This window comes from Prevotella heparinolytica, from assembly GCF_004342845.1.
GTDB lineage: Bacteria > Bacteroidota > Bacteroidia > Bacteroidales > Bacteroidaceae > Bacteroides > Bacteroides heparinolyticus.
This window is the reverse complement of sequence record NZ_SLXB01000010.1, coordinates 1-57,671: the sequence shown is the minus strand read 5'-3', so window position 1 is coordinate 57,671 and position 57,671 is coordinate 1. Positions and strand designations below refer to the sequence as shown.

Sequence of the window (57,671 nt, the reverse complement as noted above, 5' to 3'; positions counted from 1 at the left end):
AAGAACATGATAAGAACATGATAAGAAGATGGTACGAAGTTGATACGGAGCGATAAATAATGACAAACCGATGGAATAAATCAGATACTCTCGTGGACGATACGCATTATATGAAGCAAGCGCTTCTCGAAGCGCAAAAGGCCGGTGAACGGGGCGAAGTTCCCGTAGGTGCGGTGGTGGTGTGCAAAGAACGTATCATAGCCCGTGCGCATAACCTGACGGAAACTTTGACCGACGTCACGGCCCATGCCGAGATGCAGGCCATCACTGCTGCGGCTGCAACGCTTGGTGGGAAATACCTGAATGAATGTACGCTTTATGTCACAGTGGAACCTTGTGTGATGTGCGCCGGTGCCATCGCTTGGGCACAGATGGGGCGTCTGGTGTTTGGCGCCGAAGATGAGAAGCGGGGATATCGGCGCTATGCTCCACAGGCATTGCATCCTAAAACAATAGTGGTAAAGGGGATACTTGCAGAAGAGTCTGCCGCATTGATGAAAGAGTTTTTTGCCGCCAAGCGTCGCTAATTTCTACTTTCTTCTGAAAAGTTTGCTATTTTATCCTAAAAAATCATACCTTTACACCGCATTTGGTTCATCCGTTTATCCGGGTTTATTCTAAACTATCGACCCCGCAACCGGATGATTAAAAGGGAATCGGGTGAAAATCCCGAACTGTCCTGCAGCTGTAAGTCGCATTTTCGGGCAAACATGACGTCACTGAGATTCTTGGGAAGACGTTTGCCATCGGGCGACAAGTCAGAAGACCTGCCTTTTGCATTGTCATTCAAAGCACCCTCGGGATGGGCTAAGATTGAAAATGTCAAGAAGGAAACTCATATTCAGCAGACGCTTGCTGCCGGTATTTGTGTTGTGCGCATTTGCCAAGTGTATGATGGCGCAGCATGTCGGAGATTCGGAAAAGCCGAGCCGCCTCGACAGTGTTCAGCATTTGTCGGAGGTTGTCATCACGGCACAGCAGTCTCGCCACACCATAATTCCCGTACAACAACTTTCTGGCAAGGAACTTCAACGACTGAGCGTTCACAGCGTGGCCGACGCCATGCGTTACTTCGCAGGTGTACAAATCAAGGACTATGGCGGCATCGGCGGACTGAAAACCGTCAACGTGCGTTCTTTAGGCACCAACCATACGGGAGTTTTCTATGATGGCGTACAACTGGGCAATGCACAGAACGGTCAGATAGATTTAGGTCGCTTTTCACTCGATAATATGGAGGCTCTGCAACTCTACAACGGGCAAAAGTCCACCATTCTGCAACCCGCCAGAGATTTCGCATCGGCATCGGCCGTCTATCTGCAGACACGCAAGCCCGAATTTGCCGGGAAAGACAAGAAAGATAACCTCAATATTGCACTCAAAGCCGGGTCGTTTGACACCTATAACCCTTCTGTCCTGTGGGAACATAAGCTTTCCGACAACCTCAGCTCCCAGCTCAGCACCGAGTATATGACTACTTCGGGACGCTACCGTTTCCGCTATGCCAAAAAGAACGGATACGATACCACCGAGGTACGCCATAACGGCGATGTGCGTGCTTTTCGTATGGAGACAGCTTTGTTCGGCCGGATTCCCCGCGGCGAGTGGCGTGCCAAGGTTTATTTCTACAACAGCGAACGCGGCTTCCCCGGTGCCGCCGTGCGTGAAGAACCCGGCAAGTTCCGCCATCAAGACCGTCAATGGGACACCTCGGTGTTCGGACAAGGTTCGCTGCGCCGCCAATTCACCGACCGTTATACACTGCTTGCAAATGTCAAAGCGGCTTACGATTACCTGCACTATCTCAGCGACCCGCGGCTGGATGTGACCACGATGTACACCGACAACCATTATCGCCAGACCGAAGCCTACTTCTCGGCCTCGCACCTCTATGATGTATGCGAATGGTGGTCGGTCTCCCTCTCCAACGACATACAGTACAACCATCTCAATGCAGACCTCGTGAACTTTGTCTATCCTACACGGTGGACGTTTCTATCCGCCCTGTCTGCAAGTCTGCATTGGGACAGGCTCTCCGCACAATTCTCGCTGCTCCATACTTATGCCGCCGACCATACCCGCAAGAGCGGCGGGGCGGCCGGCGATAAAAGCAAGCTGACTCCCACCGTGGCATTCAGCTACAAGCCATTCGTCACCTCGACCGACCAACTTGCACTTCGCGCTTTCTACAAACGCATATTCCGCATGCCCACGTTCAACGACCTCTATTATACCTTCATCGGCAACAAGGATTTGAAGCCCGAATACACCACGCAGTACGACGTCGGGCTTACATACGGCAAGTCCCGGCCCGGCCGCATCCTCAAAAGGATAGAGTTGCAAGCCGACGGCTACTACAACGAAGTGGAGGATAAAATCGTGGCTATGCCCACCAGCAACCAGTTCCGCTGGACAATGATGAACTTCGGCTTGTGCCATATTTGGGGACTTGATGCCTCGGTAAAGGCAGACTGGCGCTTGGGAAAGGCCGATGTGTCTTCTCACGTCACATACACTTACAACAAGGCTATGGACCATACGGACAAGAAAAGCCGCTTCTACGGCGGACAATTGCCCTACATCCCGTGGCATGCCTTTTCGGCCATCATCACCGCCGCCTACCGCCAATGGACGGCCAATTACAGCTTCATCTACACCGGCGAGCGCTACGAGGCGAGCGCCAACATTCCGGAGAATTACACCAAGCCGTGGTATACCAGCGACCTGTCGCTGTCGTGCAGTTTCCCTTTCCGCAGGTGGGTGTTACGAGTTACGGCCGAAGTCAATAATATCTTCAATCAGCAATACGAAGTGGTGCAGTGCTATCCCATGCCGGGTACTAACTTCAAAGTAAAATTAAATGTAATGATATGAAAAGGTTAGTGGAGTATTTGATGGCATTTCTGTCGCTCTGTGTGGCCATATCGGCCTGCCGCAGCGACGACGAGAACATCATCCCTCATCAGGAGGAGCAGGTGGAGCCCTCGCCGGAGGATCTAAGCACCGACATTAAAGGGTTCTTCCTGCTCAACGAGGGGAACATGGGATCGAACAAGTGCACCCTCGACTACTACGACGCCTTGACGGGCAAGTACATCCGCAATATTTATGCGCAAGCCAATCCGGGTGTGGTGCAAGAGTTGGGCGACGTGGGCAACGACATACAGATTTACGACGGCAAGATATGGGCGGTCATCAACTGCTCTCACTTCGTGGAGGTGATGAACCAGACCGATGCGCGGCACATCACTCAAATCTCCATTCCCAACTGCCGCTACATCACCTTTTCCGGCCGTTATGCTTATGTCAGTTCTTACGCCGGCCCCGTGCAGTTAGACCCCAATGCCCGCTTGGGATACGTGGCCAAGATAGACATCGACCGCCTGGCTGTTGTAGATACTTGCAACGTGGGGTATCAACCCGATGAACTGGTGGTTTACGACGGCCGGCTCTACGTGGCCAACTCGGGCGGTTACCGCTTCCCCAACTACGACCGAACCGTGTCTGTCATCGACTTGCAGACTTTCCGCGTCGTCAACACCATCGATGTGGCCATCAACCTTCATCGGTTAGAGGTAGACCGGCAGGGCTATATCTGGGTTTCATCGCGAGGCGACTACTATGGTGTACATTCCAAGACCTACGTCATCGACCCGCGTACCGATACCGTTTGCGATGCTCTCGACGTGGCGAACACCGAAATGACCCTGTCGGGCGACTCCCTCTATATCTACGGAACGGAATGGAGCTACGTCACCAATTCGTGGACTTTCAGCTATGCCATTATCGATACCCGAAGCCGGGATATCGTCACCCGCCGCTTTATCACGGACAATACGGAACGGAGAATCAAGATGCCCTACGGCATAGCTGTCAACCCCGATACGCACGAGTTCTATATCACCGATGCCGGCAATTACGTATCTCCGGGAGACCTTTATTGCTTTACTCCCGACGGGCGTAAGAAATGGAGTGTCCGCACGGGCGACATACCCGCACACTTCGCCTTTACAAAGAAGAGACTTCATTATTAATCACAATTTATATTACTCATTTAAACATTTTAGCACGTATGAAGAAGTTAATGAATTTAGGCTGTGCAATGTGCATTATTGCTTTCGCATTCACAGCGTGTAGCAAGGATGATCCGGAGCCTCTGACTATCGGTTTGCAGGCACAGTATGAAACGCCCAACTGCAAGGTACTGGATATTAAGCCGACGATTGCCAACGGCACGGCCGCCAAGTACAAATGGAGCTGTGGAGACTCTATCTACAGCACGGATGACGTCTTTACCTTTATCACAGCAGAAGTGGGAAAGAAAGACTTCGTGCTCACCGTGACCGATGCCGAAGAGAAGGTTTACACCGCCAATTTCGCCATTAATGTGACGGACGGTGGATATAAGAATATACAGACATCCGTTATAGAATACGACCCGGCACCATATAACTCTATCAATACCTATGTGATTAAGAATAGGAACAAAACTACGGTGATGAAGGAACTGAACGATATGCTGAAAGAGGGTGGAAAGTTTAAGGATATTGCCTTGGAGTATGAATCTCGCAATGGCCTTCCGATAGGCTGTATGGGCGGTTCTGCCGTACTGGGGTTCGACCACACGATTGTCAATGTGCCGGGTGAAGACGATTTCAAAATAGGTGCGGAGGTAGATCCCGGTATGGCAGGCGTGGTGTACGTGGCCTACGATAAGAATAAAAATGGCCTGCCCGATGAGGACGAGTGGTATGAACTGAAAGGCGAACGTTATGGCACAAAGTATGATACTCCGAATGCATATACCAAATATTTTGCCCCTCATGATTTTAATAAAGAACGTAAGATATTGAGGTACAATATTGAAGACGGTTTCGGGAAAAGCGGTACTATAAGGGGCAGAAATCCATTTCCCGGATATGACGATCAAGGCAATTATATGGAGGGATCGGGGTGGAGAAAACCGCCATTTACCCTCTACTATAAGGCAGTAGGTGCCAATGAAGACCACTGGGGATATCTCTGTAAGTTGCCGGGAAGAGATAACATGTTCAATATTGAAAATGCGGTTGATGAAAAGGGTAACGGCGTGCACCTACTTGGTATCGATTTCGTAAAGGTCGTTTCTGGCGGTCGATTTGTAGGAAATTTGAGAGCGAATGGGGTGTTGGTATATGACGTATACGATTGTCATCTTTCCTCAACAGCTTCTCATTAGGTATATTCCGGTCATTTTAAATGGCCTATTATTAATCGTTTAAATCTTTAATTTTATGAGAACAAAATTGTTTGCATTGAGTGTAATGGTATTAGCCTTTGCAGGTTGCCAAAACACAGAGTGGGAAAACGATTCAACAATCGTTAACCAAAGTACAAAAGAAGTAAAGGCCTTGATAAACAGGCCTGTGGTAATGGAAGCCCCTGTCAAGGGTGCCGATTCGTATGCGTGGTTCCGGAACGGAAAGTTGGTTTCTACGGATTCCGAATACACTTTCCGGGAAGAGAAGTCAGGAATGTACGATGTGGTGTTGGAAACCTCTAAGCGTGGCGTGCAGAGCAGGGTTACTTATACAGTGACCAACTCTATCAGCCTTAGTTCGGAACTGAATCAGTTTGTGCTGAATTCCGGTAACGGCATTCAGCCTCCCGGGCAGACGGGCTACTATTGGAATCAGACTTATACCAATACGAAGTTCCACGAGACTCCTCATTTCACTTTCTCGCACACGGGTACTAATTCCGGTTATGGATATTGGGACGGGTTCACCGTTTCCAATGTGTACGACAGTTCTAACTTCGGTACTTATACGACGGATACCATCCATTCGGGTTCCGTTAATTGGATTGCCCACCAATGGGGATGTATGGACAGGAATAACAGCAATACCAACTTCATGTTGGGCTATTGGGGGTATTACGGCAAGGATATTCAGAGTTTCCCTATCGACCCTGAAAACATTCCTTATCCTACCGCTTTCACTGAAACCGGCTTCTCGAACTGGATTAAGTTAGGGGACGGCAATACCAATTATACCGTACAACGTATAAAAATCACTAACAGTCCGTGGGCTTACTACGGTTGCAAGGAAGGTGACGGATTCGCCACGCCATTCAACAGTCCTTCCGACTATCTCCGCTTGTTGGTTTTCCCTGTCTATGCGTCAGGTGTTATTGGAAGTCCTGAGGTAATTGAGCTTGCTGGATTTGATTCTAATGGATTTTGGGGAACTAATTCTTGGGCTTTTTCCGAAGAATTAGGTTTCAGTAATGTCAGATACCTGCTCTTCCAGATGCGTTCGTCCGATTCGGGGCAGTATGGCATGAATACCGCAGCGTATTTCTGCTTGAACGATATTGAGATGCTTTGATATGTTGAATAGAGGTTATAAACAGACTAAGTTCCTAATGCCGCTTGTTGCGGCATTAGGTTTGTCCGTCTTTTCTTCGTGCAGCCCGGACGAGGATATGAGCCCGATTGTCATAGAGAAGTCGGAGTCGGCGAAATTCTATGCAAAGAGTGAATTCACGACAAAAGAAGCGGTGGACGGCAAACGCGTGTGGAGAGTGGAGAGCGCGCCCGAGGCGGCCAACTATATCTTGCAGGATACGACGGAAAGCACGGTGTGCTTCATCCCCATCACCGCAGGAGACTATAAGCTGTCTTTGAATGCGATGAAAGACGGACGGGAGTATAAGGAACTGTACACCGTAAGTGTGGAGGCTCCTGAAAAAGAGCCGTCGCCTTACATCGCAAAGATTTTCGACATTCTCCCCGCTCCGGGTCAGTTCACCAATCAACTGCCGTTGTATCGGCCCGATGGCGAGGAATGGGCGAGATGGACCGACTACATGAAATGGACGGAGCGCAGCTTGGTGGGAAAGGCGAAGGGCGAGCTTATCAGCTTGGGCGGATTCGGCGGTTACATCGTCTTCGGATTCGACCATACCATCTTGAATGTGGCCGGGTTGCGCGATTTCCGTGTGGATGGCAACGCCTTCTTCGCCGCCGCCAACCCTAACCCAAACGCACCGAAGAAAGGTGGCAGTTGCGAACCCGGCATCATCGAGGTGGCCTATGACAAGAACAAGAACGGCAAACCCGATGACGAGTGGTACGAGATTGCGGGCAGCGAATACAATAACCCCAAGGCCATCCGCAACTACGAAATCACTTATTACCGTCCCGAAACGGAAGAAAAAGACGCTGACTACGACCCTGAAAAGACGTTTATCACCATCAAGAAGTACATCCGTTGGGAAGACAATCAGGGCAATAGCGGCTATTTGGAAAAGAACACGTGGCACAACCAGTCCTACTATCCCGGCTGGGTGAAAGAGGACAAGCTGACTTTCCGTGGCACACGCCTGCCCGATAATGCCGTGGAAGAGAGCGGCGAGGGAAAGTATTGGGTGCAGTATTGCTTCGACTATGGATATGTGGACAACCTGCCCAACGGCATGGCCGACAATGCTGTGGACATCGACTGGGCGGTGGACAAGGACGGCAAGAAGGTGCATCTGCCGGGCATCGACTTCGTGCGCGTTTATTGCGCCATGCGGCAAGAGTGCGGATGGCTGGGCGAGACTTCCACCGAGATACAGGGAGCCACCGACCTCCATCTGAGCGGCAAGCGCATCACTACCCGTCCCTGAACGGGCTGCTGTTTTTAAGATTTTGTTCTCATGAATGCCCGGCATTATTTTTATCCGGGCGCAATATATATAATAAGGTGTAAAAGGAGATGCGCCAACCGCCTCCGCAAAGGCGTGCACTCCCTCTCTATGGAGAGGCGTGCAACGTCCCTGCGGAGGGGCCGGCGCATCTTCCGTAGAGAAGCCGGCGGTCCCGCCATAGTGAGGCAGCCGATGTCACTATAGTGAGGCGACCAACGTCACTATAGTGAGGCAGCCGACGTCACCGTAGTGAGACGACCGACGTCACCGCAGTGAGGCAACCAACGTCACCGCAGTGAGACGACCGACGTCACCGCAGTGAGGCCGCCGGGCTCGCCGTAGCGGGATTTCAGGGGGCTGATTGATGTGATGCGAAAAGCCTTTGAGGAGTATCCGCAGTCTCTTAGAGTTCTTTCAAGCATGGGCATGTAATCAGAAAACGGTCAAGAAAACCATTCTTCTTGAATCCCATATCATAAAGTTCATGCACAATACCAGTCTGGATAGTTCCTACAATCTGTATGCAAGGATAGTCAATGCGTAAAGGACAATCAAGATTACAACGAGATACATCTACAGGCAAGCCATTGTGAGCCGACAGCATCTGTTGTACAAAAGCACTGTTGTTGTATCGGTTGATGGTGTTGAACAGCCCCATTATCTCATCCACCACAACTGCCACACCTCTGAGGTTGGCATCGTGATTGCGCATCAGAATCTCTGGCGTGAAGTCATTCATGATATTCTTATGCAGGACTGGTACAGGAGGTAACGATTCCCATTCCGTCCGTTTTTTGCCCTTGTTTCTCTCCACAATGGCTGCATACTCATTCTTTAGAGCCTTGAACTTATGGTGCTCCTCAGTATCAATGTCGTGCAACGGCTTGTAGGCAAAGTTCAAAGGTGGAGTCTTGCCGACTCCTGGTCTGCCAACAAGAATGACATATAGAATAGGTGAAGTAATCCAATTGCCTTTAATCCGGATATAGCAGGAGTTGCCGACGGCTGCTGCCATAGCGGATATTAGGGAAGTGACAGTGAACTCAATGGAATAGTTTTCCGTCCTTGCCAAATCAAGAATCATCTGCTGCATCTTCTGGGGGAATACGTCAAGCGGAATGCCAGAAGTGGCTACGCCCGAAGCCTCCGAGCGTAGCTTGTTACAAATTTCAAGCGCATCCATGACATTACCAGTTTAAGGGTTTCGGCTTGCGCTTGTTTCCTGCAAGTATGGCTGCGTTCTCTTCCTCTGCTGTAAGAGGTACAGGATTCTTGCGGTTAGTCTCCAGCCACTTGTCAAGTTCATCTTGATAAAGGCAGTAACGCTTGCCTGGCTTGGTGGCAGGAATGCTGCCGTTGCCAAGTTTCATGTAGAGAGTTGCCATCGGCATTTTTAGATATGCCGATGCCTCCTCCACACTCATAGGTATGTGCGTATTAGCCTTGTGTGGCTTGTTCTGTGTTTGCAGACTGATGATCATCTGCTTCATGCCCACCACTTCGTCCCGAAGCTGGGCAACGACCATTGGAAGGTCGTTGAAAGTCAATTCCTTTGTCATGTATTAGTAATTTTGAAAAAACTGGGACAAAGGAACAGAATGATGCTTTCGTTACTCCCATTCGTGACAGTCATTTGTCATTCACGAAAGAATAACTCTAACAATGGGGATTATTCGGGAGTTTCCTCCGTCACATCATGAAAATCATGTCTACCATTAACTGGCTCATCAATCGGAATGATATCATTGGAACATGGGGCTTTCAGGTTCTTCAATGTGCTGTAGTCCAAGCCTTCAAACGGCTTTGGGAACAAAGCCTTGATAAAGGATATTCGCATTGCCATTGTGTAATCACGTTTACCCAAACGCTCTGCGATATTCCACACGAAGTGCCTTAAAGGGATATTCTCAACCGTCTCCTTGAAACGGTTTATTGCTGTCGGGGTATAGTTGGTGTCGTTGCTCCATTCCTTGACAGCCTCAATTACCTTGTACAAATCTTCCTCATAAAGGAAACGTGACATTGTACGATGCACATAGTCAAGTACGGTTCTTGTTCGCTTATCCTTTTCCTCCTGTGCTTCTTTATCTTGTGCCTCTACACACTTGGCATAGTCTTCATGGCTGTATTTTACATACAGTGTTTGTGGTAAGTTTTGCATTGGCTGTTCTTGTTCTGTTGCTGACTCTGCTTCTACAACGTTTTTCTTTGTCTTGCCGTTGCTACCAATGGTCATCAGTTCGTAGGGACAATTCACCATGGAAATGAATATTGCCCAAAGCAGGATGTTGCTTCCAACAAAGATGATTGACTTGACAAACAGACTTTGGTGAAAGTCATTGCCTACATACATCGCCACGACAAGAGAGATGGCGAGAATTGCTGTACCAACAAAAGCGTATATGGTACAATCTGATGTTGTCTTGTTTTCTATCATTATCGTATTCGTTTTATTGTTATTCGTTCAAAAACTTCCACAAAGTTAATAATGTATCTATTACAAGTTGATTATCAGTATTATACACTCTAAACGGTAGAAAAGTGACTGTATGGATTCTATATAGATACGAAATGTGTTACATTTAACGTCTTTAACTTTCGCTTACATTAAAAACTACCAAATAGTGTTTGGATGGGAACGTTTCAACCGAACTCAAAATGTGATAAACAAGTTATCCAATGATATTTTAGAGGGGTAGGGTTGAAACGACTTCCCTTAAAGGATGTGATTCCCAATCATCCCCTTTTGTTCTATAAGAACCAATAGAAATGTAGCCTATCATAATGTTTTCCTACATTTTTATACAAGTAGAAAAGCAGATTCCAATACTGATTTTTGGAGTCTGCTTTTCCGAAATGGTTAAGTATATCTTATTTATTGTTTCATAGATTTAATGGTTGCCTAAAGAACGTAAGTTCTATTTATGGCTTATGTTCAATATATACCAACATGAAGTGGTGAAGAAATTTCTGATATACTTCAGCTTCCAGATCCAATGTGGCAAGAGCCGTGGGGTAAGGTGGAACTTCTGTTTGTAATGTGGGTTGATGAACCAAAGTTTTTGATCTATTACCGAGAAGCCACATTGATGTATGAGTCTTTCAAACAACTCTATACTTGTTCGGCATTCTTTTATGCTCATAAGTTCATTCATAGTTCCTTTCTCTTCATTGCATGTTTTTAGCAACAACTTGTATAAAGGGTTTGGCAGCAAGTGAATGAATGGAAGATGTGAGCAAAGTTTGCTTCTGCAAATCTGTTGATGTCCTCCAAAAGGCATTTGCCATGCTGGGAATCCGACAAACAACACACCAGTTGGTTTCATAAACTTTCTTATGTGTGCAAGAAATGGCTCTTTTGTCGGAACGTGTTCTATCACGTCGTGTAATAGTATCACATCATATTTATCCCCTTCATTAGACGGAACAGGATATTGCATGAAATCACAGCATGCAAATGTAGCATGATTGCTGATCCCTGAAAAGTACGCTTTGGCATCCTTAATTCTGCATTCGGCAATATCTATACCAGTTACATTGCAGCCTAATTGTGCAAAGGGAACTAAGTTTCCTCCTTCACCGCAGCCAACCTCCAAGATTCTACTCTTTGGTGTCAGTTCCGTAAAATCTGACAAGTAGCCGATGTAAAACTCTTTAGATGTTATCTCCAAGTCACGGAAATACATCTTTCTGTCTGTATGTCTTTTTTGCATGTATCTTATTTTTTTGACTTTTCTGTATATATAGATACAGATCATTCATAAAGACTGCATGCAAATTGATACTTTCTTACCAAGAGAGCCTAATACCGAAAGGCACAGTCAATGTAAATGGACGTTCTGTCCAAGTATTCTTGACTTCGCTGCCATTCGGAATGTACCAATTCAGCGTTGGCTCAACAAACAATGTCAGCTTTGGTGCAAATTGATATTGTATTCCGATGTTAGTGTTTACAGTCCACTGTATAGAAGGTGTTGTCTTCCAATCCGTTGTATAGCCAGACTTTCCTCCTACTACATAGTCTGCATATGTCTTTCCAGACAATGGTATCTGAATGCTTGCTCCTGCAGAACCGTAAGCAGACAGTCTCTTGTACCTCATGAATTGGTACGAGAACTTGACAGGGATACCGATGTAATGCAACTTTTGTTTCTTGTCAACACGGTAATTGCCAGTACCCAAAGTAAAATATGACTTCAAGTAAGAGTATTCGATTCCTGTTTCTAAACTCCAATGCTTTCCTATGCTCTTGTTCACAGCCAATCCTAATATTATAGGTTTGTCATGATGTTCTGCCTCTTCAATTTTGCCCTTGTTGTTATCGGCAATATCCATCATTGCTATATTTTCCGCCGTTGGGTCGGTTGGAGTTATTATTGTAGATATTCAGAATACTCTTCCCATGTAGTAAAACTATTTTTTGAAGGTTGTTCACTCGTAATATCATCACCGCTACTTGTTATAATCTTATAAACATTTTGCGCAAGAGTAGTACCCAAAGAACCTGCGGCGAGCAACTGCCATTTACTTTTCTTGTGTGTTCCTAAATCATCTGCAATCCAATTTTTCTCTTTTGGAATAGGGACATAAACAGAATCTTTTGTGATGATACTATCTTGCTCGTTATATACCAAAAATTGTTGGCTTTCCTGTAAAGAATCTGTTATTTCGACTATGACATTTTGACCTGTCTTAATAGAATCACCATTAGTGACTACTGTGTTCTTTCCATGTTGAACACTTCGATAATTAGAGCACAAAATAGCGTTTTGCGCTCTACAAACAGAAACATTAGGCTTCTTTTGTATAGGCGTAATGCCTTCATTAGGCTTTCGAGTTCGAACTATATTCACATCATTTTCTGAAACTAATTTTTTCTTTGCTGTAAAATATCTATATACAGGGATGACTATCAACGCCAACACGATGATAAGCATAGCTCTTGGAGACAATATGTTTCGCAACATTGCCTTTGCCCTTGACAATTGCGAGGAAGAACTATGTGGAGTAATATCAAGTAATTCGCTGATTTCTTGATGGGACAGGTCATCCAAAACAGACATATTGAATATTTTCTTATACCCTTCAGGCAAACTGTCTATTGCTGACATAATTTCCTCATACGAAATTGATTGCTTGGAAGTGTTGCCATCTTCCAATACGGTACTAAATTCTTCCTCTACATCAGACAAGGAAATGAAATCGTATCTCTTACCTTTCTCCTGATATTTCAATACGAGGTTAGTGGTGATACTTGTAAGCCATTGACTAAACCTATGAGTCTTCTTCAAGTCTTTCAATGAAACAAACGCAAGTATAAAAGCATCTTGGACAAGGTCGTCAACGACAGCCTTGTCCTCTCTAAGAATATTGATGCATATCCCTTTCATCTTAGGATAATACATTTGGTATAATGTGCTGAAAGCGTCAGCGTCACCTTGTTTCGCTTTTTCTACTAATGTTGTTATATTTGAAGCCATGAGCGAATTGTTTCGTACTATCTATCTTGATATAGATACACAAACGGCTTGATGACTGCATAAAGTTTAGTTAAAGAATGTAAACGTATATGTTGTTTTTAGGCAATGTTATACTTGCATTCTCATTTTGGGAACATTTCAAGTGACCAACAAGCAACAAGTATTGGGTATCAATGCAATAACATCACTCTTATACAATCCCACCAAGATTGCACATGATTGCAAATATACCTTGTATCATTGTCCATTCTCAAATTCTACCTGTTTTATGTTATCATTGATATGATTAGCGTAAGAACCTTTCTCTCGCAAAAATATAAGACAGGTGACATCTGTCAAGGATTGCAGCAATAGCAATACTTCCGATTATGCTAACGACAATAGTGAAGACCGTATGTACCCCCCCCGAATTATCAAAATGGAATAGTGGCAATGCTAACTTGCCTCCCATTGTGAATATTGGATGAAATAGGTATATAGGAAGTGTGTTTCTTCCGATATATCCTATAATTCCCAAGACCTTCTTGTTATTGATACTCTGTATGAGTTTTGGAACGAAAGAAAGGAATGACAATGCTAATATTGTAACCGCTAAAAAGTTCCAATTTTTATAGTTTGGGAAACTTGCTATTGCTATGAAAGGCAGAATACTCCACAACGATGGTTTTATAATTTCATCAAGACGTTTTTCAGATAGACGCAAACAGACACCAGTGAAATAAAAAGCTGCATTCGTAGAATTAAGAACTGGAGTGTATTGTGAGACTAACATAAGAAATGTGGCAAATAAGCACAATTTGCTCATTATGCTCCATTTGCCAACCCAATTGAATGTCAAATAATATATTACCCCGCATATAGCCATTGTGTGCAAGAACCAATACGGACCAATAGAAGTAACAAATATCGTATTAAGAATTATAGGTATTGTAAATTCGTTTAACCCATCTCTTACTGGTAGTAATGTTGATACAAAAGCATAACTGGTAACCATTATTATATAAGGTATGAGAATCTTCATGGTGTAAGACGCAAATTCCTTATACGTTTTTCTGATGTTTACCAAATAGCCAGTAATCAACAAAAATGCTTGCATGAAAAAGAAGTTTATAAAGTTTTTCACGTCAGGGTATAGTGTACTGAAATTCACGATGTGTATCATCACGACCATGCAGATAAGTACACATCTTTGATAATCTATATTGTTGTATTTCATCTTTCTTAGAGGGTATGATGATATAATATTTCAGGGCTTATTTGTTAATTATCTTACCACAACGCAATCTTGCCTGCAATACCCAAATCAAGAGTGGCTGTTGCGATACCCAAAGCTTGGAATACACGACTCATTGTTGGCAATGTGATAACACTTGCACCTTTCTCCAACTTTGAAATTTGAGCACGCTGCACACCGATACGTTCACCAAGTTGTTCTTGCGTGAGGTTTTGTGCCAATCGAGCCTTGCGTATGGCTTCGCCTACAATATAGGCGTTCACATCTTCTTTGAGTTTAGTTTCCATTGCTTCACGCTCTGGTGTACCTCTTTTACCCCAAAGTTTATCTTTCATATTGTCTGCAGGTATCAATTTCATCTGTGCCATAATGCTATTTTTTTTTATTATTAAAGTACTCTTTTCTTATGTCTTCTGCTTTGGCAATTTCCTTTAGTGGTGTCTTCTGAGTTTTCTTGACAATGCCATGTGTGGCAATAACCAAAGTCTCTTCCTCAGTATCCCAAAAGGAGAAAAGCCTGTAGCATATACCATTGTAGAGAGTTCGAAACTCCCATATCTCGGTATTCTCCAGTTTCTTGAAGATGTCAACTTTCATCACTCCTTCCTCAACCTTGAAGATGTTGTAGTATATCTTCTGCTGAGCTTTGAATGGCTGCGCATCCAAAAATGCTTGTGCTTCTTCAGTCAACACCACTTTTAGCTTGTTGATGCCCATTTTGTTTTGAATTATGGTACAAAGATAATGCTTTGTTTCCAAACAGCGATACAAAATTCAGTTTTTCATCAAATCAGACCTCATTTTTAACACTCTCACGACTTGATAGTATCAGATACGCAACTTATTCACTCTTTTATTTCCCTAAATTTGGAAATTCAAAAATAGGGAAGAAAATATGGATGTGAAAAGATGCGGAGAATACGAACAACATCCGTAATATCTTGCATTTTTAAGTTGTCCACTATTAAAATGCGTTCACCGTCATTCGTTCATAAATATGTTAATCAAATCTTAATTTCGTGTTAACAAGTCCTTATCGTCCGATTCCACTTTTGAAGCCTTTTTAATATCCTTAAACATACCCTCTTTTAGCACATTCAAACTCACCATTAAAATATGTTTTGGGGAACATCATACTTGCTCTACATCAATCATTTATTGATTATCAAGCACTTAAACATAATCTTATGTTGTTCAGAGGAGATAAATGCGTTTATGTCTCCTTGATTAACAATCATAAGAACTTGCTTTGCCTAATTTCAAACAAAGCAAGTTCTTATACTCATTATTTTAACTTATAGTGAGAAGCCTCTTGACTTTTTTCTTAGAACCGCACCCAATCCCACTTTTTGTGTTCCGTCCCAATTTGTAAGTTGGTCAGCACAGCCATTGGAGCCACCAAGCGAAACATATGTGTCAGCGCTGCATGACATGTGGTCAACAAAAGCGAGAAAGGTGTCAAAGGCGTTGTCTGTGAATTGGACTTCATTCGTGGTGAATAGTTTTGTCCAACTGGTGACACATTCTTGCTTGAAGTCTGTAAAACCATCCCACGACATACCAGATAAGAACCTTTTTGCTGCCGATTCTATACAGGCTTTAGAGTCCAATCCAATATTATGCTTTACTGCAGATGCCATGATGCCATAGTATATCGAAGCCGATTCTTTATCATTGAAGTTGACTCTGTCTGTCTTGGCAAAGGAAGATAATGCTTTATGCCCCTCTCTGATAAACTTATCAAGCACTCCTATGTATCTATTTTGCCGAGCTAAACTTTCACGTTTGGCTTCAGCTTCTTGTCGTGCCTTTTCTTTTGCATTTTTCTCCTTACGTGCTTCCACTCGTCTCCATGCGTCAGTCATTTCTGGCTCTTGCCAAATGGCATTCCAACGAGCCTTCAAATCATTGTACATTTCCATAAGTGTAGTATTATAACTTTTGGCACTGGTGAGTTCTTCCTTTGCATAGACAAGTTGAGTAGTCACTCGCTCCACAGCCTTCTCATCAAGTTGAGAGATGTGTTGTTTGACTTTGTTGTTTTCTGCCTTTAGCGCATCATTCTCGGCACGAAGCGACTTGTTCTCCTCTATCTGCTTATTGAGGTTCTGCATATAGTAAGTGTACGTCTTGTTGACAGACTTGCGTACATCTTCATTCTGCTTGTCACGTTCTGCATTGATGGCTACTACAAAGGCTTTGATAGCTGCGTTGATGTTGTTTACACGCTCCTCACGCCACGCCTTTTGTCCTATAAGCGTAGGAATTGGGATGGCAAGTTCTTTATTTACGGCATTCATCACTTCTTGAACAGGAGCCTTGATGTTGAGAAAAGGAATGGTCAGCTCCTTCTTGTCGATTGTGGCAAGCACTGCATATTTCTCCACCTTGTCAAGAGCGACTTTCGCCTGACGTTCCGCTTCAAGTACTACCTTGTTCTTATGCTTGCGTCCTCGTTTCTCTTCCTCTGAAAGTTCATCATAGGAGAAGCCTCTTGCCAAGCCATACTTATGACCGACATTGTTGTAATAGTCAGTATGCAGTTGGGAAAGGTATTGTGATTTGTCCTTTGCTCGCTCTCCCCACACTTTGGCATAAGAGACCCTTTCAACAACATCCTTTGCCGCTTCCGATTTTGTGTAGTTGTCACGTTCTTCTTTTGGAAGTGCTCTCCATTCCTTTGTAGAGAGAACCTTTTCTGGATTATCCTTGTGAATGTACTTGCTTCCGATGCGCCCACGTTTCCTTACTTGTTCAACAGGCACGGTCTGCACATGGGCATGGATGCTTGTCTCGTCACAATGCACATCAAAGCCGATGACATTCTCTTCTCCCCATTTCTCACATGCAAAGCGGTAGGTGTCCAATGCCCAGTCATAGATGCCTTTTTGTAATGTCACATTGCTGTGGTCAGCATTTGGATCTGACGTGTTGAGCTTCTGTTCACCAAAGGCAAGCCTGTTAAGCACATCATGGTCACCACTGAAGATGATGCCGACAGTGCAGTTCGGACTGTTCCTTGAAACTTGGTCGGGACGCTTGGCATCCATATATGGCTTGAAACCAAGTTCATCAAGTCTGTGCTGCAAGCGTTCATGCAACGGCACAGACTGGGAACCAAGAGACACTATCTTTCCACCCTTGACTATCTCAAAGTTGAGTCTCTTGCGTGAATAGTTATAATGGTTGTTCTTATCTATGTCTGCGTTTTTTAGTTGGTAACGCTTCTCGTCCCAACCTCTGCGTTCCGCCTCGTTACCCACTTGGGACGAGAACGTTTTTTTGTCTGTGCCTACATGGATGGCGGCACGTGGTATGTTTCTTTCCATAAGAATCCTGTTTGAGTTTGTAACATTGTTATAGTATAACTGGTGACAGGTCTCGGGCGGAGCCTAAGCATAATAGAAGGACTTTTTAAGTGAACAGCGTCAGCAAGTGAATCTAAAAGTCCCTATTATGTTTAGGACTTTTGTGAAAGTCCGTCACGCAAGCGTACTCGCAGATTCTTACCCACTCTGCTATGACTCTTCCACCAACACCAACCCGAGGCTGTCTATCAGATGTTGGAGTGGCGGATGTTTCTTTATCAGCCTTTGTAGCGCCATCTGTGGCGTTTCCGTCATCAGCAGGAAGTCGGCAATGTCAAGACCATTGGTCTTTTGTTCATCGGTGGCATTGTCTTCCAAGATGTTGCTGACAAGAACTTGCTTGCATATTGATTGCAGCAACGGAAGTTTGCTTTTCCACTTATCCGTTGCCCCAAGGTCTGGAACCAAAACAACCTCCCGACCGCTTAGGACTTCGACAGCATCTTTATTGAAACATCCGTTCATGCCTCCAGTAGCCAACCATACGAAATCAGACATGAAGTGTGTGGCAATGATGGCTGTCTTTTCGCTCTCCACGATGGCTATTGTCTTGGTCGTGGTTTTATCTGTCAACAGATGTTTGCCAAAGAAGCACTGTCGAAGTGTAAAGTCTGGCAGTTTCTGTTCCGAGTGTACCCAAGTCACCAGGCTGAGAGGTTCCTTGATGCGGTGTCCTGTATTGTCATCATACTTCATTATCTTGCCAGTGCGCACATTCCCATTGACATCTATCTGCCAGAAGATAGTTGAACCTCCCCATTTTTTTGAAGTGCCAACCTTGTACAGAGCAAACAGACGCTCTGTTTCCTCCCTGCCAAAGACCGTTGAAATGTATCGGTACAAAGGATTGACAGAATAGCCATGCAGTGTTTGCTCCATCAACTTATTCTCAATGAAAGTTGGAAGAGTTTTCTCTTTCCTGCACTCTATGATTGGTGTTTTATATCTCCAATCATCATTGCTGTTGGCATCGGGATTGTCCTTGAAATAATCAGATGGAGAATAATGGTAGCCACAACTCTGCTCATGGTCACATCGCCCCACGTTGTCGGGAAATGTAATGTGTCCTTGCTCGTCAATATATCTGGCAAAACAACGCTTGCGCCCACATTGAGGGCAAGTATAACGGTTGCCCACCTTGTATTTCTGTAGATGGAATCTATACTCACTCATAAGGCTCTGCACTTGTTGCACCTTGCACTTTCTGCACTTTTGCACTTTTTTGGCACAAAATACAGCATCTTTTGTGCAAGAGTGCAAGAAGTGCAAAGTGCAAACGGTGCAAACGGTGCAAGGTGGTAGTTCTACTTCTGTACTTTCTCATAATTGCCTTGCTTGTCTTTGATGATAAAATTTCTCTGACAGAAGTCTTTGAGCATATACATGACAGTACGTCTTGCAAAACCAAAATCAGCTCCAGCCTTTACTGCTTCAGCGGTGATGAACTTGTTTCCCAACGAGTCAAGTACCTGTTTCTTCACGGGGTCGGTAGCCTCGGTTGAAACGAGGTCATCCATCCTTTTGTATGACTTTTCAAAGTAATCGCTCATCCGTATGGCTGAATTCACGGACTCCGCATCAACAAAATCCTTGTGAGACTCATCACAAGCCCATCGGAACAGTTGGAATATCAAGGCAAGCCGAGCAGTGTTCAAAGGAACTTTTGCAGCACGTGAGTCTATCATTTTTTCATCCGTAATGGCATTCTGCCGTTCTATGTCCTCATTCTGCCAATCATAGAATATGTCAATGGCTTCATCAGAGAAGTCAAGAACATTGAAGATGCCTTCCGTAAAAGGAATAGCCACAGCCTTGTCTATAATCTCTTTCCATACACGGAATGGTCTTTCAAAGATTGCAGCATCTTGTTTTGGAACCTTAACCCAAGGAGCAATCTTCAAACCTTTTGGGCATGTATCGTGAAATCATGTCGGCCCATACGGAGGATATGGCTATTCTTCGATTTCCTCAAAGTCTACGTATTCGCCTTCATCTTTGGAGAAAAGTTTCTTGTGTCTCGGGCGCGAGTCTTCTTCCTCGGATTGTGCCTCTTCTTGACGGGCGTCGTTTGCCTGTCGGTTGCCGTAACCGGAATGACTGCCGGTGCGGTAATTCTTTCCTTTATTTTGATAAGTGCCGTATGCGGAAGATGAACGCCGCCCGCCCAATCCTAATATGCTTCGTATCACGCTTCCGATAATGCTAAGCCCGATAAGTACGATAGCGATAACGATGATAAAGAGAAAAACTAAAAAGTGAAGCATGGATTAATGTTTTTTACTGTACCAAAGATTTGTTTATCTACTTTTCTTCGTAACAAGTGACAACAGTATATACCAGACAATAATGACAGAAAAACTGCAAACTCCCATAAAGAGGAGAAGAGGAATGCAGACAATCAGGAAGACGAAGCTGACTTTGTTGTCTTTCCATGACAAATTCTTAAACTTCAAAGAGAACATCGGAATCTCCGAAACCAGCAGCCAAGAGAATATTGCGACCAATAACAACAGACAGAGGGGATAAAAACTTTCGCTTGTCAGCCAACTATGGCCGCCTGCTGCCAGCGAAGCCCAGAATAAAGCATTGGCAGGTACGGGAAGTCCGACAAAGGAGCTTGTCTGGCGGGTGTCATTGTTGAACTTGGCCAGCCGCAATGCCGAGAATACGGCCGGCAGGAATGCAAGGTAGGGGAAATAGGCAGCCGCTCCCTGCATTACATCGGGATAGCTCATTTCTTTGAATAAAGAAAAAATAATCAAGGAAGGGGCAACTCCGAAACTTATGTCGTCCGCCAAAGAATCCAAGTCTTTTCCGATGGCAGAGTGTGCATTCAGCACGCGTGCCATCATGCCGTCGAAGAAGTCGAATACGGCACTGAGGATGATGAAACCGAGTGCCGCTTCGTATCGGGCCTCGAATGCCATGACGCATGCAATGCACCCGGAGAACAGGTTCAGGCAGGTCAGGGTATTGGGAATGTGACGGGTGATGCGGTTTGCCATTACGGTTTTTATTATTTAAGTTTGGCTATCACGGTCTGATTGCCGGTAGTCAGTTGTCCCAGTTTTACGAATACTTCAGTGCCCAACGGCAGGAATACATCCACGCGCGAACCGAATTTGATGAAACCCATGTGCTCGTCGATGTAGCACTCTTCGCCCGGTTCGGCATACGTAACAATGCGGCGTGCCATGGCTCCCGCTATCTGGCGTGCCATAACCTCCACCCCTTCAGGTGTCTCTATCACCACGGTAGAACGTTCGTTGTCGGTGCTGGCTTTGGGTAGCCATGCTTTCATGAATTTTCCGTTCTGATGCCATACTTTTTTTACGGTGCCGTCTACCGGATACCAGTTGGCATGTACATTGACAAGGCTCATAAATATGGATACCATGATGCGGCGATCATGAAAATATTCGTTTTCTTCTACCTCTTCCACCACTACGACTTTACCATCGGCAGGGGCTACAACCACTTTCTCTGTCTCTTTTCCGAACAAGCGGATGGGGCAACGGAAAAAGTTTACCAATATTCCATATACGATGAGGCTGATAACTGCCACTGCGTAGAAAGGGATCTTGCATTCCAATCCGAAGTAAAGGGCTGCATTGACTGCTAATATTAAAGTCAGGCTGCCTGCCAATGTATGTGTGCCTTCACGGTGTATGCGTATCTTTTTTAATCTTTTTAATCGACTCATGTATATCGTTTTTACTGTTTTGATTGAAATTGCTTGCAAAAATAGGTTTATTTTGAAAATCTAACAAGGATTTAAACGGAGAAATGAGGATGTTGATAACTTTTTGGGGAATATTTTTGTCAGGTGTGGCAGAGGTTGTAATTTTAGGCTCTCAACAGAAAGGAAAGATATGCAAGATTTTGTTCATTTACATGTGCACACTCAATATTCTCTTTTAGATGGCCAGGCCAGCGTCAGTCGTTTGGTGGATAAGGCCATGAAAGACGGTATGAAGGGAATTGCCGTAACCGATCACGGAAATATGTTCGGCATTAAGGAATTTATCAATTATGTCAACAAGAAGAATAGTGGTCCCAAAGGGGAAATAAAAGACCTCAAAAAACAGATTGCCGGCATTGAAAGCGGGAATGTTGCATGTGACGACAAGGAGGCGGAGCTTGCTCGTTGCCGTGCCGGAATTGCCGAGGCCGAAAGCAGACTTTTCAAGCCTATCGTAGGTTGTGAGATGTATGTGGCTCGCCGCACTATGGACAAAAAGGAAGGGAAGCAAGACCAAAGCGGTTATCACTTGGTGGTATTGGCAAAGAACGAAAAAGGCTATCATAACCTGATAAAGCTCGTTTCACATGCTTGGACGAGGGGGTATTACATGCGTCCGCGCACAGACCGTAGCGAGTTGGAAAAATATCACGAAGGACTGATTATCAGTACAGCCTGTCTTGGTGGAGAGGTGCCTAAAAGAATAACCAATGACCGGATAGAGGAAGCCGAAGAAGCCATACGGTGGTATAAAAATATATTTGGCGATGATTATTATCTGGAACTCCAACGGCATAAAGCCACTGTTCCGCGTGCCAACCATGAAGCTTATCCGTTGCAGCAGAAGGTCAATGCCAAGATTCTGGAACTTGCCAAGAAATATGATGTAAAGGTTATTTGTACCAACGACGTACATTTTGTAGACGAAGAAAATGCAGAGGCGCACGACCGCTTGATTTGCTTGAGTACGGGTAAGGATTTGGACGATCCCACCCGCATGCTTTATACCAAGCAGGAGTGGATGAAGACAAAGGCTGAGATGAACGCTTTGTTTGCCGATGTGCCTGAGGCTTTGTCCAATACGTTGGAGATCTTGGACAAGGTGGAGTATTACTCTATCGACCATGCGCCTATCATGCCCACTTTTGCCATCCCGGAGGAGTTCGGGACAGAGGAGGAGTATCGGCGGAAATATACGGAGCAAGATTTATTCGAAGAGTTTACCCGGGATGAAAACGGGAAGACGGTATTGAATGAGGAAAAAGCCAATGCCAAGATTCAGCAGCTGGGCGGTTACGATAAATTGTATCGTATCAAGCTGGAAGCCGACTATTTGGCGAAGTTGGCATTTGACGGTGCAAAGAAGTTGTATGGCGACCCTTTGTCGGACGAGGTGAAAGAGCGTTTGATTTTTGAGTTATATATCATGAAGACGATGGGTTTTCCGGGATACTTCTTGATTGTGCAGGACTTTATCAATGCTGCCCGTACGCAGTTGGGCGTTTCTGTGGGACCGGGACGTGGTTCTGCAGCCGGTTCGGCTGTGGCGTATTGCTTGGGGATTACGAAAATCGACCCGATTCAGTACGACTTGCTGTTCGAGCGTTTCCTGAACCCCGACCGCATTTCTCTACCGGATATCGATGTGGACTTTGATGATGACGGACGTGGCGAGGTGCTTCGGTGGGTGACGGAGAAATATGGGCAAGAGAAAGTGGCTCATATCATTACGTATGGCACGATGGCTACCAAAATGGCCATCAAGGATGTGGCTCGTGTTCAGAAATTGCCTTTGAGCGAGTCCGATCGATTGTGCAAGCTTGTGCCGGACAAAATTCCCGATAAGAAACTTAATCTGCAGAATGCCATTGCGTATGTGCCCGAATTACAGGCTGCCGAAGCATCGCCCGACCCGTTGGTGCGCGATACGATGAAGTATGCCAAGATGCTGGAAGGCAACGTGCGTGGTACGGGCGTACATGCTTGCGGCACTATTATTTGCCGCGATGATATCACGGATTGGGTGCCTGTGAGCACGGCAGACGATAAGGAGACGGGCGAGAAGATGCTTGTTACACAATACGAGGGTTCGGTCATTGAAGATACGGGGTTGATCAAGATGGACTTTTTGGGTTTGAAGACTCTGTCCATCATTAAAGAGGCCGTTGCCAATGTTCGTTTGCATCGCGGGTTGGAAATAGATATAGATAAGGTCTCCATCAACGACCCTGCTACTTATAAGCTCTATTGCGACGGGCGAACCATTGGTACGTTCCAGTTTGAGTCGGCCGGCATGCAGAAGTATCTGCGCGAGTTGCAACCCGGTACGTTTGAAGACTTGATTGCCATGAATGCCCTTTATCGTCCGGGGCCGATGGATTATATTCCGGACTTTATCGACCGTAAGTGGGGACGCAAGCCCATTGAGTACGATATTCCGATCATGGAGAAATACTTGAAAGATACGTATGGCATTACGGTTTATCAGGAGCAGGTCATGCTGCTGTCTCGTTTGTTGGCCGATTTTACCCGTGGTGAATCCGATGCTTTGCGTAAGGCTATGGGTAAGAAATTGCGCGACAAGTTGGATCATATGAAGCCTAAATTCGTATCGGGTGGACAGAAGAACGGACACGACCCGCAAGTGCTTGAGAAAATTTGGGGGGATTGGGAGAAATTCGCTTCCTATGCTTTCAACAAGTCGCATGCCACATGTTATTCATGGGTGGCTTATCAGACTGCTTATCTGAAAGCAAACTATCCGGCAGAATATATGGCTGCTGTCATGAGCCGAAGCTTGTCGAACATAACCGATATCACCAAACTGATGGATGAGTGCAAAGCTATGGGCATCAATACGCTGGGGCCGGATGTGAACGAAAGTAACCTGAAGTTTACGGTCAACAACGAGGGGAATATCCGTTTCGGTCTTGGTGCCGTGAAGGGAGTAGGCGAGGCAGCCGTGCAGAGTATCATGGAAGAACGTGAGAAAAACGGACCTTATAAAGGAATCTTTGATTTTGTACAGCGTGTCAATCTGAACGCTTGTAATAAGAAAAATATCGAATGTTTGGCCTTGGCGGGAGGTTTTGACAGTTTCTCGGAACTGAAACGTGAACAGTATTTTGCGGCAAATTCCAAGGGCGAGGTGTTCATTGAAACGTTGGTGCGCTACGGCAACCGCTATCAGATGGATAAGGCTGCGGCAGCCAATTCGTTGTTCGGTGGTGAGAATGTGGTGGATATTGCTACTCCTGAAATTCCTTTGGCCGAACGTTGGACCGATTTGGAGCGGTTGAACAAGGAGCGTGATTTGGTGGGAATCTATCTCTCTGCACATCCGTTGGATGAATATTCGGTTGTGCTGGAGCATGTTTGTAACACCCGTATGGCGGAATTGGAAGACAAAACAGCGCTTGCCGGACGTGAAATAACGATGGGAGGAATTGTCACCTCGGTTCGTCGTGGCATCAGCAAGAATGGCAATCCTTATGGCATTGCCCGAATCGAGGATTATTCCGGTTCGGCCGAACTTCCATTCTTCGGTAATGACTGGGTGACCTATCAGGGATATCTGGGCGAGCGTACATTCTTGTTTATCAAGGCTCGCTGTCAGCCTAAACAGTGGCGGCAGGATGAGTTGGACTTGAAAATCACCTCGATGGAACTTTTGCCCGATGTAAAGGAAAAACTGATTGAAAAAATAACGATACTCATTCCACTTGGTATGTTGGACAAGGCCTTGATTACCGAGTTGAGCGAACTTACCAAAGAGCGTCCGGGCAGCACGGAACTTTATTTCAAGATAATTGATACAGAAAGTAAGATGGGGGTGGACTTCATCTCCCGGCCTATAAAACTTTCTGTGGGACGTGAACTGATCTCTTACCTGAAAGAAGCGCCCGATCTTGATTTTCGGATTAATTAGAAGCTGTTCGCGTAAAATGTGAGGGGGGTAGTTGATACATAGGTGAAAAAAAGATTGCGTTCATTTCATTCTGCTCTCGGTTTATGTTATCTTTGTTTCATCGATGAAGGAGGATGAATTTACAATTTATAGTGATTTTATAATTAATGGTTGATTTTAATATTAAAAGAAATGGCATTAGTAATTACAGACAGCAATTATCAGGAAATCCTGGCAGAAGGTAAGCCGGTAGTGATTGATTTTTGGGCACCTTGGTGTGGCCCGTGTAAAGTGGTAGGTCCTATTATTGACGAACTGGCTACTGAATACGACGGTAAAGTAGTCATTGGTAAATGCGATGTAGATGAAAGCGGAGAAGTAGCTGCCGAATACGGCATACGCAATATCCCTACGGTTTTATTCTTCAAGGATGGAAAGTTGGTGGACAAGCAGGTGGGGTCTGCTCAGAAATCGGTTTACGTGGCTAAAATAGATGCTTTGTTATAATCGTAAATAAGATGCAATAACCCTTTAAAATATATCAGTATGGGAATGGAAGACGATTTTTTGCAGAATGATCTCGATGATGAAAAGACCATCGAATACATCAAGAACTATTTGCCGCAAGAGTTGAAGGGGAAATTCTCCGACGACGAATTCTATTATTTTCTCGATTTGATTGACGAGTATTATTCCGAAAGCGGCATCCTTGATGCACAGCCTGATGCGGATGGCTACGTCGAAATTGATTTAGGGAAAGTCGTAGACTATATTGTCAAAGAAGCTCATAAAGATGAAGTAGGCGATTACGAGCCGGAAGAGATCCTTTTCATCGTACAGGGTGAAATGGAATACACAGAATCTTTGGGAGAAGAATGATCGGTATTGCAAACAGAAAAACAAAGGAGAGGCGTCAAAGCTTCTCCTTTGTTTTTTTTAGGAGTGTGATTCCGGGGGATTTATCCTTCTTTTAGCATGCGGCTCTCCGGTATTGCACAAACGGTTATTCCACCGGTGGCGTATTCAGGAAGAAGAAGACGGACATTGCGATAAGCAGGATACCCAATGCACCGTAGAACCAGCGGGCTTGCCAACGACCTACATTTTGTACGATGAATTGGGTATTACGGGTTGTAAAGAACCACTCCCAATTCAGTATGGCAGCCAGTAGGGAGGTGATGCCTGCTGCTGCAAAGATTCCCTGAACAATGTATTGGCTTATCATTCCAATTCTTCCATTGTGAGTTTGCGCTCACCATTCTCCACTTCTTCAATGGTTACTTTCACGGCATTTCCCGGCAAGAGTTCCTCTACCAATTCCGGCCATTCGATAAAGCAAAGGGCACCGCTGTAGAAATAGTCTTCATATCCCATATCGTACACCTCTTCCAATTTCTTGATGCGATAGAAATCGAAGTGATAAATCAGTTCACCCGTAGTGTCGGAGCGATATTCATTGACGATGGCAAAAGTGGGCGAGGTGATGACGTCGGAAACGCCCAACTCTTCACATATGGCCTTGATGAAGGTCGTCTTACCGGCTCCCATTTTTCCGTAGAGAGCAAAAACGGTGTTATCGCCCATTGCAGTAATGAATTGGCGGGCTGCTTCATGAATCTGGTCTAATGACTGAATTTTGATTTCCAACATGATTTCCAATTTTGACGATATTATTATTTATGATGTAAGTCGGGATGGCTTCTTAATTTACGCTGTAAAGATAGGCAAAAACTTTTTCCGATTTTGCAAATGGCGTAAATAATGATGGAGAAGAAGATGATGGATGCTCCCGAAGGGACGTTCAGGTAGAATGAAATCATCAGTCCACCCAGACAGCTGATGTAGCCTATACCGATGGAAAGCCAGAGAATGCGATGGAACCGGTGCGAAAAAAGATTGGCTGTCATCTGGGGGATAGTGAGTAGTGAGATGACCAGCACGATGCCTACCATGCGCAGACATGCCACGATGGTGAGTGCTATGAACATCATCAGCAGGTATTCGAACGTTTGCACCGGAATACCTTGCGAACGGGCAAACTCACGGTCGAAAGCTACGTATATGATAGGACGGATATAGAGAGTGAAGAAAAGGGCCAGTACTATGGCTAATCCGCCGAGCAGGGCGATGTCCTCTAATGTAATAGTGAGAATGTTGCCAAAGAGATAGGCCGACAGATCAGGGGCGAATCCGGGCGAAAGAAAAGTGAACATTATGCCCAAGGCCATGCCCAGTGTCCAGAATACGGCAATGGCGGAGTCTTCCCGCATGTCTTTTCGTTTGCTGAGCCACTCTACTCCAAAAGCGGATAGTACGGCGAATAATGCTGCCGACAGAATGGGAGAGATGCCGGTGTAAAGTCCCAGCCCTATGCCTCCGAAGGACGCATGCGTTAATCCACCGCTGATGAACACCAGTCTGCGGGTGACGATGTAAGTCCCAATCAGTCCGCAGGCAATGCTTGCCAGCAGGCTGCCGATGAGGGCGTGTTGGAAAAAGGTGTATTGAAGCAGTTCCATTGTTGTGTCCTTGAGGGTTATGAAATAGGAAAAGCCTCAAGCATGAGGACTGATGCGACGTTCTCCGATGATGAGGAATACCTCATCCTTTAAATTGTCGGGTAGTGCAATGCCCCGCAGTTGGAGGCTGCGCACCCAGCCGGCCACATCGGTATCTTGCATGGTGTAGAATACATCGCGAAATTCGTCCTCTTGCCCTTGGGTGTATTCATCGGGACTGATGCCGATGTATTTGTCCAGCTCCTCATCGTCGTAATACTCTATCTTTTTGCTGACGGCAGCCAACAGGCTGTCGCGTTCGCAGATTTCGTGTTGCCCGCAGCATTCTGCATCTGCTTCCTGCACTTCGGGCATCGCGCTCAGTTCGCCTCTGTCTATTTTCTTTTGCAGGCTCCGGTTGCGTATTATCCCGGCCATAGCAGCAAGAAGGGTGAGAGCAAACAAGCTAATAATCAGTATCCACATGAGTTTCCTTTTTCTTTAAATATCTTCTTTGTAATAAGCGGACAAAGATACATATTGTTTTGCATACGGCAAAATAATGATTTTGCTGAGAACCGAACAATATTTTCGCTTTCTTTCTTGCAGCTTCAACACTTTTGTTATATATTTCCACTCTGTTTCCGTTAAATCAGTCTGATACATCTTTTTTAAAGTTTAGTCACTTCAAAGAAAGAAACTATTCGACTGATACGGAAACTTTTTTAGAAAAAAATCAGCCATTTTTAAACAGGCTCTAAAACTATGTTTGATAAAAATTATTTTATTAACATCGGTGGCATATAGATTGAACAGTCCCAAGGCAAAGGGGTGGTTCAAAAAAAACATCCCCGTTTAAGGAAGAGTTTTAGAAGCAGATGGGTAAGCATTTTGCTAATCTGATCTGGTGGTCAGTAATCGGCCTACTGATAATCCTTCTTTAAAGGGACCTCCTGAGCAAGAGGGTAAAAGGCTCTTTTAATATGTATTGATATGATTGAACTAGAATTACAACAACACCTGTCTCGCGAGTACCCACAGGAGAATACTCGGTGTGAGTGGAAGGAACTTAAGAATCTGAAGAACTCGTTCTGTGGGGACGAAATAACAAGAATCTAAAAGCTTTTTTATAGCAATATGGATACAAATAATGAAATGATTCCTTCAAGGGAGAAACTTGCCAATGCTGTGCAAGTTATAAAGGATGCCATTCTGCAAAGTCAACAGAGAGCATTGGGTGTGGTAAACCAAGAACAGCTGGCTTTGTATTATGGTGTTGGAAGATACATCTCGGCCAATACTCGAACAAAGAATTGGGGCAAGGGATTTGTTGAGGGGATTAGTGAGCAGTTACGAAAGGAACTGCCTGGACTCAGAGGTTTTTCGGCACCCAGTTTGCGGAAAATGCGTACTTTCTATGAAGAGTGGAGACTGCTTTCTGATGATTCGTTCGTTGAAACGAACAAATTACCCAATGACGATAGCAATTCGTTCGTTGAAACGAACAAATTGCCTTCTGTTCAATTTACGATGGCATCGAATTTCCCCATTGCAGCATTCATGAACATTGGATTTAGCCACCACTATGCGATTCTCAGTAAGGTGAAAGATGTGGAACAGCGAAAGTTCTATATCCAATTCGCTGCTGACACGAAGGTTAAGGTTGAAGATTTGGAAAAACTAATAGAGGATGATTTATACAGCCATCAAGGTGATCTGCCAAATAATTTCAGGCGTACCATCCCCGACCAATTGCAAGCCTATCGCGCCATCACGATGTTTAAGGATGAATATCTGCTGGACTACATCAATACGGAAGAATTGTTTGTCCGTGACAAAGACCGTGATGAACGGGTGATAGAGCAAAGCATTATCAATAACGTGAAGAACTTCATCATGACTTTTGGACGGGACTTCACGTTTGTCGGCAATCAATACCATTTGGAGAAGTTCGGCGTGGAGCAGTTCCCTGATTTGTTGTTCTTCAATAGAGAACTTTCAGCCCTTGTTTGTGTGGAACTCAAAACGGCCCTTTCAAAACCGCCTATTTGGGGCAATTGGCAGGCTACTTGCGCATCCTTGATGACGAGGTTCGCAAACCCAATGAAAATCCTTCAATAGGAATCATCCTCTGCAAAAGTGCAAACAAGAGGTTCGTGGAATATGTCATCCAGGACTACGATAAGCCAATGGGCGTAGCAACGTACAAGACTTCAGCAGAGATGGATGACAGACTAAAGAAACTCCTTCCTCCAGTTGAGGACTTGGAAAAACTGTTATAAACGAACTTTATAGTCGAAGATATGGATAAGCAACAATTAAAAGAAAGAGAAGTAAAGGTAATAGAACTTGCAGTAGCCTTTTGTAACGAGCACTTGGATGAAGAGTGCGCAGAGCTATGTACAAAACTTGTGCAGAAACTGGGACGCAAGCGTTCCTGCCCACTACAATCTGGAAGGATTGAGATATGGGCAGCTGCTTCTGTATATACCATCTGTAGCATCAACTTCATGTTCTGCAAAAGTTCACGGTTGAGCACATCATCATCTGAAATTGCGGAGCATTTTGGGGCAAGTGGCTCAACAATAGCACAGAAATCGAGAATTATCAAAGACTTGCTGAAGATAAGCAACGTCTTTGACCCCGATTTCTCTTTGAAGGAAATTGCCGATAACAATCCATTCAATCATCTTGTGATGAGAAATGGTTTCATTTTCTTTGATTAGCAAAAGGTTCGGATATGATATTTGGAAAGAAAATAAAAGAGTTCAGAGAGGAGCATGGCCTGTTGCAGCGACAGCTGTCAGCAGCGTTAGAGATTGACACCCCAATGTATAGCAAAATAGAGCGTGGTGAGCGTAAGGCAAAACGCAGCCAGATTCCCATCATGGCAAAACTCTTCGAGATAGACGAGAAAGAACTACTGACCATCTGGCTCGCAGACAAGATTCTTGACACCGTCGAAAACGAGGACGAGATAAAGAGCGGTGCCATACTATGCACAGAATGAGATCAATGCAGAACCATAGCCGTTTTGTGCAAATAGCGGTGTTAATAAATCTTTAATGGGATTCCTCTCCTTGAAGGAGTGTTTAAGGCTAAATACAACTAAAATGAAGAAGCCAATGTGTTGCTATATCATTGGGAACATCGTGGTATCATTATGCCTTTGTTTAGAGTAAAGTGAACTGGTACACAGTTAAATACAATCATGAGTAAGACTCAGCGTGGGAACGATAATGGACAACGGCGACTTCGTTGTTGGCTGATTGAAAACTTTTCTCTACATTTGTGCATCAATAAAGCGGTAACTTTAGATTGTAGCATTATGAAACCAATCATATCCCCTTCTATCTTGTCGGCCGACTTTGGCAATCTGGCAAGAGACATTGAAATGATAAACCGGAGTGAGGCGGAATGGGTGCACATCGATATTATGGATGGTGTGTTCGTGCCCAATATCTCTTTTGGATTTCCGGTATTGAAGTATGTGGCGAAGCTGTCGCAAAAACCGCTGGATGTACATCTGATGATTGTGCAGCCGGAGAAGTTTATTTCGGAAGTAAAGGCACTGGGCGCCCACGTAATGAATGTGCACTATGAGGCCTGCACACATCTGCATCGAGTGATACAACAGATTCGCGAAGCAGGAATGCAGCCGGCTGTGACGATTAATCCCGCCACTCCCGTATCTTTATTGAAAGATATAATAAATGATGTGTACATGGTTCTTATAATGAGTGTCAACCCCGGATTCGGCGGACAGAAATTCATAGAGCACTCTTTGGAAAAAGTGCGTGAACTGCGTGAATTGATAACAATCACCGGCTCGAAAGCCTTGATAGAGGTGGATGGGGGCGTGAATCCGGATACCGGAAAACGATTGCTTGCTGCCGGAGCCGATGTACTGGTGGCGGGTAATGCCGTTTTTTCGGCTCCCGACCCTATGGAGGCCATTCGTACATTGAGAAATTTATAATTCGTTTTTTTGATTGATGATCGACAGTTTGCAGCAACATCCTTTTCTGCGACTTTTGATTCCGTTGGCGATTGGAATTTTGTGCGGAGATACGTTTCCCCATGCATGGCCTGCATGGGGATATTTGTTGCTCTCCCTGCTTTTCGTCTTGATGGTGTGTCGATACAAGCATTCCGACAGTTTGTATGGGGCGGTGCTCTTTCTTTTTCTTGTTGGTACGGGCTATTGCTTGATGAGTCGGCAATTGGAGAAAACTGCGTTCTTTTTTCCGGAGAAGGAGGTTGCATATAAAATCCGCATTCAGGAAATACCGGAAATAAAGGAACGTAGCGTGCTGTGCCGCACAATTCTGCTGGGAGATATAGCCGGAGATACGGTGGCGGACTGCAAACGGAACAACCTCTTTTTGATTTATTTTACGAAAGACTCTGCCTCGACAGCTTTGCAGCGGGGAGATGAATTGTTGATATATACCCGCCTTTCCCCTCCGCTCAATAACGGTAATCCCGATGAGTTTGATTATGCCCGCTACCTGAAACGGAAAGGGTATAGCGGTACGGCTTATGTGGCCGGCGGACATTGGACGAAAACGGGGCACGATGCGTCCCGCTCTTGGAACCGGATGGCATCGGACTATAGGGCAAAGGTTGTCTCTTTATATCGGCGGTTGGGGATTGGAGGTGACGAATTGGCTGTGTTGTCGGCTTTGACAGTGGGAGACAGAGAGGAGTTGAGCGATGATATTGTTGAAACTTATTCAGTGGCAGGTGCTGCCCATGTGTTGGCACTTTCCGGATTACACATCGGCTTTCTCCATGCACTGTTCCGGTTTCTTTTAGGAGTCTTGTGGAGGCGTTGGAAATGCCTGAAGTTTTTTCTACATCTTCTCATTGTTTTGTTTTTGGCAAGTTTTGCCTTTTTCACCGGGCTGTCTTCTTCGGTAGTCAGGGCGGCCATCATGTTCTCGTTTTTGGCGTTGGCCACCATGCAGCATCAAAAGCCTTTGACTATGAATACCCTGGCTGCGGCAGCTTTCTTCATGTTATTGTGTAAGCCTTCATGGCTTTTTGATGTCGGTTTTCAATTGTCTTTTTCGGCTATGGCATCCATCCTGCTCGTGCAACCTAAACTTTATGCTCTGTGGAAGGTCGAACATCGCTTTTTGCGCTATGTATGGGGATTGTTGACTGTTTCCGTTGCGGCCCAGTTAGGTACGGCTCCATTGACCCTGCTTTATTTTTCCCGTTTCTCTACTCATTTTCTGCTTACCAATCTTTGGGTTATTCCTTTGGTGTCGCTCATCTTGTATTCGGCAGTGTTCCTTCTGATGCTTACCCCATTTCCTTTTGTGCAACATCTGTTTGCGGAGGTGGTAGAGGCATTGGTGCGTATGCAGAATGCCACGCTCCGATGGATAGAACATCTTCCTTTCGCTTCGATAGACGGTATTTGGATGGATAAATGGGATGTGCTGCTGTGCTTTTTCTTTTTGGGGGCAGTCTGCTACAGTAGCACGCATCGCACAGCCCGCAACATCCGTTTTTCATTCTTTGTTTTGCTGTTGGCCGTATCCTATCACTCCCTTTCTGCCATATGCCATGTCCCCCGGCAGAGCATTGCTTTCTATAATGTACGAGGGTGTCCGGCTGTTCATTGCATGACAGGCAGTCGCCATTCCTGGCTGGTAACACCCGACAGCCTGTCTGATGTGTCACGTCTCTGTCGCGCTCTTTCTCCTCATTGGAACAGGCTGCATTTGGAATCCCCTTGTCTTGTTACCGGAGATTATGCCACTTCTGAATTGCAGGTGCGGAATGGGATGGTGCTTTATGCAGGTAAACGGATCTGTTTCTTCCGGGATGCCGACTGGCAGAATAAAATATCGGCTTCCCCCATTTCTGTCGACTACCTATATCTTTCCAGAGGCTATAAAGGGCGAATAGAAGAGTTGGTCTCTTTGTTCTCTATCGCTACGGTGGTTGTTGACGCCTCCCTTTCAGACTATTACCGGGATAGAATAATACACGATTGCATTCGTTTTGGAATCTCTTATATTTCTCTTTCTACAAAAGGTTCTTACCGTATTCTGTTATAAATCACAAACTTTTCGTACTTTTGCCTCCCAAACTTATGGCAGACGGATAGAATTGTTCTCGCCATGTGGAATCGTACAACGAAAATAACAAATCATAAATAAAAGATGTTGACCAAAGTTATAGAACAATCCAAGATAGACCATTTCACCAAATGGATAGATCGTGCAGACAAAGTCGTTATCGTTTCTCATGTAGGCCCTGACGGAGATGCTATAGGTTCCTCTTTGGGGTTATGGCATTTTCTTGATTCGCAGGGCAAGACTGCAAATGTTATCGTTCCGAATGCTTTTCCTGATTTCCTGAAATGGATGCCCGGAAGTAAAGATATTCTGCTTTACGACCGCTATAAAGAGTTTGCCGACAAGCTGATAGCTGAAGCGGACGTCATCTGTTGCCTTGACTTCAATGCCATTCACCGGATTGAAGCCATGGGAAGTGCCGTGCTTGCCTCTCCGGCAAGAAAAATACTGATAGACCATCACCTTCACCCCGAATATTTCTGCAAGATTATCATTTCTCATCCCGAAATATCCTCGACCTCGGAACTCGTCTTTCGTCTGATTTGCCGCATGGGTTATTTCAGTGATATTTCCAAAGAAGGAGCAGAGTGTATCTATACGGGGATGATGACCGACACCGGTGGATTTACTTACAACTCCAACAATCGTGAAATCTATTTTATTATCAGTGAACTGCTATCAAAAGGTATAGACAAGGACGATATATATCGTAAGGTCTATAATACCTATTCCGAAAGTCGTCTGCGGCTGATGGGGTATGTTTTGTCGCAGATGAAAGTATATCCCGACCATCATGCGGCTCTTATTTCTTTGACTAAAGAGGAGCAGGGGCGGTTCGACTATATTCGGGGAGATAGTGAAGGCTTTGTGAATATACCGCTAAGCATCAAAGGAGTCGTTTTCTCGTGCTTCCTGCGTGAAGATACGGAAAAGCCGATGATAAAGATTTCTTTACGTTCGGTCGGTACATTTCCGTGCAATCGCCTGGCAGCCGAGTTCTTCAATGGAGGCGGGCATCTGAATGCTTCCGGCGGTGAATTTTACGGGACAATGGAAGAGGCCAGGGATGTCTTTGAACAGGCTTTGGAAAGGTACAAGCCGCTGCTTTGTGCCAAAGGATAAAAAAAGTCCGGTTGTAAAGGTTAAAAGTTACGAACTTTCTACTTGCCGCTTTCAACTTTCAGGGAAATCAGATACTTTTGTACAAATTTACTAATATCAGAAATGAAGAAACTTACTTTATTCTTTTTAGTTTTGTTCGCTGTCGGTTTTGCTTTTCAGGCATGTGATAATACCAAAACCTATGCCGAGATGTTGGATGATGAGAAAGATGCCATCAAAGCGTTCATCAAAGACAGTAATATTGTCGTTATTTCCCAGAGTGAATTTTATGCGCAGGATTCGACGACGGATGTGAGCAAGAATGAATACGTGCAATTGGCCAGCGGGGTATACATGCAGATTGTGGATAAAGGTTCTGCCAATCCCGCCGACTCGATAAAACCCAATGACTTGATTTTGGTGCGCTTTGAGGAACGAGGACTGATAGCTGTCAACGGTGTGAAGTCTTATCTTTCTAATCTGCACGAACCGACGATTGTGGACGAGTTCAGATATACGGTCACCTCTTCATCCATTGCCGGGCTTTTTCTTCAAGGATATATGCGGGCGTCTTATGGCACGTCTGTACCTGCCGGTTGGTTGGTGGCTTTAAGTTATGTTCGCGATGGGGCTCACGTAAAACTGATTGTCCCGTCCAAAATGGGACAACAAAAGGCCATGCAGCAAGTTTATCCTTATTTTTATGACATACATAAATTCCAGATTTGGAACTAATCTTTTAATTATTAACCTATGACTCTAATCAAATCTATCTCAGGGATTCGTGGAACTATTGGCGGAAGTGCAGGCGAAGGATTGAACCCGCTCGATATTGTGAAATTTACTTCGGCTTATGCCACGCTGATTCGTAAAACGTGTACTGTAAAAAGCAATAAAATCGTAGTAGGGCGTGATGCCCGTATTTCCGGTGAAATGGTCAAAAATGTAGTGGTCGGTACTCTGATGGGTATGGGCTGGGATGTGGTAGATATTGATTTGGCTTCCACCCCGACTACCGAACTGGCTGTTACGATGGAAGGTGCCGGTGGAGGTATTATCCTGACCGCTTCGCACAATCCCAAGCAGTGGAATGCTCTGAAATTGCTGAATGAGAAAGGGGAGTTCCTGAATGCTGCCGAAGGACAGGAAGTACTTCGTATTGCTGCTGCCGAGGAGTTCCGCTATGCCGAGGTTGATCGGCTCGGTTCCTATCGCAAGGACTTGACGTACAATCAAAAGCATATAGACAGTGTGCTGGCGCTTGAACTTGTAGATGTAGAAGCCATCAAAAAGGCCAACTTCCGCGTAGCTATCGATTGTGTAAACTCTGTGGGGGGCATTATCTTGCCGCAGTTGCTTGAGCAGCTTGGAGTTCGGCATGTAGAGAAGCTCTACTGCGAACCGACCGGAGACTTCCGGCACAATCCTGAGCCTTTGGAGAAAAACTTGGGTGACATTATGAACCTGATGAAAGGAGGTAAAGCCGACGTAGCTTTTGTTGTAGACCCTGATGTGGATCGTTTGGCCATGATTTGCGAAGACGGTAAGATGTATGGCGAAGAATACACGTTGGTCACTGTGGCGGATTACGTTTTGAAGCATACTCCCGGCAATACGGTTTCCAACTTGAGTTCGACCCGTGCTTTGCGCGACGTGACCCGCAAATACGGACAGGAATATTACGCATCTGCCGTAGGCGAAGTGAACGTAACCACCAAAATGAAAGAAGTGGGCGCCGTTATCGGTGGTGAAGGCAATGGCGGAGTTATCTATCCTGCCAGTCATTATGGTCGTGATGCATTGGTGGGTATTGCTCTGTTCCTTAGTCATCTGGCGCACGAGGGCAAGAAAGTGAGCGAATTGCGTGCCACATATCCTGCATACTTCATGGCAAAGAACCGGGTGGATTTGACTCCCGAAACGGATGTGGATGCCATTCTTGCCAAGGTAAAAGAACTCTATAAGAGCGAAGATATCAATGATATAGATGGTGTGAAGATTGATTTTCCCGACAAATGGGTACATCTGCGCAAGAGCAATACAGAGCCGATTATCCGCGTTTATAGCGAAGCTTCCACACCGGAAGCCGCAGAAGAAATCGGACGGCAGATAATGAAGGTGATTGAGGACTTGGCCAAATAAGGCGGAGTAAAAAAGAGAACCATATAGCGAGTAGGCTCGAAAATTATTCTTTAGATAATAAAAGCACGGATTTCTTGGATAATGATTGCGTTCCTGAATGAAATCCATGCTTTTATTGTTATTGTAGTTTAGAGGACTTTATCTATTTCTCCTTCAAAATTTGGAGTGAATACATCTTTTCCGATGTTGGCTTTAATTTCCTCCACACTCCAGAAACGGCCGCCGTCCAGTTCGTCGCCGGGATGTATTTCGTCATCGTAGGTGGTTTTGTGGACAAAAACCAACTCCCGTTCTCGGGAGGATTCAAAGACATAGTGTGTCAGTGATTCGGGGATGAAGTCGGTGATGCCCAATTCTTCGCGTGCTTCACGCTTCAGTGCCATCTCCACGCTCTCGCCCAAATCAACATGTCCGCCTACGGACGTGTCCCATTTCCCCGGTTGTATGTCTTTCCATCCGGGACGTTTTTGCAGAAATAATTCGCCTTTGGAGTTGAAGACGTGGAGGTGGACTACCGGATGCAGTAGTTTGCTGCCGTTGTGGCATTCGCCGCGAGTGGCGGCACCTGTGATGTTGCCTTGCTCATCGACGAGAGGAAACATCTCTTGATTGTTATCGTGATTCATAAGCGGTATCAGGGTATTAATAACGACGAATCTCCATAACTCAGGAATCTGAAATCATGGTTTAAAGCATAGTCGTAAATCTTATGCCAATCTCCGTGTACAAAGGCCGAGACAAGCAGCAGCAGCGTGCTTTGCGGCTGGTGGAAGTTAGTTACCATGGCTTTTACTATCCGGTATTCATATCCCGGGGCAATGATGATTTGGGTGCTGGTGTGCAAGGTTTCCATGTGATGCCGCTCCAGATAGGCTGCGAGAGCTTGCAAGGCATCTGTGGCAGGAATGGAGGCAGTTGCGCCCGACATTTCGTAGGGTTGCCATTGCTTGACGTGCAGCTCTTCTTCCGTTGCTTCGGGATTGTTCAGCAACGTAATCCCGATGTGGTAGAGGCTTTCCAGCGTGCGTACCGAGGTAGTGCCTACGGCAATGGCTTTTCCTCCGTGGGCAATGAGTTTCTCCAATGTGCCGCGCGATACGGAGATATACTCCGTGTGCATCTCGTGCCCTTCGATTTCTTCGCTCTTCACGGGCTTGAACGTACCTGCTCCCACATGTAGCGTCAGCTCTTCCGTCTCTATCCCTTTGTTGCGCAGTGTGTACAGCACGCGAGGAGTGAAGTGAAGTCCGGCGGTGGGGGCGGCGACAGAACCTTTTATCTTGGAATATACCGTTTGATAAGTCTCTTTGTCGCTCTCCTGCGTCTCCCTGTTCAGATAAGGCGGGATGGGCAGTTCGCCGAATACCTCCAGAATGTCGGCAAAAGTCACCTCCGGATTGTTCCAACGGAAGTCTACCCAATGGCTGGTGCCACGGCATTCGCCGCGTTCGGCTGTCAGGATGATTGTCTTGCCTTTCACCGTCATTTCGCGTTTCAGCGTTCCTTCTTTCCATTTTTTCAGGTTGCCCACCATGCAAAGCCAAGCAGCGTGTTCGGTCTGCTGGAAGTTGAGCGCATAATCGTTAGGCTGTACCGGTTCCAGACAAAATACTTCAATCAGGGCGCCTGTCTCTTTGCGGAAATGCAGGCGGGCCTGAATCACTTTGGTATTGTTGAATATCATCAGGCTGCCTGTCGGAAGATAGTCGGGAAGCGAGGTGAATGTGTCTTCCGAAATCTCGCCATGATGGTAAATCAATAATTTCGACCGGTCGCGTACCGGTAGCGGAAACTTGGCGATGCGGTCGTCCGGTAACACGTAGTTAAATTCACTGATATGGATGTGTTTAGGATTCTGTTCCATGAGTATATGCTTTTTCGGAGGGCAAAGGTACGGATATTTATCGTTTTTTTCTATCTTTTTCTATTCTGTTGCCTTATCTTTGCACTGTCGGTGGCGGCTTTGGCAGCTTCTGCCGTAAATCATAATTTGAAGAACAATAAACAAGAAGATGAAAATAGGAGATAAAGTACGTTTCCTGAGCGAGGTAGGGGGCGGTGTAGTGACAGGCTTTCAAGGAAAGAACATTGTGTTGGTGGAAGATGCCGACGGTTTCGACATACCGATGCCGGTAAATGAGTGTGTAGTGATAGAGACGGACGATTATAACATTCCCACGCCGGCAGCCAAGGCGGCCGCCCAAAAGAAGAAAGCGGAAGAGCTGCCTGCTCGTCCGGCTTCGTCTGCTGTCAAAAATGCATCTTTTGGAGGGAGTGTCGTGCCCGACGAACTTTTGCACCGTATGGAGAAACCGCAGATTTCAGTCTATCGCCAACCGGAGATAAAGGGGGGCGACACGCTGAATGTCTATCTTGCCTTTGTGCCCGAAGACATCAAGGCTGTGAGCACCACCTCTTTTGAGGCCTACTTGGTGAACGACAGTAATTATTATATGTACTATACCTATCTCTTTGCCGAAGGAAAGGCTTGGACTGCCTGTTCGCACGGTCTGATAGAGCCGAATACCAAATTGCTGCTCGAAGAGTTCGAGAAATCGGCATTGAACACCCGTGAGCGTGTGGCCGTACAGTTGGTGGCTTTCAAGGACAACCGTTCGTTTGTGATGAAACCTGCGGTAGGTGTGGAGATTCGCATCGATACGGTGAAGTTCTATAAACTGCATACGTTCCGCGATTCCGATTTCTTTGAAACTCCCGCATTAATTTATGATGTTGTGAAGGACGACCGTCCTGTTAAGCAGGTATATGTCTCTGCCGAAGAGCTTCAGGATGCTTTGATACAGAAGAAAGCTTCGGACGCTCCTGCCAAACCCCAGGCCATCGTCAAGCGCGGAGGCAAAAACGAAATCATCGAGATAGACCTGCACATCGGCGAATTGCTGGATGATACCCGTGGCATGAGCAACAGCGAGATGCTGAACTACCAGTTGGACAAATTCCGTGAAGTGATGGAACGCTACAAGAACAAGCGCGAACAACGCATCGTCTTCATTCATGGTAAGGGCGACGGCGTGCTTCGCAAGGCTGTGCTCGATGAACTGAAGCGTAAATATGCCACCTGCAAGGCGCAGGATGCCTCGTTCCAAGAGTATGGTTTCGGGGCGACGATGGTAACAATCAGATGATATTCTTCAATAGTCCGGTTCTGTTCCCGGCAGATTCAGTCGGCAACGGCAATGCCCATTTTCTTCATGAGGAAGCAAGCGTTCATGTTTTGGGCTATGCCGGGACGCATACGGTATGAGAAGGTCAAACCGTCGTCTGTGATATCGGCTTCAAAGCAACAGTTGCGGATGTTGTCGGGGAAAAGCTCGATGAGAGTACCCAGCAACAGGTCGTGGGTGGCAATGATGCCATTGGCTTGCAAAGACATGAATTGCTTGATGAGGGCGAAAGAGCCTTTTTGTTTGTCCATGGAGTTAGTTCCTTTCAGAATTTCGTCGAGGATGATGAACAGTTCTTCGCCGGCGTGTAGCTTGTCGATGATAAGTTTCAACCGTTTGAGTTCGGCGAAGAAGTAAGACTCGTTGTTGTTCAGCGAGTCCGATGTGCGCAGGCTGGTGATGAGCCGGGCCGGGCGTACTTCCATTTGGCGGGCGCATACCGGAGTGCCGATGCAGGCCAGCAGGTAGTTGACGCCCACGGTGCGCAGATAAGTGCTTTTTCCTGCCATGTTGGCACCGGTAATGATGATGAAGAACGGGCGCTTTTCCATGTCGATGTCGTTGTGTACGCAGGTGTTCCGGTTCATCAACGGATGCCCCATGGAGGTGGCGCGGAAGCGGAAGGAAACGGTGCTTGTGTCCGTTCTCTCGATGATGGCGGGGTAGGTGTAATCCGGATGGTTGTAGGCAAACGTGGCCAAAGAATTGAGGGCATCCATGTGGCCGAGGGCGGTGAGCCAACGGGGCAGGTCGGAGGCATGCTGCTCTTTCCATGCTTCTATGCGCATAATCTGGCGCAATTCCCAAAAGAACAGCCCATTGAGGATGATGTACATGAATACGTTGTTGCGCTGGTCGAGTTCGTCCATCAGTTTGCTTAGCCGATGGATGGCGTGGGATGCTTTCCGCTTTTCTCCGCCGATTTCCTCTTTTATCTCTTTGAGCAGGGCAGATTGCACAGGGTGTTTCTCCATGAGGCGGAGCAGGCCGGCATACGTGGAAAGAATTTGCAGCTTCTTCCCATAGATGGCTTGTATCTTGGTGATTCTGCCGGTGAAGCTGAAACCTGCGGCAACGAAACCAATCCAGACGATGCCATAGAAGGTTGCGGGCAGGATGCCTGCCACCACAAGACCGATGCATAGGACGTTGATGCCCGTCACCGCTATGGGCAAGGCACGCAATAACTTTTTAGTCCGAAACACGGCGGGACTTTCCGCCCAAGCCTTCAGTTCCGTTTCATCGGCGCTTTTCCCTTTGTGCAGCAGACCGAGGATGCGGAAGCGTTGCCGGAATTTCAGTTCGGGAGCAAGCTCCTTGACGGCTTCCTGCCGCTTTTCGATTTCCTGCTTATCTTCCAAATGCCGCCCCATCCAGTCGGCCAGCCGGGTTTTCCCCAAGCGGGTGCATGTGCGGTTGATGTATTGGAACAAAGAGTGCGGACCGAATACATCCAAATCGAAAGAGTAGAGATGGGCGGGGTTGATAAACTCTTCACCGTCATCGAAAGCGGAAGTGTCGTAGCCGAGGGCTGCCAGTTCCTGTTCGTTGATTTCCACTTTCTTTTCCAGATAATCTTTCCGGTAGAACAGGCGGTTGTGGTATTTGATGAGCAACAGGAAGGGCAAGAGGGTGATGAGGACGATGCCGGCCGGTATCTCCCAGCTTTCGGCCCGAAAATAAATCACTCCCGCTATTCCGCCGACGAATAACAACAGCCGCAAAGTGCCGATGCGATAAATCTGCTGCTGTACTTTGTTCAGTTCCGATTTCGAATTTTCCGCAATGCGGCGGTAGGTGGCGCTTATCTCTTCTATGTTGTTCATTTCCTTGATATTTACGTGGTGATATGATGGCGCAAAGGTAATAAATGAGGACGGTTCTCACAATAGAAGTCATCGGGAACTGCCTTATCGGTCGCTACCATTGGTGGAGGGGACGTGTTTATTGAAGATGCGATGCTTATCGGAGGTGTCCTGAGGAGAGGATGGAGAAATAGTAGAAATTCCCGGATGTTGATAAATTTTTGTCTTTTTCGCCCAAATGTTTGTCTGCTTTCTATAAAAAGTGTATCTTTCGGTCAAGAAAACAAAGAATCAACAAGGAGGAGATAGGATATGAAAAAGCGGTGGATGTTAGGCATTTTGACATTGCTGTGGGTGTTGCCAAGTGCGGCACAGCAGGTAATGTATTCTAATTTAAAGGAATTGGTTGAAAACAGTGGCGATACGGTGACCACTTTGAGAATAGAAAAGCGGACAAAGAATCAGATTTATTTGACGGGAGGTGCCGATTATCGTATCATGGCAGACGATAATCCCGGACTTTGCAAATACCTGAAATCGCGCTGTTACGCTGTGCGGATAGATACTTCGTTGTATGTCAATTGCAGGAAGATGCGCTACAAGAGCTATCGTTTCGGCAATTGGTATGCACCTGCCATATGGGTGTGTGGGAAAATCTATTTCACTGCCCAACCTTTGGGGCAAGCGGCTGCCAGTACCATGACTCCCGATGATGCCACGAAACTGGGAGGTGAAGTGGGAGATGCCATTAATGCCAGCAATTTGGTAAATGCGCGTGTATATTATGAGTTGAATCCTGAAACGGGAAAGTCGGACTTTGTGGGAAGAGAGCAGATGATGCGCCTGTTGGACGGATATCCCGAACAACAAGCCTTGCTTGAGAACGAGGTAAGCGATGCGGCAGGGGTCATCGGCAAATACCTGCACTTTCTCCGTGAGCAATCTCCCTCTCCTGACCATCAATACTAATCACTTATCACTAAACACTGAACATGATATTATTGCAAAACGTGCCTCAAGGGTACGAGTATTGCTTTGCGGGTGCTGGCAAGTGCTCCAAGGCGTCTACTTGTCTGCGCGCCATAGCGGCGCGACTGCTTTCCGAGAGTGAAGAACCCCAGCCGCAGACGGTTCATGCGGTCAACCCGCTTTATGTCGGTCGTTTGTCCGACTTTTCTGCCTGCGCCTGCTATCGTTCCAACGAACTGTTGCATTATGCCCGGGGCATGACCCGCCTTTTTGACGAAGTGCCCTTGAAGCGGGCTTCCGAGATACGCCTTCGTGTGATGGGATGTTTCTCGTGCGAGCGTTACTATTATCATAGCCGCAAGGGCGAACGGCTGATTACGCCCGAAGAGCAACAGCGGATAGCCCATGTGTTCAAAGCTGCCGGACTGGATATAACGCCACGGTTCGACGGCTATGAATATGGGCTGGCGTGGTAGTTGCCTGTTGTTGTCGCATTGCCTGCACAGGGCAGGTCTGTCGCCATCGGTTTGCTGTTTTGCTGCAAGCCGATGGCGTTTTTCTTGCCTGCGGGTGGCTGAAGCGCTGCAAAGATGTCGCAACTCTGCTGCAAAGGCGTTGCAAAGTCGCTGCAAGCCTTTTGCAGTGCTACTGCAAGTATGGATGCAGTGCCGCTGCAACACTGTTGCAGTAATCGTGCAGTACCTTTGCAAGAAAGCAAACTTACATTCCGGACGTGTGCAAGTAAAAGATGTAGGGGGACATTCCTTTTATCGGAAGGCGGAGAAATCCGGAAGCCGGCTTTCCACAAGAGCGGGCATGGCATGGTAAGGATAAAAACCTGCTGACTAAATGATAAATAATCTGCCCATACTATTGCGAATATTGGGAATTATTTCTATATTGCGGCGGATGCAAGGCTGCATCTTTTGACAAATTGTAACCAACTCTCTGAAATACTATGGAGATAACCTTAAGTAAAACATTGCCTCCATATCCCTCCTTCGTCGAGGGAATCAGGCGGGCACCCGACCGTGGCTATACCCTTAATCAGGCACAGACTGCCACGGCTTTGAAGAATGCATTGCGTTATATCCCCAAGGAATTGCACGAAACGCTTGCCCCGGAGTTCATGGAAGAACTTCGCACCCGTGGCCGCATCTACGGCTACCGCTACCGTCCGCAGGGCGACCTGAAAGCGAAACCCATCGACGAATATAAAGGCAATTGCGTGGAGGGCAAGGCCTTTCAGGTGATGATTGACAACAACCTTTGCTTCGACATTGCGCTTTATCCCTACGAACTGGTCACTTACGGCGAAACGGGTCAGGTGTGCCAAAACTGGATGCAATACCGTCTCATCAAGCAATACCTGGAAGTGCTGACGCGCGAGCAGACGCTGGTCATCGAAAGCGGACACCCGTTGGGACTGTTCAAGTCGAAGCCCGAAGCTCCCCGTGTCATCATCACCAATGCCTTGATGGTGGGGCTTTATGACAATCCGAAGGACTGGCACACGGCCATGCAGATGGGCGTTGCCAACTACGGCCAGATGACGGCCGGCGGTTGGATGTACATCGGCCCGCAAGGCATCGTGCACGGCACGTTCAACACCCTGCTGAACGCCGGACGATTGAAACTCGGCATTCCTCAGAACGGCGACCTGCGGGGACGCCTCTTTGTCTCTTCCGGTTTGGGAGGCATGAGCGGCGCACAGCCCAAAGCCGCCGAAATGGCGGGGGCGGCGGCCATCATAGCCGAGGTAGATGCGTCGCGCATCGAAACCCGCCACACGCAAGGGTGGGTGGGGCACGTCACAGACTCGCTGCCCGAAGCTTTTGCACTGGCACGGCAGGCGATGGAGAACCGCCGCCCTATCTCCGTGGCCTATCATGGAAACGTGGTCGACGTGCTGGAATATGCCGTAAGCGAGAACCTGCCGGTAGACTTGCTTTCCGACCAGACTTCCTGCCATGCCGCATACGAGGGCGGTTATTGCCCTGCCGGATTGACGTTCGGGCAACGCACCCGTCTGCTGCACGAAAATCCGGAGCAGTTCCGCACACTGGTCGACGCTTCTCTGGAGCGCCATTTCAAAGCCATCGAAACGCTGGTGAAACGGGGCACTTACTTCTTCGACTACGGCAACTCTTTCATGAAAGCTGTCTACGACGCCGGTGTGCGCCAAATTGCGCGCGACGGCGACGACAAAAACGGTTTCATTTTCCCCAGCTACGTGGAAGACATCATGGGGCCCGAACTCTTCGACTACGGCTACGGTCCGTTCCGTTGGGTGTGCCTCAGCGGGAAGCACGAGGATTTGGTGAAGACCGACCGTGCCGCCATGGAGTGCATCGACCCCAATCGCCGTGGGCAGGATTTGGACAATTACAACTGGATTCACGATGCCGAGAAGAACAATCTCGTTGTAGGCACGCAGGCCCGCATCCTCTATCAGGATGCCGAAGGGCGCATGAAGATAGCCTTGCGCTTCAATGAGATGGTGCGTCGCGGCGAAGTAGGCCCCATTATGTTGGGACGAGACCACCACGATGTCAGCGGCACGGATTCCCCGTTCCGCGAAACCTCCAACATAAAAGACGGCAGCAACGTCATGGCGGATATGGCCGTACAGTGCTTTGCCGGAAACTGTGCCCGTGGCATGAGCCTCGTGGCGCTGCACAACGGTGGAGGCGTGGGCATCGGCAAAGCCGTGAACGGAGGCTTCGGTATGGTGTGCGACGGCTCCGAACGGGTGGACGAGATATTGCGTTCCGCCATGTTGTGGGACGTAATGGGAGGTGTGGCACGCCGCTCGTGGGCACGCAACCCGCATGCCATGGAGACGAGCGACGAGTTCAACCGCACGCATGCCGACGGATACCACATCACCATGCCCTATGTGACCGACGAAAACCTGATACAAAGCCTCGTCGCCGCCCCTTTCCCGAAAAAAGGATAAGAAAGAGTGCAAAGCGATGAAGTTCCCGAATGCATAGTCGATTAAATCAGAAACAATAAATAAACAAATTAATTACCCCGGCCTTATCCCGACACCCGCTTCTCCCCTCCCTACGGGGGGAGTGGTCGGGAGGTGAGGCTCCTTTTATTAATATAACAGTATGGACAAAGTAATGGAGTGCGTCCCCAATTTCAGCGAAGGACGCGATTTGGAGAAGATAGACAAGATTGTGGCCCCTTTCCGTGCCCGTCAAGGTGTGAAACTGCTGGATTACAGCAACGATGAAGACCATAACCGGCTGGTAGTTACCGTGGTGGGCGAACCCGAACCATTGCGCGACGCCGTGCTCGAAGCCATCGGCATAGCCGTCCGGCTCATCGACCTGAACAAGCATCAGGGGCAGCACCCCCGCATGGGAGCGGTAGACGTGGTTCCTTTCATCCCGATAAAGAACGTGACGATGGAAGATGCCATCGCACTCTCCAGAGAGGTGGGCGAGGAGGTGGCCAAACGCTACGACCTGCCCGTCTTCCTGTACGAGAAGTCGGCTACGGCCCCGCACCGCGAGAATCTGGCCGCCATCCGCAAAGGAGAGTTTGAAGGCATGGCCGAGAAGATAACACAACCCGAATGGCAGCCCGATTTCGGTCCGGCCCGCCGGCATCCCACCGCAGGAACGGTAGCCATCGGAGCACGCATGCCCCTGATAGCATACAACATCAACCTCAGTACCCCCAGTCTGGAGATAGCCCACGACATCGCCAAGAAGATACGCTTCATCGGCGGCGGTCTGCGCTATTGCAAAGCGATGGGCGTGGAACTGAAAGACCGTGGCATCACCCAAGTTTCCATCAACATGACGGACTATACCCGCACCGCCCTTTATCGTGCTTTCGAGTTGGTACGCATCGAAGCCCGCCGCTACGGTGTCAGCATCGTGGGGAGCGAAATCATCGGTCTGGTGCCTGTCGAGGCGTTGGTTGACACGGCGGCCTATTATCTGGGGCTGGAGAATTTCACGATGAAGCAAGTGCTGTAATGGAGAACCTGATCATCTTCAATGCGCGTGTTGTCACGCCCGTCGGTTTCTCAGCCCGTCGCGGCGGGGAGATGGGCAAACTGCGCATCATCGACAATGCTACGGTGGAGGTGACCGACGGCACGATAACCTACGTCGGCGAGAATCGTGGCGAGAACCGTGACGGCTATTACCATCGTTATTGGCACTACAATGCCCGTGGCAAGTGCCTGTTGCCCGGTTTCGTAGACTCTCATACGCATTTCGTGTTTGGCGGCGAGCGTGCCGAAGAGTTCTCATGGCGTTTGAAGGGCGAGAGCTACATGTCCATCATGCAGCGTGGTGGCGGCATTGTCAGCACGGTGAAAGCCACCCGCGCCTCCAACTTTGTGCGCCTGCGCAGTAAAGCCGAAGGATTCCTGAAACAGATGAGTGCCATGGGAGTCACCACCGTGGAAGGTAAAAGCGGATACGGATTGGATAAAGAGACTGAGCTCCTTCAGCTCCGTGTGATGCGCAGCCTCCATAATGACGAACATAAGCGGGTAGACATCGTTTCCACTTTTCTTGGCGCACATGCCGTTCCGCCCGAATACGGCGGGCGCACCGACGAATACGTGGATTATCTCATCCGCGAAGTGATGCCTTGCGTAGTTCAAAACGACTTGGCTGAGTTTTGCGACGTCTTCTGCGAACAGGGCGTCTTTTCCATCGGGCAGTCGCGCCGGCTGTTGCTCGCCGCCAAAGAGATGGGGCTTGCGTTGAAACTCCATGCCGACGAGATTGTGCCTTTGGGCGGTGCCGGATTGGCTGCCGAACTCTCTGCCGTCTCGGCCGACCATCTGCTGCACGCTTCCGATGCCGACATACAGGCTATGGCCGACAAGGGTGTGGTGGCTACCTTGCTTCCATTGACAGCCTTTGCGCTGAAAGAACCCTATGCCCGTGGGCGGGAGATGATTGATGCCGGTTGTGCCGTGGCGCTTGCCACCGACCTGAATCCCGGCAGTTGCTTCTCCGGTTCCATTCCTCTTACATTCGCTTTGGCCTGCATCTACATGAAGATGAGCATTGAAGAAGCCATCACTGCCCTGACCCTGAACGGTGCGGCCGCCCTGAACCGTGCCGGCAGCATCGGCAGTATCGAAGTTGGTAAAAAGGGCGATATGGTTGTGCTGAATACGGATAATTATCATTTCCTACCTTATTATATAGGGATGAATTGTGTCAATACCACAATCAAGGAAGGGGTATTGTATCCCACACCTTGAACTAAAAAACGTAATAACCTTATAACTTAAAAAGAGTACATACTATGTTAGTAGATTTAACCGTTAAAGATTTCTTGGATAAGGTGGCGGGCAGTGATCCCGTTCCCGGTGGCGGAAGCATTGCCGCATTGAACGGAGCCATAGCTTCTGCTTTGGCTGCTATGGTTGCCAATCTCACCCTTGGAAAGAAAGGCTATGAACTTCATGAAGAACTGATGGGGCATATCGCCAAACTTGCTTTGCAGCAAAAAGAAACTTTTGTGAAAGATATAGACCGCGACTCGGAAGCCTATGACGCCGTGTTTGCCTGTTTCAAGATGCCGAAAGCCACGGACGAAGAGAAAGCCGCACGCAGCGCCGCCATTCAGGAAGCCACCAAATTTGCCGCCCTTGTGCCGATGCAGGTGGCACGCAATGCCTACGAACTGATGACACTCATCATGGACGTGGCTCGCTTGGGCAACCGTAATGCCGTCACCGATGCTTGCGTGGCCATGATGTCCGCCCGCTCCTCTGTGCTGGGTGCGCTGATGAATGTACGCATCAACCTCGGTTCGCTGAAGGATAAGGAGTTTGTTGCCAAGCTCAGCAACGAGGCCGACGAGTTGGAACGCCTTGCCTGTGCAAAGGAGAAAGAACTGTTGGATGAAATCAATCAAGAACTGAAGGTATGAACAATGTCTATTATGTAGGTTCGGGTGAGCTGACCTTCGACCTCATCGAACGCATCATCAATGAGAACCTGAAGCTGGAGCTGGCTCCCGAAGCCAAGCAGCGCATACAGCGATGCCGCGATTATTTGGACAAAAAGATTGCGGAGTCCGAAGAGCCTCTGTATGGCATCACCACCGGTTTCGGCTCTTTGTGCAGCAAGAACATCTCGCAGGACGAGCTGGGTGTCTTGCAGGAAAACCTGATAAAGAGCCATGCTTGCAGTGTAGGCGAGGAGATACGGCCGGTCATCATCAAGCTGATGATGCTGCTCAAAGCGCATGCCCTTTCTTTGGGACATAGCGGTGTGCAGGTCATCACCGTGCAGCGCATTCTCGATTTCTTCAACAACGACGTGATGCCGATTGTCTACGACCGGGGTTCGTTGGGCGCATCGGGCGACCTCGCCCCGCTTGCCAATCTCTTCCTGCCCCTCATCGGTGTGGGCGACGTTTATTACAAAGGTAAGAAGCGCGAAGCCATCAGCGTGCTCGATGAGTTTGGTTGGGAACCCGTGAAGCTGATGAGCAAGGAAGGGCTGGCATTGCTCAACGGAACTCAATTCATGAGTGCCAACGGCGTCTTTGCCATCCTGAAGGCTTTCCGTCTTTCAAGGAAGGCCGATTTGATTGCTGCCCTTTCGCTCGAAGCCTTCGACGGACGCATCGACCCGTTCATGGATTGCATCCAGCAGATTAGGCCGCACAAAGGACAGATAGAAACCGGCGAGAACTTCCGCAAACTGCTGGATGGGAGCGAACTGATAGCCCGCCCCAAGCAGCACGTGCAAGACCCGTACTCTTTCCGTTGCATTCCTCAAGTACATGGTGCAACGAAAGATGCCATTCGCTATGTATCGTCTGTGCTGCTGACCGAGATAAACTCCGTTACGGACAATCCTACCATCTTTCCCGATGAAGACCGCATCATTTCCGGCGGTAACTTCCACGGACAGCCGTTGGCCATTTCGTATGATTTTCTCGGCATTGCCCTTGCCGAACTGGGAAATATCTCCGAACGCCGGGTGGCCCAACTCATCATGGGATTGCGCGGGCTGCCGGAATTTCTGGTTGCCAATCCCGGCTTGAACTCCGGTTTTATGATACCCCAATATGCGGCGGCTTCTATGGTGAGCCAGAACAAGATGTATTGTTATGCTGCCAGCAGCGACTCCATTGTCTCCAGCAACGGACAGGAAGACCATGTCAGTATGGGAGCCAATGCAGCCACCAAGCTCTATCGCATTATGGGCAACTTGGAGCATATTCTTGCCATCGAGTTAATGAACGCTGCTCAAGGCATCGACTTCCGCAGACCGGCAAAGACCTCGCCCGTTTTGGAACGTTTTCTGCATGAGTATCGCAAAGAAGTGCCATTTGTAAAAGAAGACATCGTGATGTATAAGGAAATTCATAAGACGGTGGCTTTCTTGAACAGAACCAAGTTCGAGTATTGATTTCTCATCAATAAGCATGCAATAACCATAATATTTATTAATTCTTAATGAAATAGAAAGAAAACTGAATTAGCGAATTTCGTTTTCTTTCTATCTTTGTCCCGTATTTGTTCCGATATGGAGCGGTAATTAATTTTTAAGGATAAACAAAGCGGAAAATGAGCGGGCAAACGAAAAGGACAGCATCGCGGGCGGAACTGAAAGAACGTATTATCGGTGTAGCCATGAGTTCCTTCATGGAACATGGCATTAAAAGTATTACCATGGACGATATTGCTGCGTCCTTGGGTATCTCCAAACGTACTCTCTATGAAGTGTTTCCTGATAAAGAAACGCTGTTGGAAGAGTGCATCCGCAAAAAGCAAAAAGAGAGTGATGAGTTTGTGAATAGTATTCTCTCCACTACCGACAATGTAATGGAAGTAGTGTTGCGCATGTTTCTGTGGATCATAGAGAAGTATCATGCCACGAACAAGAGTTTCTTTGAAGACATTAAGAAATATCCCAAGGCTTTTCAACTGATGGACGGTCGCCGTCGTCATGACTCGGAAGAGACACTCAAATTTTTCAAAGAGGGTGTCCGTCAGGGTCTTTTCCGCGATGATATCAACTTTTCCATTGCCGGATTGTTAGTGTACAACCAACTCGATTTGCTGATGAATTCGGACATCTGCAACCAATACTCCTTTATAGCTGTTTACGAATCCATTATGTTCACTTTTTTGCGTGGCATCTCTACGGAGAAGGGCGGCAAGATGCTGGAAGATTTTATCCGTGAATATAGAAAGAACTTAATAAATAAATTAAATACTGATTTATGAAGATGCAGAAAATGAGAACGCTGCTGCTGGCTGCCGTACTGATGTGTGCAGGCGGTCATGCAAGGGCGCAAGAGGCTACGGAAGCCCTGACTCTGAATCTCGACAAGGCACTGGAAATAGCGCTGAGCGATAATCCTACCATCAAAGTGGCCGAAGAGGAGATAGCTTTGAAGAAAGTGGCCTATAAGGAGACATGGCAAAACCTTTTGCCCGAAGCGGGGCTTACAGGTACGCTGAACCATACCATTACGGCAGCTGAAATCAACTTTGGCGGGCAATCCTTCAAGATGGGGCGAGACAACTCGAACACGGCGACGGGAGTGTTGAGTGTCAGTCTTCCTCTGTTTGCCCCCAGTGTTTATCGAGCCATGTCGATAACAAAGGCAGACATAGCATTGGCGGTGGAGAAATCGCGTGCTTCCAAACTCGATTTGGTGAATCAGGTAACGAAGGCCTACTATCAGTTGATGCTGGCGCAAGACTCTTACGAGGTGTTGCAGCAGAGTTATAAGGTAGCTGAAGAGAACTATGAGGTGGTTAATGCAAAGTTCCGGCAAGGCAAGGTCAGCGAGTTCGACAAGATCAGTGCCGAGGTGCAGATGCGCAGTGTAAAGCCCAATCTGATTTCGGCCGCTAATGCGGTTACGCTTGCCGGATTACAACTGAAGGTGCTGATGGGCGTTACGGCTGATGTGACACTTCGGATTGCCGACAGTCTGGCCCGGTACGAAACCGATTTGTTTGCTACCCAGTTGGAACCGTTGGATGACAGGTTGGCAACCAATTCTGCCATGAAACAACTGGAACTGAACCGGAAGCTGCTGGAACTGAATACCAAAGCTCTGCATGCCAACTTCCTGCCCAAACTAAGCATGAGCTATTCTTATCAATATCAGGCATTGAACAAGGATCATTGGAACTTGTTCGATTACGGCCGTTGGCCGCATAGTTCTTCAATCATGTTCAATTTGAGCATGCCACTCTATCGGGCCAGTAATTTCACGAAGCTGAAGACCAACCGTATACAGAAAAATCAATTGGAACAGAGTCGCATCGACACCGAACGGAAGCTGAACATGCAGGTGACAAGTTATCGAAACAGTATGGCCGCCAGCTCCGAACAAGTAGCCAGCAACAAGGAGAATGTGCTTCAGGCCAAGAAGGCGGTAGAGATAGCCGGTAAACGCTACGAGGTGGGAAAGGGTACTGTATTGGAACTGAACACGTCGCAAGTGCAGCTCACACAGGCCGAACTGACCTATAATCAATCCATTTATAACTATCTGGTGGCTAAGGCCGACCTTGAACAAGTTTTGGGAAAAGACTACATTATTAACACACAAAAGTAAAAAATCAACGATATGAAGAGAGGTTTTCAATGGATGGCCCTGCTTGCTGTAGCATTGCTGGGCGCTTGCAACAGTGGAAAGGATAAAAATGCCGTGAATCAGTCGGAAGAGAAACTGAAAGTAAAACTGGCAGCAGTGGCCGCTCGCCCCGTAGAGCAGATACAGGAGTATACAGCTACGGTAGAGGCAGAGGTGAAGAACAGCATCGCCCCTTCATCACCCGTGCGCATTGACAGGATATGGGTGGAAGTAGGCGACCGTGTGGTCAAGGATCAGAAGCTGGTGAGCATGGATGCCGCTAACCTGAAGCAACTTAAGTTTCAGTTGGACAACCAAGAGGTTGAGTTCAACCGCATCGACGAGCTCTATAAGGTAGGTGGCGTTTCCCGCTCGGAATGGGATGCAGCCAAGATGAATCTGGATATTCGCAGGACTTCCTACAACAACATGCTGGAGAACACTTCGCTGGTCAGCCCGATAAACGGAGTGGTGACAGCACGCAACTATGACAACGGCGACATGTATGCCGGTGGTACTCCCGTACTTGTCGTAGAACAGATCACCCCGGTGAAGATGCTCATCAACGCGTCCGAGAACTACTTCACGCAAGTGAAGAAAGGTGAGAAAGTGAATGTGCGACTGGATGTTTATGGCGATGAGACTTTCGAGGGAACAATCAGTCTGGTCTATCCTACCATCGACTCCAACACCCGCACGTTCCCGGTAGAGATTAAACTGGCCAACCGTGACCAGAAGGTACGCCCCGGCATGTTCGCCCGTGTCACCATCAACTTCGGAACAAAAGACAACGTGGTGGTGCCCGACCTGGCCATAGTGAAGCAAGCCGGCACAGGCGACCGCTATGTATATGTATATAAGGATGGAAAAGTTTCTTATAACAAGGTAGAACTTGGACGCCGCATGGGGCAAGAGTACGAGCTCATATCGGGCATACCCGACCATTCGCAGGTGGTGATTGCCGGACAGGCAAAGCTGACCAATGGTGCGGAAGTAGAAGTTGAGAAATAAATCATCATTTTAAAATTCATCATTCAAGAATATGAGCTTATACGAAGGTGCGGTTAAGAAACCGATTATGACCTCGCTCTGCTTTCTGGCAGTAGTGATATTTGGTCTGTTCTCTTTGTCCAGACTACCTATCGATTTGTATCCAGACATCGATACGAACACGATCATGGTGATGACGGCCTATCCCGGTGCCAGTGCATCGGATATAGAGAACAACGTGACTCGTCCATTGGAGAATGTGCTGAATGCTGTCAGCAACTTGAAGCATATCACTTCTCGTTCTTCGGAGAATATGTCTATGATCACGCTGGAGTTCGAGTTTGGAAAAGAAGACATCGACGTGTTGACGAACGATGTGCGTGACAAACTGGACATGGTAAGTTCTGTGCTTCCTGATGCTGCGGAGACCCCCATCATTTTCAAATTCAGCGCGGACATGATTCCCATTGTGTTGCTGTCTGTGCAGGCCAATGAGAGCCGGTCTGCACTTTACAAGATTCTGGACGACCGCGTGGTGAATACTTTGGCACGCATACCCGGAGTGGGTACGGTCTCTATCAGTGGTGCTCCGAAACGCGAAGTCCAAGTATATTGTGACCCTTATAAGCTCGAAGCTTACAATCTAAGCATCGAAACCATCAGTGCCATTATCGGGGCAGAAAACAGAAACGTGCCCGGCGGTAATTTCGATATAGGAAACGAGACCTATTCTCTGCGTGTGGAAGGAGAGTTCTCTGATACCCGGCAGTTGGGGGATGTTGTGGTGGGTGCTTACAATGGAGCAACCGTCTATCTGAAAGATGTGGCTAAAGTAGTGGACACCGTGCAAGAACGTGCGCAAGAAACTTACACCAACGGAGTGAAAGGAGCCATAATAGTTGTGCAGAAACAATCAGGTGCCAATTCGGTAGATATTGCCAGGAAAGTGCAGGAGGTGCTTCCCCGTTTGCAGAAGAATATGCCGAGTGATGTAAAGTTAGGTGTCATTGTCAATACGTCCGAGAACATTCTGAACACAATTGACAGTCTGACGGAAACGGTGATGTACGCCCTGCTGTTCGTGGTCTTGGTGGTGTTCTTTTTCCTGGGACGTTGGCGTGCCACATTGATTATCTGTATCACGATTCCGCTCTCGCTGATAGCATCGTTCATTTATTTGGCAATTTCGGGCAATACCATCAATATTATTTCGTTGTCATCTTTGTCCATAGCCATCGGTATGGTGGTGGATGACGCCATTGTGGTGCTCGAAAACGTCACTACGCACATCGAGCGCGGCTCAGACCCCAAGCAGGCGGCGGTGCATGGCACGAATGAAGTGGCCATCTCGGTAGTGGCCTCTACGCTGACCATGATTGCGGTATTCTTCCCGCTCACCATGATTTCCGGCATGTCCGGCGTATTGTTCAAGCAGTTGGGCTGGATGATGTGTGCCATCATGTTCATCTCTACCGTTTCGGCTCTGTCTCTCACGCCGATGCTTTGTTCGCAGTTGCTCCGTCTGCAACGGAAGCAGTCTAAGGCTTTCCTGGTCTTCTTTGCGCCGATAGAACGCACACTCGACGGATTGGATAATGCCTATGCCCGGCTGCTGAACTGGGCTGTGCGTCATCGTGCTTTGGTGTTGGCGGGCTGTGTGGCGTTCTTTGTTCTTAGTTTGTTGTGTGCCAAAGCAGTGGGTACCGAGTTCTTCCCGGCGCAGGATAATGCCCGCATCGCAGTGAAGCTTGAGTTACCCATAGGTGCACGTAAGGAAGTGGCACAGGAGATTGCACAGCGGTTGGCCGAACAATGGATGACGAAATATAAAGGCGTGATGAAGGTGTGCAACTATACCGTAGGCCAAGCCGATTCCGACAATACATGGGCATCCATGCAAACAAACGGTTCGCATATTATTTCTTTCAACATCAGCTTGGTAGACCCTGCCGACCGTGACATCTCCCTGGCTACGGTCTGCGATGAGATGCGCCAAGACTTGAAAGACTATCCCGAGTTCAACAAGGCGCAGGTCATCTTCGGTGGTAACAACACGGGTATGGCTGCGCAATCATCTGCCGATTTCGAGGTGTATGGCTACAGTATGGCCGAGACCGACAGCGTGGCCGCTAAGCTGAAGCGTGCATTACTTAAAGTGGAAGGTGTATCCGAGGTCAACATCAGCCGGAGTGATTATCAGCCGGAATATCAGGTGGACTTCGACCGCGAGAAACTGCCCTTGCATGGCTTGAACCTGACCACTGCCGCCGGATATCTGCGCAATCGCATCAATGGTTCCATCGCTTCGAGGTATCGCGAAGATGGCGAAGAGTACGACATCAAAGTGCGCTATGCGCCGGAGTTCCGTACCAGTCTTGATGCGATAGAAAACATCTTGGTATATAATGCCAGAGGCGAAGGCGTGCGCATCAAGGAATTGGGTACGGTGGTAGAACGTTTTGCACCGCCCACCATCGAGCGTAAAGACCGCCAACGCATCGTGACGGTGTCTGCCGTTGTTTCAGGGGTACCGTTGAGCAAAGTGGTTGCTGCCGGTAATGCCATCATCGACAAGATGGACATACCTTCGGAAGTCACCGTTCAGGTATCCGGTTCGTTCGAAGACCAGCAAGAGTCTTTCGCAGATTTGGGTACGCTGGGAGTCCTCATCATCCTGCTGGTATTCATCGTGATGGCTGCTCAGTTCGAGTCGCTAACCTATCCTTTCATCCTGATCCTCTCTGTACCGTTCGCCATAGGTGGGGTGCTGATGGCATTATTCCTTACCAACACCACGCTGAGCGTAATGAGCTTACTGGGAAGCATCATGCTGATCGGCATCGTGGTGAAGAACGGTATCGTACTCATCGACTACACCATCCTTTGCCGTGAACGTGGCCGGTCGGTCTTGAGCGCAGTGGTCACAGCCGGCAAGAGCCGTCTTCGTCCGGTATTGATGACTACCATGACCACCGTGCTCGGTATGATCCCGATGGCCATCGGTACAGGGCAGGGTTCGGAGATGTGGAGTCCGATGGCCATTGCCGTGATTGGCGGTCTGACGGTTTCCACCATCCTGACACTGATCTACGTTCCCACGATGTATTGCATCTTCGGTGGCATCGGTATCAAGCGTCAACGCAGGAAGATGCGTAAACAGCTCGAACTGGATGCTTACTTTGCAGCACAGAAAAATAACTGATTCTATAAACATATTATATATAAGGTATGAAATCTGTATTGATAACCTTTGACCAAGCGTATTACGAACGCATCATCGCCACACTGGATCGTCTGAACTGCCGCGGCTTCACCCATTGGGAGCAGGTGCGCGGCCGTGGAAGCAAAACGGGCGACCCACATTACGGCAGCCACGCATGGCCGTCCATGTGTTCTGCCATCCTCACAATGGTGGAGGATGAGCGGGTGGAACCTCTGCTGGAGGTGCTGCACGGCATGGACAAGAAAACGGAGCAGTTGGGCCTTCGGGCATTTGTATGGAATATTGAGAAGTCCATATAACAGACCGGTGTAATAAGAGAGAGCACCCCCTCCTCTCTTTACGGTTTTCTTTCAGGTGCGGATTACATGATACGCACGGGTTCTTGTTCATAAGAGCCGTGCCGATTCGTAAAATCCGTACCTTGTTTTTATACCATGATGTGGCCGACGTTCGATATAAGAAAAGAAGTAAACGAGATGCCGTCCAAAAGATGATGAGAACAGCCGGAAAATATCCCCTCCTTACGGAAGTATTTTACTTATAAGCGACTTATATGTAATTATTACTGTCCGCTAAACCATAATTATCTACTCCCAACTCGTTAACTATTACGTGTTGGGAGTATTTCTTTTTTCGGACAAGCCCCCTTATTTCA

The 57,671-nt window shown here is 47.2% G+C and carries 52 protein-coding genes, 1 pseudogene and 1 riboswitch; of the genes and pseudogenes, 30 read left to right on the top strand and 23 right to left on the bottom strand.

The window, feature by feature from the left end; translation table 11 throughout:
- Positions 1–59 precede the first annotated feature (59 nt).
- The 6 genes from EV202_RS06830 (at position 60) to EV202_RS06805 (ending at position 7,653) form a co-directional block, all read left to right on the top strand.
- Entirely contained in the window at positions 60–527 is a 468-nt protein-coding gene (locus tag EV202_RS06830) for a nucleoside deaminase (RefSeq protein WP_106069209.1), read from the top strand.
- Positions 528–578: 51 nt separating this feature from the next.
- A riboswitch (cobalamin riboswitch) is annotated at positions 579–789 on the top strand.
- A 105-nt stretch (positions 790–894) separates the two neighbouring features.
- Complete coding sequence (locus EV202_RS06825) at positions 895–2,874, top strand: TonB-dependent receptor plug domain-containing protein (protein WP_131926343.1); 1,980 nt, start codon at positions 895–897, stop codon at positions 2,872–2,874.
- On the top strand, positions 2,871–4,034 hold the full coding sequence (locus EV202_RS06820; RefSeq protein ID WP_131926303.1) for a YncE family protein: 1,164 nt from the start codon (positions 2,871–2,873) through the stop codon (positions 4,032–4,034). Before EV202_RS06825 ends, EV202_RS06820 begins: the two co-directional genes overlap by 4 nt.
- A gap of 38 nt (positions 4,035–4,072) precedes the next feature.
- Positions 4,073–5,218, top strand: coding sequence for a PKD-like domain-containing protein (locus EV202_RS06815; RefSeq protein ID WP_131926301.1), 1,146 nt, complete (start codon positions 4,073–4,075; stop codon positions 5,216–5,218).
- Positions 5,219–5,273: 55 nt separating this feature from the next.
- Positions 5,274–6,368 (top strand): DUF4465 domain-containing protein, encoded by a 1,095-nt coding sequence (locus EV202_RS06810; RefSeq protein ID WP_131926299.1) that lies wholly within the window; start codon positions 5,274–5,276, stop codon positions 6,366–6,368.
- Position 6,369: 1 nt separating this feature from the next.
- Positions 6,370–7,653, top strand: coding sequence for a cell surface protein (locus EV202_RS06805; RefSeq protein WP_131926297.1), 1,284 nt, complete (start codon positions 6,370–6,372; stop codon positions 7,651–7,653).
- Between the two features lie 424 nt (positions 7,654–8,077).
- Here EV202_RS06805 and EV202_RS06800 read toward each other — a convergent pair whose 3' ends face one another.
- The 15 genes from EV202_RS06800 to EV202_RS06730 form a co-directional block, all read right to left on the bottom strand.
- Entirely contained in the window at positions 8,078–8,857 is a 780-nt protein-coding gene (locus EV202_RS06800; RefSeq protein ID WP_234878254.1) for a DUF3987 domain-containing protein, read from the bottom strand.
- A 4-nt stretch (positions 8,858–8,861) separates the two neighbouring features.
- Positions 8,862–9,233, bottom strand: a complete 372-nt coding sequence (locus EV202_RS06795) for a helix-turn-helix domain-containing protein (protein ID WP_131926295.1) — start codon at positions 9,231–9,233, stop codon at positions 8,862–8,864.
- Positions 9,234–9,343: 110 nt separating this feature from the next.
- Positions 9,344–10,111, bottom strand: coding sequence for a hypothetical protein (locus tag EV202_RS06790; protein ID WP_131926293.1), 768 nt, complete (start codon positions 10,109–10,111; stop codon positions 9,344–9,346).
- A gap of 481 nt (positions 10,112–10,592) precedes the next feature.
- On the bottom strand, positions 10,593–11,387 hold the full coding sequence (locus EV202_RS06785) for a class I SAM-dependent methyltransferase (protein ID WP_131926291.1): 795 nt from the start codon (positions 11,385–11,387) through the stop codon (positions 10,593–10,595).
- A 76-nt stretch (positions 11,388–11,463) separates the two neighbouring features.
- The gene (locus EV202_RS06780; protein WP_131926289.1) at positions 11,464–12,012 is read right to left on the bottom strand and encodes an outer membrane beta-barrel protein; all 549 of its coding nucleotides are present in this window, start codon (positions 12,010–12,012) and stop codon (positions 11,464–11,466) included.
- Positions 12,013–12,047: 35 nt separating this feature from the next.
- The gene (locus tag EV202_RS06775; RefSeq protein WP_131926287.1) at positions 12,048–13,154 is read right to left on the bottom strand and encodes an RNA polymerase sigma factor; all 1,107 of its coding nucleotides are present in this window, start codon (positions 13,152–13,154) and stop codon (positions 12,048–12,050) included.
- A 286-nt stretch (positions 13,155–13,440) separates the two neighbouring features.
- Positions 13,441–14,370, bottom strand: a complete 930-nt coding sequence (locus EV202_RS06770) for an acyltransferase family protein (protein ID WP_131926285.1) — start codon at positions 14,368–14,370, stop codon at positions 13,441–13,443.
- Between the two features lie 53 nt (positions 14,371–14,423).
- Complete coding sequence (locus tag EV202_RS06765; protein WP_131926283.1) at positions 14,424–14,756, bottom strand: helix-turn-helix domain-containing protein; 333 nt, start codon at positions 14,754–14,756, stop codon at positions 14,424–14,426.
- Between the two features lie 4 nt (positions 14,757–14,760).
- Complete coding sequence (locus tag EV202_RS06760) at positions 14,761–15,105, bottom strand: type II toxin-antitoxin system RelE/ParE family toxin (RefSeq protein WP_131926281.1); 345 nt, start codon at positions 15,103–15,105, stop codon at positions 14,761–14,763.
- Between the two features lie 578 nt (positions 15,106–15,683).
- Positions 15,684–17,717 carry a MobV family relaxase gene (mobV, locus tag EV202_RS06755; RefSeq protein WP_131926279.1) on the bottom strand — a complete coding sequence of 678 codons (2,034 nt, stop codon included), beginning with the start codon at positions 17,715–17,717 and terminating at the stop codon, positions 15,684–15,686.
- Positions 17,718–17,906: 189 nt separating this feature from the next.
- The gene (locus tag EV202_RS06750; RefSeq protein WP_131926277.1) at positions 17,907–18,929 is read right to left on the bottom strand and encodes a DUF6371 domain-containing protein; all 1,023 of its coding nucleotides are present in this window, start codon (positions 18,927–18,929) and stop codon (positions 17,907–17,909) included.
- 131 nt (positions 18,930–19,060) lie between these two features.
- Complete coding sequence (locus EV202_RS06745) at positions 19,061–19,657, bottom strand: DUF3987 domain-containing protein (protein WP_234878253.1); 597 nt, start codon at positions 19,655–19,657, stop codon at positions 19,061–19,063.
- Between the two features lie 51 nt (positions 19,658–19,708).
- Positions 19,709–20,020: a DUF4834 family protein gene (locus EV202_RS06740; RefSeq protein WP_131926275.1), complete on the bottom strand. Its 312-nt coding sequence runs from the start codon at positions 20,018–20,020 to the stop codon at positions 19,709–19,711.
- 33 nt (positions 20,021–20,053) lie between these two features.
- A complete protein-coding gene (gene pssA, locus EV202_RS06735; protein WP_131926273.1) occupies positions 20,054–20,761 on the bottom strand; it encodes a CDP-diacylglycerol--serine O-phosphatidyltransferase in 708 nt (235 codons plus the stop codon).
- An 11-nt stretch (positions 20,762–20,772) separates the two neighbouring features.
- On the bottom strand, positions 20,773–21,459 hold the full coding sequence (locus tag EV202_RS06730; RefSeq protein WP_106069204.1) for a phosphatidylserine decarboxylase family protein: 687 nt from the start codon (positions 21,457–21,459) through the stop codon (positions 20,773–20,775).
- Between the two features lie 169 nt (positions 21,460–21,628).
- Between EV202_RS06730 and dnaE the strand changes: the two genes are divergently transcribed.
- From dnaE to EV202_RS06715, 3 genes are all read left to right on the top strand, one after another.
- Positions 21,629–25,426 (top strand): DNA polymerase III subunit alpha, encoded by a 3,798-nt coding sequence (gene dnaE / locus EV202_RS06725; RefSeq protein WP_131926271.1) that lies wholly within the window; start codon positions 21,629–21,631, stop codon positions 25,424–25,426.
- A gap of 171 nt (positions 25,427–25,597) precedes the next feature.
- Complete coding sequence (gene trxA / locus EV202_RS06720) at positions 25,598–25,912, top strand: thioredoxin (RefSeq protein ID WP_106069202.1); 315 nt, start codon at positions 25,598–25,600, stop codon at positions 25,910–25,912.
- A gap of 39 nt (positions 25,913–25,951) precedes the next feature.
- Positions 25,952–26,284 (top strand): hypothetical protein, encoded by a 333-nt coding sequence (locus tag EV202_RS06715; protein ID WP_125239944.1) that lies wholly within the window; start codon positions 25,952–25,954, stop codon positions 26,282–26,284.
- A 124-nt stretch (positions 26,285–26,408) separates the two neighbouring features.
- Here the strand turns inward: EV202_RS06715 and EV202_RS06710 are convergent, their stop codons facing one another.
- The 4 genes from EV202_RS06710 to EV202_RS06695 are packed head-to-tail and all read right to left on the bottom strand — an operon-like array spanning position 26,409 to position 28,389.
- Entirely contained in the window at positions 26,409–26,627 is a 219-nt protein-coding gene (locus EV202_RS06710) for an immunity 17 family protein (protein ID WP_131926341.1), read from the bottom strand.
- Positions 26,627–27,052, bottom strand: coding sequence for a tRNA (adenosine(37)-N6)-threonylcarbamoyltransferase complex ATPase subunit type 1 TsaE (tsaE, locus tag EV202_RS06705; protein WP_106070497.1), 426 nt, complete (start codon positions 27,050–27,052; stop codon positions 26,627–26,629). The genes EV202_RS06710 and tsaE overlap by 1 nt, the downstream gene beginning before the upstream one ends.
- Before the next feature lie 26 nt (positions 27,053–27,078).
- Positions 27,079–27,924: a metal ABC transporter permease gene (locus EV202_RS06700; RefSeq protein ID WP_106069200.1), complete on the bottom strand. Its 846-nt coding sequence runs from the start codon at positions 27,922–27,924 to the stop codon at positions 27,079–27,081.
- Positions 27,925–27,960: 36 nt separating this feature from the next.
- The gene (locus EV202_RS06695; RefSeq protein WP_125239945.1) at positions 27,961–28,389 is read right to left on the bottom strand and encodes a phospholipase; all 429 of its coding nucleotides are present in this window, start codon (positions 28,387–28,389) and stop codon (positions 27,961–27,963) included.
- Between the two features lie 651 nt (positions 28,390–29,040).
- Between EV202_RS06695 and EV202_RS06690 the strand changes: the two are divergent.
- The 8 genes and pseudogenes from EV202_RS06690 (at position 29,041) to glmM (ending at position 37,241) form a co-directional block, all read left to right on the top strand.
- Positions 29,041–30,185: pseudogene (locus EV202_RS06690) on the top strand (PDDEXK nuclease domain-containing protein).
- A 21-nt stretch (positions 30,186–30,206) separates the two neighbouring features.
- A complete protein-coding gene (locus EV202_RS06685; RefSeq protein ID WP_131926269.1) occupies positions 30,207–30,629 on the top strand; it encodes a DUF6398 domain-containing protein in 423 nt (140 codons plus the stop codon).
- A 14-nt stretch (positions 30,630–30,643) separates the two neighbouring features.
- Positions 30,644–30,913, top strand: coding sequence for a helix-turn-helix domain-containing protein (locus EV202_RS06680; RefSeq protein WP_106069196.1), 270 nt, complete (start codon positions 30,644–30,646; stop codon positions 30,911–30,913).
- Positions 30,914–31,231: 318 nt separating this feature from the next.
- Positions 31,232–31,882, top strand: a complete 651-nt coding sequence (rpe, locus tag EV202_RS06675; protein ID WP_106070496.1) for a ribulose-phosphate 3-epimerase — start codon at positions 31,232–31,234, stop codon at positions 31,880–31,882.
- Between the two features lie 16 nt (positions 31,883–31,898).
- Entirely contained in the window at positions 31,899–33,977 is a 2,079-nt protein-coding gene (locus EV202_RS06670) for a ComEC/Rec2 family competence protein (protein WP_234878255.1), read from the top strand.
- 105 nt (positions 33,978–34,082) lie between these two features.
- The gene (locus tag EV202_RS06665; protein ID WP_131926267.1) at positions 34,083–35,120 is read left to right on the top strand and encodes a DHH family phosphoesterase; all 1,038 of its coding nucleotides are present in this window, start codon (positions 34,083–34,085) and stop codon (positions 35,118–35,120) included.
- A 102-nt stretch (positions 35,121–35,222) separates the two neighbouring features.
- Complete coding sequence (locus EV202_RS06660) at positions 35,223–35,834, top strand: DUF4827 domain-containing protein (protein WP_106069194.1); 612 nt, start codon at positions 35,223–35,225, stop codon at positions 35,832–35,834.
- Positions 35,835–35,852: 18 nt separating this feature from the next.
- Positions 35,853–37,241 carry a phosphoglucosamine mutase gene (gene glmM, locus EV202_RS06655; protein ID WP_131926265.1) on the top strand — a complete coding sequence of 463 codons (1,389 nt, stop codon included), beginning with the start codon at positions 35,853–35,855 and terminating at the stop codon, positions 37,239–37,241.
- 128 nt (positions 37,242–37,369) lie between these two features.
- Here glmM and EV202_RS06650 read toward each other — a convergent pair whose 3' ends face one another.
- A complete protein-coding gene (locus tag EV202_RS06650) occupies positions 37,370–37,867 on the bottom strand; it encodes an NUDIX hydrolase (RefSeq protein ID WP_106069192.1) in 498 nt (165 codons plus the stop codon).
- Positions 37,868–37,875: 8 nt separating this feature from the next.
- A complete protein-coding gene (locus EV202_RS06645) occupies positions 37,876–39,105 on the bottom strand; it encodes an S-adenosylmethionine:tRNA ribosyltransferase-isomerase (protein ID WP_131926263.1) in 1,230 nt (409 codons plus the stop codon).
- Between the two features lie 148 nt (positions 39,106–39,253).
- Between EV202_RS06645 and EV202_RS06640 the strand changes: the two genes are divergently transcribed.
- Positions 39,254–40,387, top strand: coding sequence for a DUF2027 domain-containing protein (locus tag EV202_RS06640; protein WP_131926261.1), 1,134 nt, complete (start codon positions 39,254–39,256; stop codon positions 40,385–40,387).
- Positions 40,388–40,422: 35 nt separating this feature from the next.
- On the opposite strand, the gene EV202_RS06635 is transcribed toward EV202_RS06640, so the two are convergent.
- Entirely contained in the window at positions 40,423–42,252 is a 1,830-nt protein-coding gene (locus EV202_RS06635; protein ID WP_131926259.1) for a MutS family DNA mismatch repair protein, read from the bottom strand.
- Between the two features lie 291 nt (positions 42,253–42,543).
- Between EV202_RS06635 and EV202_RS06630 the strand changes: the two genes are divergently transcribed.
- Positions 42,544–43,200, top strand: coding sequence for a DUF6563 family protein (locus EV202_RS06630; protein ID WP_106069188.1), 657 nt, complete (start codon positions 42,544–42,546; stop codon positions 43,198–43,200).
- 23 nt (positions 43,201–43,223) lie between these two features.
- Positions 43,224–43,676 carry a DUF6078 family protein gene (locus EV202_RS06625; protein ID WP_106069187.1) on the top strand — a complete coding sequence of 151 codons (453 nt, stop codon included), beginning with the start codon at positions 43,224–43,226 and terminating at the stop codon, positions 43,674–43,676.
- Here the strand turns inward: EV202_RS06625 and EV202_RS06620 are convergent.
- Positions 43,652–43,918, bottom strand: coding sequence for a hypothetical protein (locus tag EV202_RS06620; RefSeq protein WP_131926257.1), 267 nt, complete (start codon positions 43,916–43,918; stop codon positions 43,652–43,654). The two genes, EV202_RS06625 and EV202_RS06620, sit on opposite strands and share 25 nt — an antisense overlap.
- Positions 43,919–44,158: 240 nt before the next feature.
- Here EV202_RS06620 and EV202_RS06615 point away from each other — a divergent pair, with 240 nt between their 5' ends.
- The 10 genes from EV202_RS06615 to EV202_RS06570 all read left to right on the top strand — a co-directional run bounded on the left by EV202_RS06615 (position 44,159) and on the right by EV202_RS06570 (position 57,315).
- Positions 44,159–46,159, top strand: a complete 2,001-nt coding sequence (locus EV202_RS06615) for a urocanate hydratase (protein ID WP_131926255.1) — start codon at positions 44,159–44,161, stop codon at positions 46,157–46,159.
- Positions 46,160–46,319: 160 nt separating this feature from the next.
- Complete coding sequence (gene ftcD, locus EV202_RS06610; protein ID WP_106069185.1) at positions 46,320–47,198, top strand: glutamate formimidoyltransferase; 879 nt, start codon at positions 46,320–46,322, stop codon at positions 47,196–47,198.
- Positions 47,198–48,448 (top strand): imidazolonepropionase, encoded by a 1,251-nt coding sequence (hutI, locus tag EV202_RS06605; RefSeq protein WP_131926253.1) that lies wholly within the window; start codon positions 47,198–47,200, stop codon positions 48,446–48,448. Before ftcD ends, hutI begins: the two co-directional genes overlap by 1 nt.
- Before the next feature lie 44 nt (positions 48,449–48,492).
- Positions 48,493–49,122, top strand: coding sequence for a cyclodeaminase/cyclohydrolase family protein (locus EV202_RS06600; RefSeq protein WP_125239201.1), 630 nt, complete (start codon positions 48,493–48,495; stop codon positions 49,120–49,122).
- Positions 49,119–50,615, top strand: a complete 1,497-nt coding sequence (hutH, locus tag EV202_RS06595; RefSeq protein ID WP_131926251.1) for a histidine ammonia-lyase — start codon at positions 49,119–49,121, stop codon at positions 50,613–50,615. Before EV202_RS06600 ends, hutH begins: the two co-directional genes overlap by 4 nt.
- Positions 50,616–50,773: 158 nt before the next feature.
- On the top strand, positions 50,774–51,436 hold the full coding sequence (locus tag EV202_RS06590; RefSeq protein WP_106069181.1) for a TetR/AcrR family transcriptional regulator: 663 nt from the start codon (positions 50,774–50,776) through the stop codon (positions 51,434–51,436).
- Positions 51,433–52,785, top strand: a complete 1,353-nt coding sequence (locus tag EV202_RS06585; protein WP_106069180.1) for a TolC family protein — start codon at positions 51,433–51,435, stop codon at positions 52,783–52,785. The genes EV202_RS06590 and EV202_RS06585 overlap by 4 nt, the downstream gene beginning before the upstream one ends.
- A gap of 12 nt (positions 52,786–52,797) precedes the next feature.
- On the top strand, positions 52,798–53,814 hold the full coding sequence (locus tag EV202_RS06580; protein ID WP_131926249.1) for an efflux RND transporter periplasmic adaptor subunit: 1,017 nt from the start codon (positions 52,798–52,800) through the stop codon (positions 53,812–53,814).
- Positions 53,815–53,845: 31 nt separating this feature from the next.
- Positions 53,846–56,995, top strand: coding sequence for an efflux RND transporter permease subunit (locus EV202_RS06575; protein ID WP_106069178.1), 3,150 nt, complete (start codon positions 53,846–53,848; stop codon positions 56,993–56,995).
- Between the two features lie 26 nt (positions 56,996–57,021).
- Positions 57,022–57,315 carry a PG0541 family transporter-associated protein gene (locus EV202_RS06570; RefSeq protein ID WP_106069177.1) on the top strand — a complete coding sequence of 98 codons (294 nt, stop codon included), beginning with the start codon at positions 57,022–57,024 and terminating at the stop codon, positions 57,313–57,315.
- Positions 57,316–57,671: the final 356 nt, after the last annotated feature.

Coding starts and splice junctions, on each gene's coding strand:
- EV202_RS06830 (WP_106069209.1), top strand. CDS start 60: ATGACAAACCGATGGAATAAATCAGATACTCTCGTGGACGATACGCAT.
- EV202_RS06825 (WP_131926343.1), top strand. CDS start 895: ATGGCGCAGCATGTCGGAGATTCGGAAAAGCCGAGCCGCCTCGACAGT.
- EV202_RS06820 (WP_131926303.1), top strand. CDS start 2,871: ATGAAAAGGTTAGTGGAGTATTTGATGGCATTTCTGTCGCTCTGTGTG.
- EV202_RS06815 (WP_131926301.1), top strand. CDS start 4,073: ATGAAGAAGTTAATGAATTTAGGCTGTGCAATGTGCATTATTGCTTTC.
- EV202_RS06810 (WP_131926299.1), top strand. CDS start 5,274: ATGAGAACAAAATTGTTTGCATTGAGTGTAATGGTATTAGCCTTTGCA.
- EV202_RS06805 (WP_131926297.1), top strand. CDS start 6,370: ATGTTGAATAGAGGTTATAAACAGACTAAGTTCCTAATGCCGCTTGTT.
- EV202_RS06800 (WP_234878254.1), bottom strand. CDS start 8,857: ATGGATGCGCTTGAAATTTGTAACAAGCTACGCTCGGAGGCTTCGGGC.
- EV202_RS06795 (WP_131926295.1), bottom strand. CDS start 9,233: ATGACAAAGGAATTGACTTTCAACGACCTTCCAATGGTCGTTGCCCAG.
- EV202_RS06790 (WP_131926293.1), bottom strand. CDS start 10,111: ATGATAGAAAACAAGACAACATCAGATTGTACCATATACGCTTTTGTT.
- EV202_RS06785 (WP_131926291.1), bottom strand. CDS start 11,387: ATGCAAAAAAGACATACAGACAGAAAGATGTATTTCCGTGACTTGGAG.
- EV202_RS06780 (WP_131926289.1), bottom strand. CDS start 12,012: ATGATGGATATTGCCGATAACAACAAGGGCAAAATTGAAGAGGCAGAA.
- EV202_RS06775 (WP_131926287.1), bottom strand. CDS start 13,154: ATGGCTTCAAATATAACAACATTAGTAGAAAAAGCGAAACAAGGTGAC.
- EV202_RS06770 (WP_131926285.1), bottom strand. CDS start 14,370: ATGAAATACAACAATATAGATTATCAAAGATGTGTACTTATCTGCATG.
- EV202_RS06765 (WP_131926283.1), bottom strand. CDS start 14,756: ATGGCACAGATGAAATTGATACCTGCAGACAATATGAAAGATAAACTT.
- EV202_RS06760 (WP_131926281.1), bottom strand. CDS start 15,105: ATGGGCATCAACAAGCTAAAAGTGGTGTTGACTGAAGAAGCACAAGCA.
- mobV (WP_131926279.1), bottom strand. CDS start 17,717: ATGGAAAGAAACATACCACGTGCCGCCATCCATGTAGGCACAGACAAA.
- EV202_RS06750 (WP_131926277.1), bottom strand. CDS start 18,929: ATGAGTGAGTATAGATTCCATCTACAGAAATACAAGGTGGGCAACCGT.
- EV202_RS06740 (WP_131926275.1), bottom strand. CDS start 20,020: ATGCTTCACTTTTTAGTTTTTCTCTTTATCATCGTTATCGCTATCGTA.
- pssA (WP_131926273.1), bottom strand. CDS start 20,761: ATGGCAAACCGCATCACCCGTCACATTCCCAATACCCTGACCTGCCTG.
- EV202_RS06730 (WP_106069204.1), bottom strand. CDS start 21,459: ATGAGTCGATTAAAAAGATTAAAAAAGATACGCATACACCGTGAAGGC.
- dnaE (WP_131926271.1), top strand. CDS start 21,629: ATGCAAGATTTTGTTCATTTACATGTGCACACTCAATATTCTCTTTTA.
- trxA (WP_106069202.1), top strand. CDS start 25,598: ATGGCATTAGTAATTACAGACAGCAATTATCAGGAAATCCTGGCAGAA.
- EV202_RS06715 (WP_125239944.1), top strand. CDS start 25,952: ATGGGAATGGAAGACGATTTTTTGCAGAATGATCTCGATGATGAAAAG.
- EV202_RS06700 (WP_106069200.1), bottom strand. CDS start 27,924: ATGGAACTGCTTCAATACACCTTTTTCCAACACGCCCTCATCGGCAGC.
- EV202_RS06695 (WP_125239945.1), bottom strand. CDS start 28,389: ATGTGGATACTGATTATTAGCTTGTTTGCTCTCACCCTTCTTGCTGCT.
- EV202_RS06685 (WP_131926269.1), top strand. CDS start 30,207: ATGGATAAGCAACAATTAAAAGAAAGAGAAGTAAAGGTAATAGAACTT.
- EV202_RS06680 (WP_106069196.1), top strand. CDS start 30,644: ATGATATTTGGAAAGAAAATAAAAGAGTTCAGAGAGGAGCATGGCCTG.
- rpe (WP_106070496.1), top strand. CDS start 31,232: ATGAAACCAATCATATCCCCTTCTATCTTGTCGGCCGACTTTGGCAAT.
- EV202_RS06670 (WP_234878255.1), top strand. CDS start 31,899: ATGATCGACAGTTTGCAGCAACATCCTTTTCTGCGACTTTTGATTCCG.
- EV202_RS06665 (WP_131926267.1), top strand. CDS start 34,083: ATGTTGACCAAAGTTATAGAACAATCCAAGATAGACCATTTCACCAAA.
- EV202_RS06660 (WP_106069194.1), top strand. CDS start 35,223: ATGAAGAAACTTACTTTATTCTTTTTAGTTTTGTTCGCTGTCGGTTTT.
- glmM (WP_131926265.1), top strand. CDS start 35,853: ATGACTCTAATCAAATCTATCTCAGGGATTCGTGGAACTATTGGCGGA.
- EV202_RS06650 (WP_106069192.1), bottom strand. CDS start 37,867: ATGAATCACGATAACAATCAAGAGATGTTTCCTCTCGTCGATGAGCAA.
- EV202_RS06645 (WP_131926263.1), bottom strand. CDS start 39,105: ATGGAACAGAATCCTAAACACATCCATATCAGTGAATTTAACTACGTG.
- EV202_RS06640 (WP_131926261.1), top strand. CDS start 39,254: ATGAAAATAGGAGATAAAGTACGTTTCCTGAGCGAGGTAGGGGGCGGT.
- EV202_RS06635 (WP_131926259.1), bottom strand. CDS start 42,252: ATGAACAACATAGAAGAGATAAGCGCCACCTACCGCCGCATTGCGGAA.
- EV202_RS06630 (WP_106069188.1), top strand. CDS start 42,544: ATGAAAAAGCGGTGGATGTTAGGCATTTTGACATTGCTGTGGGTGTTG.
- EV202_RS06625 (WP_106069187.1), top strand. CDS start 43,224: ATGATATTATTGCAAAACGTGCCTCAAGGGTACGAGTATTGCTTTGCG.
- EV202_RS06615 (WP_131926255.1), top strand. CDS start 44,159: ATGGAGATAACCTTAAGTAAAACATTGCCTCCATATCCCTCCTTCGTC.
- ftcD (WP_106069185.1), top strand. CDS start 46,320: ATGGACAAAGTAATGGAGTGCGTCCCCAATTTCAGCGAAGGACGCGAT.
- hutI (WP_131926253.1), top strand. CDS start 47,198: ATGGAGAACCTGATCATCTTCAATGCGCGTGTTGTCACGCCCGTCGGT.
- EV202_RS06600 (WP_125239201.1), top strand. CDS start 48,493: ATGTTAGTAGATTTAACCGTTAAAGATTTCTTGGATAAGGTGGCGGGC.
- hutH (WP_131926251.1), top strand. CDS start 49,119: ATGAACAATGTCTATTATGTAGGTTCGGGTGAGCTGACCTTCGACCTC.
- EV202_RS06590 (WP_106069181.1), top strand. CDS start 50,774: ATGAGCGGGCAAACGAAAAGGACAGCATCGCGGGCGGAACTGAAAGAA.
- EV202_RS06585 (WP_106069180.1), top strand. CDS start 51,433: ATGAAGATGCAGAAAATGAGAACGCTGCTGCTGGCTGCCGTACTGATG.
- EV202_RS06580 (WP_131926249.1), top strand. CDS start 52,798: ATGAAGAGAGGTTTTCAATGGATGGCCCTGCTTGCTGTAGCATTGCTG.
- EV202_RS06575 (WP_106069178.1), top strand. CDS start 53,846: ATGAGCTTATACGAAGGTGCGGTTAAGAAACCGATTATGACCTCGCTC.
- EV202_RS06570 (WP_106069177.1), top strand. CDS start 57,022: ATGAAATCTGTATTGATAACCTTTGACCAAGCGTATTACGAACGCATC.